This is a genomic window from Acetobacter oryzifermentans (assembly GCF_001628715.1).
In the GTDB taxonomy this organism is placed as follows: Bacteria; Pseudomonadota; Alphaproteobacteria; order Acetobacterales; family Acetobacteraceae; genus Acetobacter; species Acetobacter oryzifermentans.
On the sequence record NZ_CP011120.1, the window covers coordinates 2,053,788 to 2,111,458 of the forward strand.

The following is a 57,671-nucleotide window of genomic DNA, read 5'->3' on the forward strand; positions in this document are numbered from 1 at the left end:
CCAGCTTGGGCCGCTGGTTGTCTGATATTACCCTTACGGGGCAGATTGAAGGCGGTATCATGGCCAATCCGGCACGCCCCAATCCCGGCTATAACTACGGAGACTTTCTGGCCGACCACGCCAACCAGGTACAACTGAACCAAGCTGAATTCACTATTTCCAAAGCCATCGATTCCAGCCTGAACGAGTATCAGATCGGATTCACCCTAGAAGGGCTGTATGGTTCCGATGCCAGATACTACCATGTGCTTGGCATTTCAGATCAGGAATGGAAGGCGCGTTACCAGCTTATTCCCGCCCAAGCGCATGTGGATGTGCATCTACCGTGGCTAACAAAAGGTGGGCTGGATATGCAGGTTGGTATTCTACAGGCCCCCATGGGTGTTGAAGGGTTAGACCCCACATCCCGCGCCTTTTATACACTTGCCTATACATCTGAATATTCTGTGCCGTTTGAGCATATTGGCGCTATGTTTAACTGGCACGTAACGCCAATAGTGGATGTCACTTTCGGAATTGATACCGGGAACCAGACATCCTTTGGCAGCTCCGATAACAACCACATGCCTGCGGCTTATTTTGGCTTCAACCTCAATAATCTCGCACATGGGAAACTACGCATTGTAGAACTCAGCCGCGTTGGGCCGGAAAACTCTTGGCGCTCGGTCGGGCATTACGAAGCAGACCACGCACAACGCTTCTGGAACGATATCAACGCCACCTATAATATAAATGACAAGCTCTCTGTTACTGCAGAATTCAACTACCTGCATGATGAAGGGGTGCGTGGCATAGGTGCGCGTGGGCAATTTGCTGGCGCAGATGCAGAAAGTTTTGTCAGCTTCCTGAGCTACAAGATCAACAAGGAATTCACCTTCAATTACCGCGGCGAAATTTACCGCGATAATAACAACATGATGGTAGCCACCTTCCGCGGCAACAACTCCTATATGGAAGCCTTGGCTGGCACGGGCGGAGAAACTGTTGCTGGCCCCTCTGGTCATGGCACCACATATGGGGATCTCTCCTTGAACGTCGTGTATCATCCAGATTTGGGGCACCATGTGCGCGTATTTCAGCTTCGGCCAGAAATACGGTTTGATCGCTCCCTTAATGGCACCACACCTTTTAATGGTGGCCGCAACAACGGCATGTTCACCTTTGGTGGCGATGCGGTTATCGGATTCTGATACATTCAGACACAGGCTGCAATATTCACCGCAGCCTGTTTTGTCTTTTTAACTGCCTAATCTGGATGAGAGCACCAGATACAAAATAAACACACAGTCCAACCCGCAGAGCATCAGGGTAAGTTCTGCCCATTTGCGGGTTGTCAGCACAAAGGCTGTGTGCAGCAGCAAACCCAGCGCCAGACTGACCATAAAATCACCCGTCAGCACGGTTACAAGCAACATAAACAGCGGAATAACCCGCTCCTGCACAGCCAAAGATTTCAGCTCTGGCAGGCTGCCAAGCATACCCAAGCCAACCAGAATAAGAGCCGGAGCAGTTGCCACAGCAGGCACGCAGATAATAAGCGGCCACAAGATAGATGACACAGCAAACAAACATGCCACTACCAGCGCTGTCAGCCCTGTGCGCCCCCCTTCTTCCACGCCCACCAAAGATTCTAGATAAGCCGAAACAGTGGATGTGCCTAAAGCAGAACCAATAACACTGGCCGTTGCATCTGCCACAAAAGCCGATTTTGCCAATAAAGGCTGCCCCTGTTTATCCTTAAGGCCAGAACGCTGCATTACGGCCATCATGGTGCCGGTAGCATCAAAAAAATCACCCAAAAAGAAATAAAGCGTTATGGGCAAAACCAGAAACAGATTGGCAAACAGGCCATGAAAATCATACGGAAACAACATGAACCACGGATAGGATGGCCAATCCACCCAATGCGCGGGAAGTTGCGTCACCTTGCTGCCATCTGGATGTGCAACCCATAAACCAGCTATTGTTACGGCAATAACAGACACCAAAATGGCGGCCGGTACACGCGCCCATTTTAACATCATGGCCAGAAAAACCCCGGCCAGCGCTAAAAGCACAACAGGGTTGGACAACTGCCCAAAAACCAACCCTTCTCCACCCTTCGTTACCAAGCCACCATTTACAATGCCGATATGAGCCACAAAGGCTCCAATGGCAAAATGAATGCCCTGTTTGACCGAAAGCGGAAACGTTTCAACAATTCTGCGGCGCCACGGCGTAAGGGAGAGAAACAGAAAGGCCAGCCCTCCTAACAGCACCATTGTAAAGGCCTGAGCCGGTGGCACTCCCATACGCACAATAACAATCTGGGCGAACACCACATTGCTGCTCATAACAGGTGCAAGCGCTATGGGCAGGTTGGCCCCCACCGCCATGATAAAGGACCCCACAACCGCAGAGGCAATTGTAGTGATAACCATGGCATGTTGATCTAACCCGGCAGAAGCCAGAATATTGGGGTTAACCGCCATAATATAGGCCATTGCCCCAAAGGTGGTGATACCCGCCACAACTTCCTTGGGAATACTGGAACCTCGGCCAGAAATATCAAAAACACGATCCAGACATGCACGCATGCCTGACCATAAATCTCTCATCCATTCCTCGGCAGTGCTGCTGGGGCCAGTTTCTGCTTTATCTTACGGATGTACGAACAAAAATAACACCAGCAGAATAAAAGATTTCCTGCCTTAACGCACGCAATCTGCGCAGCACATAGCAGCCATCCCTCCTTCCCCGTAGCTGAATGCAGGGAGCATCCCCATTTCGTAAAATGAACAAATGCTTAGGCTTGAGCATCAAAGCAGAAAGGACTTTTTTATGACCGATAAAGCACCGCACGAAACCAGCTCCCTTTTCCATCTGGCAGAACGCGCCCTTAAACAGCCCAAGCTGGCAACTAAGGAAGAAGTGCGTGAACTGGCAAATTATGTGCTTAAAGGCGGCGTTAAGGCTGGTGAAGCCGAACGCGAAGTGGCTAAAAAAGCAGAGCGCAACCCAGAAGGTGTAGAAGCCTCTGAAATTGAATCTCTAGCAAAAACCGTTATTACCGCACATTCCTGATAATCGCGCAGGCGGGTGGTCAAAAACCACCCGTCATTCATTTTAGAACGGGGCTGCCTCTTCTTCTTTCCGAAGGATATAATACGGATAAAGAAGGGAGATGAATTTGAAAAAGATACTTTTGGTTGCCATGCTGATATGGGCAACACCAGTTATAGCCTCTTCTGCACCGCAGACTGTAGATGATGCTTACCCTTATGTAGATGCCGCATCCATTTTACTAACCAATGATATCAAAGCATTTTTAAGTGGTGGCAAAAGCCTTATTAACTGGGCTCCAGTTTTTCCGCGCCCAACATCCATAACAGCCCAAGCCTATTGGGCAGAATGGAAATCCAGTTCTGTTACTGCTGCAAAAAATTTCCCCATGGATAAGCCTATCTATATTACCGGGCAGGCTCTTTCTGTTTCCCAAACTGGGGAAGATTTTTATGTTGATTATGCTTCCTCCCCATCAGGAATAGATGATGTGCAGGCATATCTTTCCAATAATGGTGTAAATGCTGCCTCATCTTATTCTGCCGGAAAAAAAATTTCTCTGCTCTGCTTTCGTGCAAAAAACATGTTCCAGCCAACAGATTTAGGCGGCTGCGAAGACACAGGCAGTGTTGCACAAAATATTTTTGTAGATGCGTATAAAGATTTGGCTCTTATCGCAGCAGGCAAAAGTGGAGGCAGACTGCCCTTTTCTGCCAGCGCACAAAGAATGATCATTTCAGCGCAAAATTGTGCCCAGCAATTGCGCAAAGCGGCATCAGAAGCGGTTTCCATCAGAGAAATGGCTTCATGCAGAGGTGGTGGGTAAATACAATACAACACCACAGCCTGACAGGCTAAATAACCTGTCAGGCACTAATGGTATTACAGATTCAATGTGCGTTTAAGTGCTGCACAGTAGGCATCCATAAACCTACGGGAAAGTTCTGCATCCGGCACATACATATCAAACACATGATAAGCCCCCGGCACCACCATAACTTCCGTGGGCACAGCCGCTGCCATCAGGCGGGTTGCGTAATCAAGGTCTTCCTTCAAAAACAGATCCATTGATCCCACACCAATAAAGGTGGGGGGCAAACCTGCCAGATCTGTTGCACGACCAGCGGCTGCATATGGCGGCGTTTTTAGGCCACCCGCTTTATCGCCCAAATAAGCCTGCCATGCGTATTTGTTGGCAGAACGTGTCCAGACAAATTCGCCAAAATTAGCGCCTGGATCACTGTTTACTGCTGTACGATCATCCAGCATGGGGTAAATAAGCAGCTGAAAAGCAAGTTTGTATTCTTTTTTGTCACGCGCCATCAGGCTTAGGGCTGCGCTTAAACCACCACCTGCACTTTCACCGGCAACAACAACCTTATCGCGCGAAATGCCAAGTGTGCTGGCGTTTTCATGCACCCATTTCAGAACGGCATAACAATCTTCAATAGCGCCGGGATATTTCACCTCTGGCGCGAGACGGTAATCAACCGAAAAAATCTGAAAACCCAGATCACTAGCCAGCTTTTGGCATTTGGGGTCATCCACTTCCGGGTGGCCAGAAACAAGGCCGCCGCCATGAATGTAAACCATAGCGGGTGCATTGGGTTGCACTTCGCGCGGTGTATAAACAACAACACGTACATCTGGGGCATTATTCAACCCCGGCACGTATTCTTCCCGCGTGATAACATCTGGCAGAGGCCGACCTTCTATAAGGCGCACAGATGTTAGAAAAACTTCTCGCACTTCTGGAAGTGAAAGCGATGAAAGACCATCAAATGACGGCATTTTCTCAAGAATGGGAAGAAATTCGGGATTAACTACTGATTTTGGCATAGTAACTCGCCTCCTATTTTGCGGCTGGCATCACAGACCGTGCCGCAAGACAAGTTTATATACTCACGATCATCATAATTTATTGATTAGTATCAATATAAAAATAAAATATATCAATATTTTATATATGATTTTCATATAATACATTATTATATATGCGTTATAAATTCAATTTATAAAAAATATATAGTTTAAATAAAATTAAAACGCATAATATATTTTGCATGAATGTGAAATTCATCAACAAACAACAGGTATTTTAAAATACAACCTGTATCTATTGTCCAAATGCCTTCATGGCCAGACTGATTTACATCCGTCTGGCCATGAAGGCTTATTCTCTAATTAAGCAAAGTTCTTTGTATTATCAGCCAGTTTTTCATTACCCAGAACATAATATCCGGCGGCCCGGATTGTTATAGACAGCAGTCCCATGTGATGGCTGCTCAGGAGATCCCCCAAAGGCAACAAGGCATTTCCGTTTGTCCATGCACAATCTGTCCAATCGGTCTCATGCCAGCCTTCAGGCTTATCCTGCATCAGATGCGCTGCAATGTCATGCTGCTGTCCGGCTGTTGCAAGATGCACATCCGCAACGGCAACACCCATGTCACGCCGATCATCCACAAATGGCCCAATCACATCAGATGGGCGGCTGGCGCGTGAGACAATACGCACAAAGCGTGTGCCAGAACGTAGCATGAAGCTATAACGCTGCCCATTGCGCCTTACGGCACGCACAACAGCACCTTTATCTGTTACCAGATGCAGGTCGGGCTCATCTGTCAGAACCTGCGATGCTGTAGCCACTGGCTGCCCGCCGACACTTGCAGCCCGCTCCGCCAGCTTGCAGAACAAAGGTTCCACAAAAGCACGGTCAACACACAGATCTACTGCGGCATCATCTTCCCAGCTTTTGATTTTTCCACCCAAGCTCATGACAGAACCAGCCTGACGGAACGCACGGCGGTTACCTGTATCCAGATAACTTTCTGTCAGCATGCCATCTGCTGTAATCACAGAGTGCTCTTCTGTTTCCACATGGTAGTAATCGTAAGAGGTGATGGATTTATCGTAAAAAATGGAAGATCCATTCACCAGCATGCGCACAGGCACAAACCTGCCTTCAAAGAACAGGCAATGTTCAGATGTAATCAGCATATCCTTGTAAGGCACACCATCTGCAATGGCATTCTTAAGGATACGCACAGGGTAACCTGCCTCATCATCCGGCAATCCTGCGCGCACAGTGGCATGCGCCTTACCGACCCATGTCACTTTACGAACAGTGCTTTGTCCATCTGCAAATGTCAGAACATCATCACCCAGTTGCAGTGTTTCAACAGCAACATCACCACATGGTGTGCGGATCATGGAGCCAGGCAAAAAACAGACTTCATAAACAGCATTGCCATCTGCATCAGAAGAAAGTGCATACCCATACTGGCTGACATCATCAATGTACAGCGTGACAGACCCACCCTCGTTAAACGACAAGGTGACGTAGTTGCCATCTGCTGAATAACTGGTGGACGTAATATCGGTTGCCTTAACCCCGGCAAGCACAATCCCGTCCGAGTTTCCCGCAGAAGCTCCATCAAAACCTGTCACTTCTGTCGTAACGGTTGTGGCGGAAGATGTCTCAACACCCTCCAAAGTCAGCCCCGTATTGGTGCTGCCTTCCAGATCAACAATGCCACCTGCCCCGGCCCATATGGTGGCTTTGCCGCCGTTTTGCAGAACCTCCGTACCACTCAGCACAGCACTGCTCTGCACGTTCAACTGGCCACCACTGGCAACATTGACATCTGCCGCAGATCCACCAGAACTGACATCCACAGTCCCGCCAGACACATTGGCGCCATTCAGGCTACCCTGTGAGAAAACGTTGAGCGTGCCACCACGTCCTACGGTTTCATTGTGTGCTGTAGCACCTGCCTCAACATCTTCAAGGCCGCCATTGTTAACCGTTGTGCTGGTAGTGACGCCACCGCTTTGAACAAATTCGATACCACCAGAATTCACAACGGCACTCACAGCCGAGCCGTTAATGTAGCCAAAGCCATTGGCGTTATACGTTGTATGGTTTGCGACCCCACCAGCACTCACAACTTCATGCCCGTGGCTTGCAACAATCATGTCACTGTCCTGGCCGCCGGACATCACACGTTCTTCACCCAAATTGGTAATGGTGCCCGATACGGCACTCCCGGCATTATTCTGCCGACCCGTCTCAATGGTGAAATTGCTGACAACACCGCCCTGAGCCACGTTTTCTACGCCAGAGCGCTCAATCAGAATATTGGAGCCACTACCGCCAGACTGAATATCCGCGCTGCCGCCACTTGCAATGGTGACACCGCTTTCATACCCGCCAGAGAGTACGGATACCGTTGCGCCCGCGCTGAGTATGCCGCCACTCAAGCTGCCACCACTCAGGATGGTTTGACCGCCTATGATCCCAGACGCATCAACAACAACAGTGCCTTGGGAATGAACAGTCTGATTAAGCGCTGTGCCACCAGCTCCTACAGTTTCAAGGCCACCGGCGTTCACGGTTGTTGCAGATGCAATGCCACCAGATGCCGCCTGAAGCTGACCGCCATCCAGGATGGTTCCAGAGGTCACGCCTTTTGTTGCTACCAACTGAAGACCACCAGCAGAAATGGTTGCAGCTTCACTCAGACCATTCAGAACAGCGTCTTCACCACCGCTATTCACAGTGTTGTTGTATGCTGAACCGTTTGTATATTCTACAATGGCGCCAGCGTTATTCACGACCGCATCATGGGATACGCCGCCATCAATATACGCGGCATAAATACCTTGGGCATTCACAGTCATGGCAGACACCACGCCGTTGCTCTGCACGGTAATACCAGCATCATTCAAGGTTACGCCAGATGCCAGGCCACCACCATTCACCACCAGATGATCGTGATAGACCGTCACATCATCCGCAACGCCGCCTGAATTGACAATAACATCGTGAACTTCACCACCTGTTGCAGCCTGCGCGCTGTTATCCGCCGCACCAGAAACATTTACACCAGAAACATACCCTTTACTGCCAACAACAAGCGTACCTTCCTTGTCCCCAGTAATCTTAATATCCGTCGCAAAAGCACCATCTGAAACTTGCAGACTTCCGCCTGCTGTCATTGTGACGTCTGTGAGGGTGGCAGACTGAACCGCACCGATAGATGCACCGGAATTTACCGTAACAGAAGAACCTGACCCTCCCATAAAAAGAACATTGGCACCCGTATCTGCTGTTAAAGCGGATACAGCACCACCGTCAGTTTCATATGTAGCGCCGTTCTGGACAGTTACGTCCTGCACATTACCTGCATAGCTTGCGGCATGCCCCTTACTTTCTATAGTAAGGTTTGTAATTGTTGCTGTATTTTCTAGATTTCCACCACTTTGAACCGTTACGCTGTTCAGGCTTCCCCCCGCATTCTCCAAGAGGCCACCTTCTTCCACAACAGCACTTTGCATTGTGGACAGATTCTGCACTTCCCCCTGATCCGTCACACTGGATATGTTGCCAAGATTTGTAACTGAACCCGCACTTTGAACGGTCAGACCTACAATAGTATCCATTACTGTAAGTGATTGACCGCTCGTCACAACAACGTTGGAAGAAGTATTATTATCTTCAGACACAAATATACCCTCTCTAGACACTTCATATCTAAATGAATGTTATTCATACATTAACTAAAATGATACAGCACATTTTTTAGATTATTACCAACATCATTTCGACATCTCTGATCGTTTGTTCTGCCGAAACTGGACATATACATTTAAATTGATGCGATCTATTCGTGCGCACGATCACGCCATCATCCCTGAAAGCACTCATACGAAGCTCTTTTGACTGCTCGTTGTCCGCTCACTGGCCCTCCTTTTGCCACGCGAGCTCTACGCTATCTCACTGGAAAGCAAAGCGGGGTTCCATCGGTGCTTACGGATCACACGGTGGACGCCCACCTTATACTTTTGTCTGAAATAGGTCAGTGCCTTGTTCAGATCCGGACGGAACGCCTTAAAATCCACAGTCCGAGAAAACGCTTCAAGTTGGTCACCAATCTCGCCCAGCCGAGCAAGCCGCTCTATCAACATCAAAGAAACCAGGCTGCCTCATGAGCCACCCCTCCAGTCATGACACAAGAGAAGGAATCATAGAGAGAGACCCAAAACCAGAGGCTTTTTCGAACTATCCAACTGATACATGATAGTTTCCTTCACTGACATTCAACTCCTCAGCATCCTTACAGAATCATAAGGAACCTTACACACCACCAGTTCTCAGTGAAAATCACCAAATAGGTTTTCTAATTTATATAGGCTGTAGCAAACAATGACTGGTATTATGACAGCGCATGAATGGCTGCACTAATTTTAGCGATGACCTGCTGTGACGTAATCAGGCGTGTACACTCAAACTGACGTGGTGTATTGGCATGACGAGGGCACCAGAGAAAATCATGATGATCAAAGCGTTCTCGCTCATCATTCCAACAGGAATTACATGTATGCCAATTGATATTACGGTAAGGAGTATAAAACTCATTGATAGGATGAGTAAAGCCGGAGATCATGACCACAGGCGTACCCGCAGCCCACGCTAGCCACGCAAGACCTGAACTGAGGCCGATGAAGAACTCAGCATGTCGTAACCAACGTGCACGTTCTGTTAAGGGGCGATTGCCTGTTTGATCCTCTGCCCCATAAGGAATATGATTCCAGACAATAGCTGTGCCATGTACAGGTCTTTGATCAATACAGATAACCCGGTAGCCCTGCTTTTTAAGATAGGCAACAATCTCCATCCATCCAGTGGGATTGTTCCAGTATTTACACTGAGTGCTGGCCTGCACAGCAATACAGACATATTTTTCGGCTATCAGGCGTGTTTCATCAGACAAAGCAAGTTTGGGTGCTTCTTCCGCAGGATCAACACCTAGAATATACGCGGCAGTGCGATGAAGACCCACCAACCGAAAATCGGTTGGTTGAAAAACATTTTCTTTATCATCAAAAAATAACCCCATGCAGTACATTGCATAACTGTCTGCCAGTATGTCTTGTTCCTAAGCTATTTCTGGGGACATAAGTGTTAATTCTGGATATGCATCTTTCAGCACAGGAATAATCAAAGCAGAGAGAATGCAGGTTACATTTGCCTGATGGATATGCGCAAAGCGTGCTGCGTAGGGAAACCATGCAAGCGTATCGCCCAAAGTACCGACAGGAAATTGAATGACAACTTTTTTGTTTTTCAAATTCAATTCATGCTGGAAAACAATGCGGGCTTCTTTTTGAGGTAAAATATCTTCAACAATAATACCAAAGCGAACGTAAAAGCGTTTGGCAGAGTGTACGGTAGCGTCCGTATTTTCATTCTGGAACAGAATATTCCCTGTATCCAGATCACGTCATGTAATCCGCCATTTTCCTTCTGTACGTGCAGGCAGAACAATACGGGCACCCTGATTGAAATCAAACAAAATTCCATCAGGCCCATGTAAAATTGGGAAAGCAGAAGGGTTGATGTAAGGAGATTTGACCGAAGCCGAATGGTTTGATGAAGCTTCGGTAATACCATCTGCAGAAGACGTAGAAATTGTGGTTTCTGAATTTGAAAAAACTTCGGTCATGAAACAATCAGTCCAAATATTTAAGAAAAATTATGGAGCCTGAAATTTACGCCCTTCATGGTAACCATAGAAAACATAATGGAGTAAAGGCCCTAATGGAAAAGATGCAATATCTGGATTCAAGCGCAAATAAGTTTCTGTATCAAAATCAGGGTTAGGATTTCTTTTTTCGTGTGCACCAAAATCCATGAAATGAACAAGAGGATCAATCCCAGATTCTGCAACATCGGGATTTACTAAAAGATACCATTCACCATCAAAATAGATGGGAAATGTCTTTTCCTGGGAAGGAACTATTTTTTTCATCCGGACTGTTGGGGTGCGAGGATTACGTGATTCCAGATTTGCTGTTTTACGAAGCATAGCTGTTCCATCAAGATCATAAAAAATCTCTCCCTTAATACTAACGATAAGGGAGAGATTTTTAATTTTTAAGCAGATTTTGTTTTTATACGTGTCGTTTTCTGATCATTCACAACATAAGGGCCTGCGGCACGGATGATCATGGAGAGTATCCCCATTTTCCCATGTGACAGATGATCCCCTAATGGCAGTTCGGCATTGCCATTTGTCCATGCGCAATCTGCCCAATCGGTCTCATGCCAACCTTCTGGCTTCTCGGCCTGAAGGTGAGAGGTGATGTTGAATTGCTGTTTAGCACACATCAGATGCACCTCGGAGACTGCGACCCCCATATGGCGTCGATCATCCACAAACGGACCAATCACATCAGATGGGCGGCTGGCGCGTGAGACAATACGCACAGACTGCGTATCAGGCGGCAGCATGAAACTATACTGATGCGCCGTCTTGCGCATCGAACGCACAGTAGCTCCTGTATCCGTTACGAGATGCAGATCTGAATCATCCGTGAATTCCATCGTTTCTACCGGCATCTGTGCGCCAACCACACTGTTTTCACGCCATTCCAGTGCTCGAAATAGTGGCTCCACAAAGGAACGATCAACACAGAGTGGCGCACCGGCATCATGTTCCCATGTCCGAGGCTTTCCACCCAGCATGATAACGGAACCTTCCTGACGGAAAGAAGAGCGGTTCCCGGTATCCAGATAGCTTTCGGTCAGCATGCCATCTGCCCGGATAACAGAATGCTGCTCTGTTTCTACATGGTAATAATCGTAGGAGGTAATGGATTTGTCATAGAAAATGGACACGCCATTCACCAGCATACGTACGGGCACAAACCGATCTTTAAAAAACAAGCAGTGCTCGGCAGTAATCAGCATGTCCTTGTAAGGCACACCATCGGCAATGGCGTCTTTCAGGACACGAACAGGATATCCCGCCTCATCATCAGAACGTTCAGGACGGACGGTTGTATGTGCCTTGCCTGCCCAGATAATAGAACGTGTTTCTGTTTTGCCATCCACATAGACTGTGATGTTATCTCCAAAACGGATGTTTTCTACAGGCACATCACCTTGTGGGGTCTGGATCATGCTACCCGCAAGAAAACAGGTTTCTATGGCAAGCGTGCCATCACTATTTTCAACGAGATCAAATTGTTGACCATCCACAATATCTGAAGTTTTGGGGTCAAGTGTAACACTCGCTGTTCCACCACTTCCTGTCACGGTCAGGGTATATGTGGCAGCATCGTAGCTATATTTGGCAGAGGAATCATATGTCAGAGTAGAAAAATCAATAAGCCCACCACTTTGCAGGCCGACATTTGTAGCTGAACCGCCATTGCCAACAGTTAATGTTCCACCGCTACTAATGATACACTGGTCAATGGTTCCGTTAAGGTAACCACCTGAACTCGTGGCGGAATCATACGAATATCCTCTTTCTACCGAAACGTTGCCGCCACTTTCAATGGTAGCTGAAGCGATGCTACCACCTGTGTTGTCTACAGTGCCGCCATTGGAGACGGTAATGTTGGAAACCTGAGACTTGGCATCAATATCAACCTCTGTTGTGTTATTGACCTGAACACCTGTAACAGTAGCGCCAGATTCAACCTTCATACTGGCACTTGTGGTCAACGTCACATTGGAAAGTGTGCCTCCTCGTAAGTCAATGCCCGCACTATTGGAGGCCGAGACAGTGTCAACTGCGCCGCCTGACTCTACGATAAGGTCAGCACTTCTACTGCCATCCAATGAAATATGAGAAGCACTCCCACCATCCAGCGCAAAGATATTACCACCCGAGGTAACTGTGGCGCCATTGAGTGTTCCGCCACTTTGCACAACGATAGATCCGATACCACCCCCATTCTGGGTCAGAGTGGCATTTGTCAAAGAGCCTTCCACAACAACATGGTCAGCTGTGTTGTAAGATGCACCATTGACTGTTTGACCAGCGGAAATTGTTTGGGTCGCCGCAGGAAGCGGATAATTAGACATCGTAACCGTAGCTTTCTTTGCCGCTTTCATGAAGAGCGTAAAATCGTGAAAAGAAATCCGGCTTCATGAAATATTGAGAAGAGACAAATATCCGATGTGAAAACACATCGGATATTTGTAAAAAACTCCCTCCATCAAAAAATGGAGGGAAGTATTCGGATTAGGCAGAACGTCTGTTTTCCAAAACAGCTTTCGTGTTCTGTTCCAGATAGGGGCCAGCAGCTCGGATATTCAGAGAAAGAATACCCATTCCGCTCTGTGTCAGTTCATCCAAGGGCAAAACAGCATCACCATTTGTCCATGCGCAATCCGTCCAGTCTGTTGCGTGCCAACCAACTGGTTTTTCAGACTGAAGATGCGCAGTAATGTGTGTTTGCTGCTTGGCTGTCACAAAATATACGTCAGCTACAGCAACGCCCATCATGCGGCGATCATCCACAAATGGCCCGATCACATCCGCTGGTCGGCTGGCGCGAGAGACAATACGCACACAGGCCATGTTAGCCGGCAGCATAAAGCTGTAACGCTCACCATCATGGCGAATGGGGCGAATGATGGCCCCGCTTTCCGTGACGAGATGTAGATCTGGGTCGTTTGTCAGGTTTGACTTTGCAAGAGGAACTGAAGTCGTCTGTGTCAGACGACTAGTCCGTGCTTCCAGCTTTTGAAAAAGCGGTTCAACAAAGGACCGTTCCACTCCTAAAGGTGCACCGGCGTTCTTTTCCCAGCTTTGAACCGCACCACGTAAGGTGACAACGGTACCTGTCTGACGGAAAGAAGAACGGTTGCCTGTATCCAGATAGCTTTCTGTCAGCATGCCATCAGCCTGAATGACGGAATGCTGCTCGGTTTCCACGTGATAGTAATCGTAGGAGGTAATGGATTTGTCATAGAAAATAGACACGCCATTCACCAGCATACGTACGGGTACAAACCGATTTTCAAAAAACAAGCAATGTTCCGCAGTAATCAGCATGTCTTTGTAAGGCACACCATCGGCAATGGCATCCTTCAGAACACGTACAGGATATCCGGCTTCATCATCTGGTAAGCCGGGCCGAACAACAGCATGTGATTTACCAACCCAAACAACGGGCCGGGTCACTTCCTTGTTGTTCTTCCAGTCGAAAGCAAGGACTTCATCACCAATCTGAATATCTTCTACAGCTACATCACCTTCACTCATACGGATCATGCTGCCAGACAGAAAACAGACTTCGTAGTAAAGACCACCATTACCATCAGAAATAATTTTGTTTCCGATTTTGTCGGCATCAGGAATATTCAGATGAAAATCAACACTATTTCCATTTTCATCTATACCAATAAAATCAATACCAGAAGATGTGGTGTTGATGTTCGTGACGCTCTTCAGATCAACGAGATCAATTTTACCGCCATTTTCCAAACCGCTAATCACGTTGGTGGGCATGGTGTTCCCACTGATGGTCAGCAGAGAACTACTGCCTGCCAGAAGGATATCACCACTACCGGCAGCACCGTTCAGGATCAGCTGACCACCATTGCTTACCGTAGTCGTGCCAACCAGTGTACTTGCACTATCAACATCAACAATACCGCCGCTCTCAACCGTAGATGCACTGAGCACACCACCACTGATAATATTGGCTGAACCGCTACCCAAGATGGTGGCGCTGATAACAGTGCCACCCATGTCTTTCATGACACCGCCCGACACAGTTACAACAGTGGCTGTCCCAGCGATTTTACCAGTAGAGTCTGTTTGAACATTGAACTGCCCTGCGCCAACCGTGCTGCTGGTAACAGAGCCCCCCAGCACATTCAATTGAGCCTGATTACCGTCAACAGAATTGCCTGTACCTGAGGCACCGGCCTGAATATTGATATAACCCGCAGATGCCGTAGAACTATCTACAGAAGCTCCACTAAGAACATTTAGACTACCGCCTTGTGTTGTAATGCCAGAAGCATAACCGCCAGCTTCAACATTGGCATAATCCTGTGTCTGATTGGCTGTATCTGTATTGCTGAGCGTACCTGAGCCTGAAATGGTGCTATTTTCAAATACACCTTTGTCGCCCACAAAAATGGTGCCGCCATTTATAGTCGCATTGTCCACCGTGCCACTGGAAAGATAAATACGTCCTACAGCCGTCCCACTGCTGCCATCCTGTACACCGCTAGCTGTTCCGCCCTTGTTAACCCACAACTCGCCGCCTGATAGGGTGCTGTCCGTCAGCGTGCCACCCACAGCATTTAGCTGGCCGCCCTCAAAAACAGTATTACCTGTTCCGGAACCGCCAGTGGATACGTTAATATAACCGGACGACGCATGGGAACTTTCTACAAATCCACCACTACCGATGTTCAGACTACCACCCATTGTGGTAATTCCGGAGGCCGTGCCACCGCTTAGGACATTAACGTAGTCCTGCGTCTGGTTGGCTGTACCTGTATTTGTGTAGTTGCCGCTTCCAAAAATATTGGAATCGCCAATCAGGCCACCGCTCCCAATTTCAACGGCACCACCATCAATACTGCCGTTTACCAGCTTTCCACCATTACTGGCATAGGCCAGAGCATAGTTGCTGATGGTATAATCTTTAACAATTGCAGTGCCACCATCACCATGCGCGCTGATGGTGGCGACTGAAGCCACGCCGTTCCATCCTTGTGAACCAAGAGCAGTTACATAATCTACAGTGCCCCCGTTTCCAACATTCAGTGTACCACCACCATTTACTATGACATCATCTAATGATGCTTGAGCATATGGGTTACCACTAAAAACGTATGTCGTCTGGTTTACTTGTGTCGTCATAAAATCAGACCTCTCTTAATTCTTGAATTACGCAAAAAAAAGAACGTGTATTTTTTTTGTCTTGAATGTTTTTGTTGCATTAACAATACTTGAGGTGTAGGCGTTTCTGTGACTATTTTACATGGCGAGAGTAGGAATTCTGCTCTTGCGTAATTCAAGAGTTTTACAAGAAACCTTTGAGTGTTTTTATGTGTTTAAGATTGAATGAAATCAGAGACTACACGCCGTAAAGTGGGATATGCCCGTGTCAGCACAATCGGGCAGACTCTCGAACTTCAATTAAAAACACTCAAGGAATTTGGATGTCGCGGTATTTATCGCGAGAAGGCAAGCGGAGCCGATGCCGATCGTTCCGAATTAAGAAAACTTCTCAAAAATCTCAAACCAGGCCAGACCGTAGTCGTCACCCGTCTGGATCGTCTGGCACGTAGTACATTCGACTTGTTCTCAATTGTTAAAACTATTTCCGAACGCAAGGCTCTTTTTTACTCTCTGGCTGAACCCTGGACTGATACCAGCACAAGTACAGGTCGGCTTATGCTTGCAGTCCTTGGTGGCTTGGCCGATGTGGAACGTGACCTGATCCGGACACGCACCTCAGAAGGACGTGCACGCGCTCAGGCGTTAGGTAAGCGTATGGGACGCCCCACCAAAATTACCGATGCACAAAGACGCGCCATCATTGATCGCAGGCAAAGAGGAGAACCTCTAAAATCCATTGCCCTCGCCTTTGCGATAAGCGAGAGCACAGCATCACGGATAGCGCGTAGTAAAGACAGCCATCGCCATTATGGTAGAAGGGGTGGAAAGACCCCGATAACGTAGAACTATGGACTGTCATGGGATATATCAAATGGCGGAGAGAGAGGGATTCGAACCCTCGGTACAATTGCTTGCACAACGGTTTTCGAGACCGCCCCGTTCGACCGCTCCGGCATCTCTCCTATATCGCGAGCTTATAGACACGCTTTTCTAGCCCATGCAAGTACGTGAACTCCATATTTCTATTGACGCGCCCTACCCTCACCGCTTAAAAAGCCGCCCTAATCCACACAGATGGAACCATGCTGCGCGTATTGTGCAGCCAAAGAAGAAAAAGCGACCAGAATTTTCGCCTGTATCTAACAAGGTACCGCGAGAATCCAGAGATCGGAAGAGACAGTTTATGTACGCAGTTATCCGCACCGGCGGCAAGCAGTACCGGGTTGAACCCAACATGGTGCTGAAGGTTGAAAAGCTGGAAGTTGAAGCCGGCGCAACCGTTACATTTGATGAAGTTCTGGCCGTTGGTGGCGAAAGCGGCAGCCAGATTGGTGCCCCCACCGTGGCCGGCGCAAAGGTAACGGCAACCGTTATCGCTCAAGACCGCCTCAAGAAGGTCATCATCTTCAAGAAGCGCCGTCGGCAGAACAGCCGCCGTAAAAATGGTCATCGCCAGCCGGTTACCGTTCTGCGCATTCAGGAAATCAACGCAGCTTAATCCCGCACAGGGTATTAAGCTGGTTAAGACCACGGAGGACTTAGGTCATGGCACAAAAAAAAGCTGGCGGTTCATCCCGTAACGGGCGCGATAGCGCCGGACGCCGCCTTGGCGTCAAGAAATTTGGTGGCGAGCAGGTTATTGCTGGCAACATCATCGTGCGCCAGCGTGGCACGAAGGTGAAAGCTGGCGTAAACGTTGGTGTTGGCAAAGACCACACCCTGTTTGCACTGATTAACGGCAATGTTCGCTTCGAACGCCGCGCAGAAGGCCGCGTACACGTTTCTGTGGATGCGCTGCCTGCCGCTGCTGAATAAGTAGTTCGGGTTTTTCCACCGCACGTTTTCCCGTGTGGCCGGAGCAGGAACAGGGGCCGGTCCTCAGGATCGGCCCTTTTTCGCGTTCTGGACTTGAGTAAGGTATGTCATGAAGTTTCTGGATCAGGCAAAAATCTACGTCCGCTCAGGAGATGGCGGAGATGGCGTGACAGCCTTCCGGCGGGAAAAATATATTGAATTCGGCGGCCCCGATGGTGGGAATGGCGGGCGTGGTGGCGATGTTATTTTTGAAGCCGTACCTAACCTGAACACCCTTATCGATTTTCGCTACACGCAGCATTTCCGTGCACGCAAAGGCGGCAACGGTGCCGGGTCTGACCGCACAGGGGCTGCGGCCTCTCCTGTTATCATCAAGGTGCCGATTGGCACTCAGATTATGGATGATGACCGCGTCACCTTGCTGGCGGATCTCAACGAAGCCGGTAAACGCATTACCCTTTGCCGCGGGGGGGATGGCGGCTACGGCAATGCGCATTTCAAGAGCAGCACCAACCGCGCCCCTCGTCGGTCTGATAAAGGCTGGCCGGGTGAAGAGCGCTGGGTTTGGCTGCGCCTGAAGCTGATTGCAGATGTGGGCCTTGTTGGCTTGCCCAATGCTGGCAAATCTACATTTCTTTCTGTTGTTTCTGCTGCAAAACCTAAAATTGCAGATTATCCTTTTACAACCCTGCACCCCCAGCTTGGCGTTGTGCGCCTTTCCATGACGGAAGAGTTTGTTGTAGCGGATATTCCCGGCCTTATTGAAGGTGCGCATGAAGGCACTGGGCTTGGAGACCGTTTTCTAGGCCATGTTGAACGCTGCGCCGTGCTGCTGCACCTTATAGATGGTGCCGCTGGTAGCGTTGTAGATGCATGGCGCACCATACGGCATGAACTTGCCGCTTATGATGGCGGGCTAGCAGAAAAGCCGGAAATTATCGCACTCAATAAAATGGATGCCATGACCCCGCGGGAAGCTTCTTCCCGGCGTGCTGCGCTGGAAAAAGCCAGTGGCGCACCGGTCGTGTTAATTTCTGCTGCAACCCATCAGGGCGTGCCAGAACTTTTGCGCATGCTCCAGAATCAGGTGACCGAAACCCGCAAGAACGCGGATAAAAACCCCGCCTGAACACTTAGCTACAAGCAGGCCCCTCTAGCCCCTTTCCTTTTACGGAACTGATCCATGACCGGATACACCAGCCCCTCCCTTACCAATGCCAAACGGCTTGTTGTTAAAATAGGTAGCGCGCTGGTGGTGGACCCAGAAAAACAGGCCCCACGTCAGGAATGGTTAGCCAGTGTGGCTGCCGATATTGCATATCTGCGCAAACAGGGTACAGCTGTTACCGTTGTATCCTCTGGCGCTATTGCGCTTGCCCGGCACACATTGGGGCTGGCTGGCGGCGCACTCCGCTTGGCAGAAAAGCAGGCGGCAGCGGCTGTGGGGCAGATTAGCCTCGCACAAGCATGGAGCAATGCCCTTTCAGCCCACGGTCTTGTTGCCGCCCAGCTTTTGCTAACCCCGGAAGACACGGAAGACCGCAAGCGCTACTTGAATGCCCGCGCAACGCTGAACACTCTGCTGGAAATGGGATGTGTTCCCGTCATTAACGAGAACGATACCGTTGCCACTGCCGAAATCCGTTTTGGCGATAATGACAGACTGGCAGCCCGCGTTGCACAAATGACGGACTCGGATCAGCTTGTGCTCCTTTCTGATATTGATGGCCTGTACACAGCAGACCCGCGCACAAACCCCGATGCACAGCATTTGCCCGTGATTGAAACTCTTACCCCAGAAATTGAGGCCATGGGGGGTGAACCGCCTCCGGGTTATTCTTCCGGAGGTATGCGCACCAAACTATTGGCAGCGGGTATTGCAACGCGCTCAGGCTGCGCCATGGCTATTGCTTTAGGGAAAACATCCCACCCGCTCCGCTCTTTACTGGAAGGTGGGCGCTGCTCATGGTTTTTGCCGCAGGATTGCCCCCATACAGCCCGCAAGCAATGGATTGCAGGCAGCCTAACACCCGCAGGTGAGATTATGGTGGATGATGGTGCCGTAACCGCTCTGCAACAAGGTAAATCCCTTTTACCAGCAGGCGTGCTTGGCGTAAAAGGCGATTTCTCTCAGGGTGATCTGGTAGAAATTATCAATACTGATGGCATCGTGCTGGCACATGGGCTTGCTGCCTACGATGCAGATGACGCCCGGCGCATTGCAGGCCATCGTTCTACCGAACTTACAGATATTCTGGGATGGCATGGACGAGACGAGATCATCCATCGTGATGACCTCGTCATGATCTAAAACTTAATCGTTTGCCGGATTTTTTCTGGGCCAGTTCAGCACAGGTTCTGCACGGCCAGTATGCTCGTCAATACGCGGCATCTGAACAGATGGGTTGGGCTGCGGAGCCTCATGTGAAAAATCAGGCCGGTACGGTGGCTGATTAGCATCTGGCGCACGCTGCCGACGCAAGATTTCTGCACCAGTTTCCGCTGGTGGAGATTCTGGCTCGTGCCACGGCATGCGGCGCACCACTGGCTTTGCCGGGTCTGGCGCAAGATGCGGTGTTGGTGGGGCTTCTTCTCGCGCTTCATACGCATCAGAAACCTTCGGTGTCCGCAGTTCGGGAAAAACTGGCACTGCACGAGGTGCCGCAGAAGGTTTTTTCACCTCCGGCGGACGCACCTCTTCCACCACCACGCCGGGTGATGTTCTGCCGTCCCGCTCTGCCACAACAGACAAAGCTGGCTCCTGATACGCAGGAGCACCCCGCACGGCCTGCGCACGCAATTCGGCCTGAATTTCTTCCAACTGGAGAGAAATCTCACCCAACCGCCCTTTTACCCCAAACACGGCAAAAGGCATCATCATGAAAGCAAGCCCGAACAACACGCCAAAAGCCAGAACCAGAAGCTGGCCCCAAACAGGCATCCAATCAGGAAAAGACAGAGACATCATGGGAAATAGACCCGACTAGCCTTTTACATACCCAATGCGCGACGGTAGATATCCAGCAGTGTTTCCTGCTCTTCTACTTCAGCAGGTTCCTGCTTACGCAGGCGGATGATCTGGCGAATAACCTTTACATCAAACCCGGCAGACTTTGCTTCTGTAAAGATATCCTTGATATCTCCAGCCAGAGCTTTGCGCTCTTCTTCCAAGCGTTCAACACGCTCAATAATGCTTCTCAGCCGATCTGCGGCAATACCGCCAACAGCTGCATCTTCATCCCCGGAAATGCGTTCGCCATCCATGCTTCGGCCTCCTAAATTTATATACAAACACCCAACACTGCGCAGGCAGAAGCTGCTAACATTGCCAGATAGTGAAGCGCGGGCTTATCGCGCCACGTGTATGTGGTCAATGATGCAGCACATCAGAACCCCTTGCAAACACACGGGCGGCCTTCCATAAGCACAGCACCTTGTTCTTGTTCTGGGCATTTTGCCCGCAAACCACGACTTTTTTACGGCGGGCACCCCCCTCCGGCTGACCAGCGAGAACCCTGCATCATGGCTCTTGTGAACCGCACGGAACCTTTTGACTTTGTTATCTTTGGCGCGACAGGTGATCTGACACGCCGAAAACTGCTGCCTGCATTTTTGCGCCGCTTCCATGCCCGCGAATTTGATGAGGAAGCACGGATTATCTGCACGGCGAGGTCTGAACTCACCACTGAGCAGTTCCGTAATTTGTGCAGCGCCACTTTGCACGAATTTGCCCCCGATATTGCCAAAGACACAGAAACGCTGAACCAGTTTCTGGGGCTTTTGACCTATGTGTACCTTGATGCCACGCAGGATGCCTCTCACTGGCCGGAACTCAGCGCCACGCTCCCTAACCCAGAACGCACGCGGGTTTTCTATTTTGCCACGGCACCGGCGCTGTATTCCGCCATTTGCGCTGGGCTTTCCCACCATAACCTGATCACTCAGCACACACGGGTTGTGCTGGAAAAACCCATTGGCACAGACCTACAATCTGCCAATGAGATCAATGAAGGTGTGGGCCGCTACTTTTCTGAAGATGCCATTTATCGGATTGACCATTATCTGGGTAAAGAAGGCGTGCAGAATATTCTGGCCCTACGCTTTGCCAACCCTGCTCTGGAACAGTTATGGTCTTCCCAAGCGATCGCTCATGTGCAGATTACCGCAGCAGAAACAGTGGGCGTGGGAGACCGCGGCTCCTACTACGATAAATCCGGCGCATTACGAGATATGGTGCAGAACCACCTTTTGCAGGTTCTGTGCATGGTTGCCATGGATGCCCCAGCCTCTCTGCGCGCAGATGATCTGCGGAATGAAAAGCTGAAAGTGCTTAACGCCCTGCGCCCCATGACACCGGATATGGTGCGTAAAAATGTTATCCGTGGGCAATACACAGCGGGCCGCGTAAAAGGGGAAGATGTTCCGGACTACGTGGATGATCTGAAAACGGGCCGCCCTAGTGATACCGAAACATTTGTAGCCATTCGCACCAAAATTCGTACGGCCCGCTGGGGTGATACGCCTTTTTACCTGCGCACAGGCAAACGGTTGGCTACAAAAACCACAGAAATTGTAATCCAGTTCCGCCCGCAGGTTTGGCCTATTTTTACCAACATGCCCTCTCCCGGCCGGTTGGTTATCCGCATTGCCCCGCATGAAGAACTCTCACTTGTTCTGGCAGCGCGAGACCCCGGAGCAGGTGGGTTTAGAGTGCGCAACGCCACATTGCATATGTCTTACGAAAACGAATTTTCTGTGCAGTATCAGGATTCCTACGAGCGCCTACTGCTAGACGCTGTAAGAGGAGACCCTGCCCTTTTTATCCGGCGCGATGAAGTTGAGGCCTCGTGGAAATGGGTAGAGCCTATTCTGGACTCCTGGCGCTACGCTCTTACGCCGCTGGAACCCTACCCCGCCGGAAGCTGGGGCCCTCCAACCACGCGTGCACTTCTAGCGCGTGATGGCGCCCTTTGGCACGAAGATATGCTGACATGAACACACCCTCCTCCAAAAAAATGACTGGCCGCGGGCCATTTGCAAAACGCACGCTGCGCCAACATATCCTGCGTCGGCTGGCAATCGTTCTGCCGCTTTCTTTAATGATGATTCTGTTGGCCAAAACCGGCACGCTGGATCGACTGGTGGATTCCTACACCTTCAAACCCGCAAGCTGGTTTGATGATACAGCCTTGGTGCAGCACCTGCGCCTGAAGGTCACCCATAATGGCATGACGCATGATCGGCCGGATTGTCTGCTGTTTGTAGTGAACGGAAATGATGCGCCCACGGCATCACGTATTGATGTTATGGAAAAGCATTCCGGCACTTGCCCCGGCCCGAAAGATGATTTGCCTAAACTGTTTACGTTGCGTGTAGATAGGCTGAACCGCATTGTTTATTCGGATCAGGGGTCACCGGGGGTTTTTCACCCCATTCCATAACGCACTAAGGCTAATTTTATGCGGCAAAGGCTTTCTTCAGCGCCTTACCTCCCAAGCGTAAGGCTGCCTTGCCATGCGGCATAAAGGCGTAAAAGTTCAGAAACGCATGCAGGGCACCGGGGTAACAGTGATATATCACTTTAACTCCCGCCCGCTCCAAAGCCTGCGCATAGGCCGTGCCCTCATCACGCATTGGATCACATTCGGCTGTAATAATAACGGCTGGCGGTAAGCCTTGTAAATCTCGGTTTAAGCCCGGCGCAAAACGTGGATGCAGCCAGTCTTCTTCCTTTTGAATATACTGATCTCCATACCACTGCATGGACCTGCGGGAGAGAAAATATCCTTTCTCGTAAGTGCGGTGAGATGGAAAAAGCTTCTCTCCGTATAAGGATGGATAATACAACAACTGTATAACAGGTTTGGGCCCCAGCCCCGCGCGCCCATCCTGTGCCAAAACAGCAGCCAGATTTCCACCAGCACTATCCCCCGCAACGGCAACTTTACCCCCCCAATACCGGGCAGAAGCACCAGCAAGCCACTGCAAAGCAGCCTGACTGTCATCAATAGCAGCGGGAAAAGGATGCTCTGGCGCTAAGCGATAATCGGGCAAGAGCACAGCCGCCCCAGAAGCCCGCGCCAAGCGGCAGCAAATACCGTAATGGGAATTCAACCCACAGTGCACAAACCCCCCGCCATGCAGGTACAGCAACGCGCCCCTTACCCGCCCATAGGGAATAAAAAGGCGCGCCCGCATAGGCCCCGCAGCACCGGGGATAGATAATGTCACGACCCTTCGCATCGGCACAGATGAAAGACGTAGCGGGAAGGAAGGCGTATCCATAGCCTTGCGCAACCGCACAAGAAACGCAGCCATTTCCTGCGCTACATTATGGGGCCTGTCTGCTTCAGACGCATCTTTGCCCGCATACTTCCGCTTAAGCTGCTCCTGCCATGTGATACAGCGCAGCAAAAGCCGAGATGGAAGATTGGGCCGTGCGGGCACAGAGTTTTGAGGCACATCAGAAAAATCAGACATAGCTACCTGATTACCGGCAATTTTCTGCATCGTCATGCCTTCATAACATCAGTTGCGGCTTGACCTGAACGCAAGCCCGACGCAGGGTGCGCTCCGTCAGGTGGTTGGGCGGTCGCTGTCCTGCTCTTTAACGGGTAGGAGAGAGGAAAGTCCGGGCTCCACGGAAGAACGGTGCCGGCTAACGGCCGGCGAGGGTAACCTTAGGGAAAGTGCCACAGAAAACAGACCGCCTTCCGGGTCTGACTTTGTAAAATCCTTATGGGATTTTATGGGACAGGCTGAAGGTAAGGGTGAAACGGTGCGGTAAGAGCGCACCGCTCCGCTGGTAACAGAGGAGGCACGGTAAACCCCACCGGGAGCAAAACCGAATAGGAACAGCAGAAACCCTTGTGGTTTCGGGGGTTCTTCCGCCCTGCTGTTCGGGTTGGTTGCGAGAGGCATGTTGCAAAACACGCCCTAGACGAATGACCGTCCAGCCTCTTTACAGAGGTGGACAGAACCCGGCTTACAGACCACCTGACACTCTCTTTAATCTGTATTCATCCCGGTTTTTTCATCAAAAATAGAACATAAAAAGAACAGAAAACGGCAATCTTTTGTTTGCCGCCACAAAATCAATACATTCGCGTCAGAAATCTTTTCTGCATGAATACTTAAATAATGGCGGTTTTCTGCTGTTTTTTCTGTCATTTTAATTTGCGTCCCATAACATCCCATGCTATCCCATACCAAACCACAAGTGTGGTGAAGGCGGTTCTGTTCCCCGCTGAATTGCGAACGGAAAGGCTGATTCTGCAAAGGCTTCTGACGTACGTGGGCGTATTTCTCGGCACGCATGAAAATCGATTCGACGCCAAGGGGCGTATTTCGATTCCTGCCGGGTTCCGTTCAGTACTCAAAACGCAGCAGACGGAAGGTGACGCGCTGATGATTCTCCGCCCCTCCCATACCCTGCCCTGTGTTGAGGCATGGCCTGCCGTGGCTTTTGCACGCCTGACCGAACCGCTTGATCGGCTGGACATGTTTTCTGATGAGCATGATGATCTGGCGGCTGCCCTATATGCTGATGCTTACCCCATAGACCCCGATCGTGAAGGCCGCATTATTTTACCCGAATTTTTACGTGATCATGCCGGGCTGGCAGATAGTCCCACGGCTGCCTTTATGGGCGTTGGTCGTATCTTTCAGATATGGGAACCTCAGGCCGCGCAGCAGCGCCGGGTAGAAGCACGCCAGCGTTCACGCCGCGTTAGCATTCCGGCTACAGGTGGGGCAGATTCAAAAGGGCGCAATGCATGAACGCTCTTTCTGCCTTTACACCCCCTGAAACGGCTCAGGGCCATATTCCCGTTATGTTGCCAGAAGTTCTGGAATATCTTTATCCCGCAGATGGTGAGCGTATTCTGGATTGCACGTTTGGTGGAGGCGGCTACAGCTCTGCCATTCTAAAAAGCGCAGATTGCAATGTCTGGGGTATTGACCGTGACCCGGACGCAATTGCGCGCGGGCAAGCACTCAGCCGTCATTTCCCTGCCGCCAATGGCACATCTCGCCTCCATATGTTGCAAGGCAGCTTTGGCAACATGCAGGCGCTTGCCAGTGCCGCAGGCATTTCCACGTTCGATGGCATTGTGCTGGACTTGGGCGTCTCCTCCTTTCAGTTGGATGAAGCTGACCGCGGCTTTTCCTTCCGTATGGAAGGCCCGTTGGATATGCGCATGGAAAAATCCGGGCCATCAGCCGCAGATATCGTCAACAAGGCACCGGAAGCAGAACTGGCAGATATTTTCCATTTTTATGGAGAAGAGCGCCACGCACGCCGTCTTGCCCGCGCTGTTGTAAACGCACGTTCGGAAATGCCTTTTGAAACCACAACACAACTGGCCAATCTTGTACGCTCTGTTATTCCCAAAGATCGTTCCGGCATAGATTCCGCTACGCGCGCCTTTCAGGGCCTGCGCATTGCCGTGAATGATGAACTGGGCGAAATTGAGCGCGGGCTTGAACAGGCGCTGGATATGCTGGCACCTGGTGGACGACTGGTTGTTGTTTCCTTCCATTCACTGGAAGACCGTATCGCCAAACGTATGGTGCAGCATGCCACGGGCAAGGATAAAAGCTTTTCACGCTATGATCCTCGCGCCGCAGGCACCCCAGCGCCAGAAGCCGATTTTGTGGCCCTTACACACAAAGCGCGGCGGCCCACCGATACCGAATGTAGCTATAATCCGCGCGCCAGAAGTGCACGGCTGCGCGCTGTCATGAAACGTGCTTCAACCCCTGCTTCCGTAAAAAAGGGCTAAGTCCATGATCCCCCGTCCATTTACATGCTGCTGTGCGGTTCTGGCGATTGCATCTGGCTTTTTCCTTTACACAAAGAAGCACCAGACCACCCTTCTCGATCAGCAAATTTCGCAGATCGTGAAGGAAACGGAGCACGTTCGCACACAAACATCCATCCTGCGCACGGAATGGGCTTTGGAAAACCAGCCTGAACGCTTGGCCCAGCTTGTGGCGCGGCATGAGGCTGGGTTACAGACCATGAACCCTACGCAGTTTGTACGTATGGCTGATTTGGAAAGCCACCTGCCTGCGGTTGTAAAAGATGCCCAGCCGCCTGCACCGGCATTGGTTGCAGACAAATCAACCAATGTTGCCCCCCCGCCAGTTATTGCGCCCACAGTGCACGCACCGGCTGTTGTGGCTGATGCACGCCCTGCGCACGTAACACCACCGGCAGTTCCCCATCAGGCGCGCCCCGTGGCCGCACCAACTATTGTGGCTGATGTACCGCATGTTGCAGCGGAACCTGCCCCTCGTCCACGCGCAACATCTGTAGCTGATGCCGCACCTGTTCTGCATGTACCTACCTTACATCATGATCACCCTCATACTGCGCCTGAACCCGTAGCTGCACCAGTGCGTGTTGCACAAACAACCGAGCCCGCCGTACCTTCGCACCCTGTGCACCACATGGCTGTAGAAACACCGCGCCCGCAGGCTGTTGCCTCCACCAACGTGGATGACGATGCACCTGTAGCCCCGGTTCGCCACAGCCTTACCCATGCGGCATCCCCTGCCATTCGGCACGTTGCACAAGCTTCGGATGATGATACGGCGCCAATCCGCCATCCTCTGCCAGTTGCAGCGGCTAGCTGGCATGCTACACGCCCGCATCGCGCATCTTCGGCACCTTCCAGCTATATGGAAGCGCGCGCGACTTCCGGCTATAGCAGCGGTTCTTTGCTCAGCCGCGGTGGTGATGCGCTGCCGGCTCCGGTTCCGGTTGCCAACTGATTTTTGTGGTTAAAGGCCTTTCTGACCTGACATGTCTGTCTCCCCCAATGACCCCGAACCAACGCGTACAGTAGGTGTTACGGGGGACGATTTGCGCGCCCGCGCACATCGGGACCAAATGCATGTAAGGCTTTTGGGTGTTGCTGGCGGTTTTTGCCTGATTTTTGCCGTTGTCGCCATTAAGCTTACTATTGCAACCGTCGTTCACCCCATGACGCCAGAAAAGCGGCAGATTGCGCCACAGGTTCCTGAAATTCCTAAAATTGACCCCAAGGGCAGCCTTGCTGGTGATTTCTCTCTGCCGCAAGTACACCGTGCTTCCATTGTGGATCGCAACGGCCAAACCTTGGCGCTTTCTCTGCCTGTTGCGCAGGTTTATGCAAACCCGCAAGAGCTGATCGACCCCAAGGATGTTGCGCACAAGCTAAAGTCTATCCTGAAGGATATAGATGAGCAGGAAACCGCTGATCGCCTTTCCCGCCCCAAGCAGTTTGTTTACATCGCACGTAATATTTCGCCCCAACAGGAACTGGCCATCAATAACCTTGGCATTCCGGGCATCTATTTCGAACCGGGTGAAAGGCGGCATTACCCGTTAGGCCGCATGGCCGCCCAGATTATGGGCACTGTTGATATTGACGATCACGGCGTGGCTGGGATTGAAAAATACTTTGATAAGCGCCTGCTTTCTGATCATCGCCCGCTCCATCTCTCACTGGATATTCGTGTTCAGTCTGCTGTGCGTGAAGAAGTGGCAAATGCCATGCAGACATTCCAAGCCATTGGGGCATGTGGCATTGTGATGGATGTGCGCACCGGTGAAATTATCGCCATGGTCAGTCTGCCTGACTTTGATGCCAATAATTTTGCCCATGCCACTAATGATGAGCGCTTTAACCGTGCGGTTACTGGTTTGTACGAACCGGGGTCTACCTTTAAGCTGCAAACAACGGCTATGGGGCTGGAAACAGGCACTATCCATATTTGGGATCGGTTTTCATCCGTACCGTTGCATATCGGACGCTTTACTATCCGCGATATGAAGAGTGACCATTTCTCTCCGTGGCTGACATTGCCCGAGGTGATGGCTTATTCCTCCAACCCGGCAGCCGCACATATCGCGTTGGATGTTGGGGGCAAAAAACAGTCCGAATGGCTGCGTTCCATGGGGTTTTTCTCCCCCGTTCCGGTGGAACTGCCAGAAGCTGCACGCCCATTGGTGCCACATCAATGGGGTATTGCCACGGTTATGACAGTTGGGTTCGGGCATGGCGTGGCAGAACCCCCATTGGCTATTGTGCGTGGCACAGCGGCTACGGTTAATGGCGGTATTCTGGTAACGCCTACTTTGCTGGATAAGGAAGACCCAGCCAATGCCACAGTCAGCGCGCCCGGCATAAGCCCGCAATTTGCCAGCGGCATTCAAAATGCAGCGCTTGAGCAAAGCGTGGAAGATGATACTCAAAGCAGCGGAGCAGATGCCCCAGTTACGCCCGCAGGCCCGCGTATTCTTTCCGAAAAAGTATCCAGCCTTCTGCGTCGTCTTTTACGGCTGGATGTTACCCACGGCACAGGGCGCACTGCGGAATCTCCGGGGTATTTTGTGGGCGGTAAAACCGGCACGGCAGAAAAAATTGGCCCACATGGTGGCTACCTGAAGCACGTCAATATCTCGGCTTTTACAGGCATTTTCCCCATGAACTCACCGCATTATGCTGTGTATGTTATGCTGGATAGCCCCAAACCCACACCCCAAACCCACGGCTGGACCACAGCAGGCTGGAACGCGGCACCTACTGTTTCCAAAATTGTTTCACGCATTGGCCCCATGCTCCAGATTTTTCCAGATACAGAGCATGCTGAGCAAATTGATGCGCAAATGGCTCTGCCCCTGCACCCTGCAGTGCCGCGTGGCGTAAGGCCACTTGGCCCTGGGAACGATCCGGGAGACCCGCGTAAAGCGGAAGCCGAACACAAGGCAGAAAAAGAAGCCCTTAAACGTGCTATGGCTGAACGCAAAAAAGCGGCTGCGGAGGTTATGGACGAATGAGCCTTCCTCTTTCCACCCTTCTTGCTGCTGTAGGGCTTCCGGCTCTGCCCGGAAATCCTGAAATTTCTTCCATTACAGCGGACAGTCGGCAGGTAAAACCGGGCACGCTTTTTGCCGCGTTGCCGGGTGTAAAAGCCGATGGCCGGGCCTTTATCGCAACTGCCGTGCAAAATGGTGCAGCAGCAGTTTTGGCACCCGCAGATACACAATGGCCGACTGATGTACCCGCCTGCCCGCTGGTTCTGGCATCTAACCCACGCCACGCACTGGCGCTTATGGCGGCTGTTCTGGCGGGGCCGCAGCCACAGCATCTGGTAGCTATTACTGGCACAAATGGCAAAACCAGCACTGCGGATTTTATGCGCCAGATCTGGGCGTTGCAGGGCTTTAAGGCCGCTGCCATTGGCACGCTTGGCCTTACCGGGGCGGAAGAAACTTCCATTTCATTTCCAGCACTTACCACGCCAGATTCGGTTGCCCTTGCCAATGGGCTGGCAGCGCTTACTCAAGCTGGCTTTCAGCATGTGGCGCTGGAAGCCTCATCCCACGGGTTGGAACAAGGGCGGCTAGATGGTTTACATCTTGCCGCAGCGGGTTTTACCAATCTAACACGTGATCACCTTGATTATCATCTGACCATAGAGGCCTATCGCACAGCCAAATTGAAGCTGTTTGATACCCTTTTGCCAGAACATGCCATTGCGGCTGCCAATGCCGATATGGATGCACAAACGCTCCAAGCCATCCGTGCCATTGCCGCACGGCGGAACCTACGGTTAAGGCTGGTTGGAGAGCACGGCACAACACTCCGCCTTGTAGCACATAACGCTCTCCCCGCCGGGCAGGAATTGACCATTGAACACGATGGCCGCACGAGCACGGTTCTGCTGCCTATTCCGGGCCGCTTTCAGGCAGACAACGTATTGCTGGCTGTAGCCTTGGCCGCACAGGATAATGCCGAAATTGCGCGTATTCTCCCCCTTCTGCCCCATCTTAAAGGGGTGCGGGGACGTCTGGAACGCGCAACAGTGCTGCCCAACGGAGCCTGCGCCTATGTGGATTACGCCCATACGCCAGATGCACTGGCACGGCTTTTGGCATCTTTACGCCCCCACGCACGCGGCAAACTGATTGTTGTTTTGGGCGCAGGCGGAGACCGCGATAGTGGCAAGCGCCCTCTTATGGGGCAGGAAGCCGTAAAAGGTGCGGATATTGCCATTATTACAGATGACAACCCGCGCACAGAAAACCCGGCCTCCATTCGTGCAGATATAAAAACCGGCGCTCCGCAAGCGCTGGAAATTGCAGATAGAAAACAGGCAATAGCAGAAGCTCTTTCCATGCTTAAAGCAGACGACGTACTGGTTGTGGCCGGCAAAGGTCACGAACAGGGACAAATTATAGGCAATACCATTTTACCGTTTGATGATGCCGCCGTGTTGCGCACACTGGCGGGCCATCCATGAGCCTTTTGTGGACGCGCGAAGAACTGGAAACCGCAACGGGTGGAACGTTTTTAGGAAATGCTCCTGTTTCCGTTACCGGCATTTCAATTGATACACGTTCCCTTGCCCCCGGAGACCTGTTTATTGCCCTCAAAGGCGACAACAGCGATGGCCATGCGCACATTGCTACAGCGCTAGAAAAAGGTGCCGCGGCCGTTCTGGCTCATTCAGCCGAAGGGTTAACAGACCCGCGTATTCTGCTGGTATCTGATACCATGCTGGGCCTTCAAAAACTGGCACTGGCCGCACGGACGCGCTTTAAGGGTAAAGTTGTAGCCGTAACGGGCAGCGTGGGTAAAACCACCACCAAGGAAATGCTGCGCCTTTGCTTGGCACCTTCTGGCCTGACACATGCGGCCGAGGCCTCCTACAACAACCATTGGGGCGTGCCTCTTACCCTTGCGCGCCTACCGCGAGAGGCTGCTTTCTGTATCAGTGAAATTGGCATGAACCATCCGGGAGAAATTCTTCCGCTTGCCAAAATGGTGCAGCCAAATGTGGCCGTTATCACCACCATTGGCTCAGCGCATCTGGGCCATATGGGCAGTCTGGATGCTATTGCAGCAGAAAAAGCCTCCATTATTACCGCACTGCCCGCAGGCGGTATTGCCATTGTGCCGGATGATGCGCACGGCACACCGTTTTTTACAGCAGCAGCAGTAAAAGCGCAGGCTGTTTTGTGGCCCTGTGGTGTAAACCCTCAAAGCACTGCACATCTGAGCCATTTGCAAACTGGTGCTGATGGCTCGCACTTTGATGTTTCCATTTTGGGCAAAACTTTCAACGTCCACCTTCCCGCCCCCGGCACTCATCTGGCCCGCAACGCCGTTGTGGCACTCGCAGCTTGTGCCGCCCTAGGTGCAGATGTTGCAAAAGCCGCAGCCGCATTGGCAGCTTTCCGTCCGGGCAACGGTCGTGGTGCCCTCACCAAAATTGCCGGTGGGGCCATTACGCTGCTGGATGAAAGTTACAATGCCTCAGCGGCTTCCATCCGGGCTGCTTTGGATGTTGTGCGCCATATTCCTGCCACGCGCCGTATTGCCGTTCTGGGCGATATGCGTGAACTGGGTGAATTTTCCATTTCCGAACATCAAGCGCTTGCTGCCCCTACAGCCAGTGCTGCTGACCTCGTTTTTTGCTGCGGATCCTACATGAAAACCCTTTTTGATGCCCTTCCGCCCTCTAAGCAGGGCGCATGGGCAGAAAGCGCTGCTTTACTTGCTCCTCATGTCTGCGCGGCTTTGCGCAAAGGAGACGCCGTGTTGGTGAAAGGCAGTTTAGGGAGCCGCATGCGTGATATTATTGCAGCACTCAACGCACTTCCCGCAGTGGAGTGTGCCTAATGCTGTATATGCTAATTTCTCACGCTGCGCATGATGGACACATCACAATCCTGAACCTGCTGCGCTACATCACGTTCCGCGCGGGGTGTGCGTGTATGACAGCCCTTGGCATCAGCCTGCTTCTTGGCCGCCCGCTTATTAGAATGCTGCGCCGTATCCAACGCGAAGGTCAGCCCATTCGCGCCGTTGGCCCTGAACGCCACATTCTGGAAAAAACCGGCACGCCCACAATGGGGGGGGTCCTTATTTTGATTTCTCTGGTGATCTCCATGCTGATTTGGGGAGATCTGGAAAACGGGTTTGTGTGGGCCGTTATGCTCACCACGCTGGGTTTTGGCGCCATTGGGTTTGCAGATGATTACCGCAAACTTGCGCGCCGCAACACGGATGGTCTTTCCAAACGCGCCCGGCTTGGTGGAGAATTTGGTATCTCGCTTATCTGCGGGTTATGGCTGCAATATCTTATGCCACCAGAACTGGCAAACCATCTGGCTTTTCCGTTTGTAAAAGACCTTCTGCTGCCGATGGGTATTCTCTACCCTGCGTTCGCCATGATCGTGATTACCGGCTTTGGCAATGCGGTTAACTTTACCGATGGGCTGGATGGGCTGGCTATTGGCCCCGTTATTGTGGCTTCCTTAGTGTTTGCCATTCTTTCCTATCTGGTCGGCAACCACGTTTTTGCTGATTACCTGCAAATCCACGCCGTGCCCGGTACGGGGGAACTGGCCGTATTCTGCGCCGCTCTTGTGGGGGCTGGCCTTGGGTTTTTGTGGTTTAACGCCCCTCCGGCCTCGGTCTTTATGGGGGATACAGGCTCTCTTTCCCTTGGTGGTGCACTGGGTTCCCTAGCCGTAGCTATCAAGCATGAACTGGTGCTGTGCATTGTGGGTGGCCTGTTTGTGGCGGAAACACTTTCTGTGGTCATTCAGGTGTTTTGGTACAAACGCACAGGTCGGCGTGTGTTTCTTATGGCCCCTTTCCACCACCATTTTGAGAAAAAAGGGTGGGCAGAACCCAAAATTGTCATCCGGTTCTGGATTGTCTCCATTGTTCTGGGGCTGTGTGGTCTGGCCACGCTGAAACTAAGATGAACGGCTTTTCACCCTCCCTGTTTTCCGGGCAACGCTTTGCTGTTTTCGGGCTTGGCAAAAATGGCTTGCCAGCAGTGCTTATGCTGGCAAGCACAGGTGCCACCGTACAGGTATGGGATGATGGTGAAGGTGGACGCAAAGGGCTGGCAAAAGCACTTTCCACTCTTGCGCCAAACGTTGCCACGCGTATTCAGTGCAAGCCGTTTGAAAGCCTAAATGGGTTTGAAGCACTTATTCTTTCCCCCGGCATTCCACACGTCTTACCCAAGCCACACCCTATTGCCCTTATGGCCAAGGAAGCGGGCATTCCCATTCTTTCCGATGCGGAACTGCTTTATCGGGCTGTGCGCAAATCTGGCAGCAAAGCCCGTTTTGTTGGCATTACAGGCACCAACGGCAAATCCACCACCACCACTTTGCTGGCCCATATTCTGACAGAAGCCAAACTGCCCGTAGCCGCTGGTGGCAACCTGGGGCCAGCCGCCCTTGCCCTGCCTTTGCTACCGGATAGCGGCGTATATGTGCTGGAAATGTCGTCCTACATGCTGGAACGGCTGGATACCCTGCGCTTTGATGCCGCATGTTTACTGAACCTGACGCCAGATCACCTAGACCGTCACGTAGGCATGGATGGCTACGCTCAAGCCAAAAAGCGGGTGTTCACCGGCCAGACAGGCAAGGATCTGGCTGTTGTTGGCATGGATGATACATGGTGCCGCACCATTGCAGCAGAGCTGGAACATGGACCTGCCAAGTGTGAAACCATTTCTGGCACCAATCCGGCCTGTTCTTACTACGGCAAGGATGGCGCCATATGGCACCACAGCACATGTATAGCACAAACCGGGCTAAGCCTTCCCGGTGCCCATAATGCAGAAAATGCCGCTGCTGCTATTGCAATAGCGCGCTTTCTGGATGTGCCAGATGCAACCATTGCGCAGGCTGTAGCCTCCTTTCCCGGCCTTCCACACCGGCAAAAGCTTGTAGCTTCCTGCAACGGGGTGGATTTTGTGGATGACAGCAAAGCCACCAATGCAGATGCAGCCTCACGCGCCTTGGGGTGTTATGAAAAACTGGTGTGGATTGCAGGCGGCACGGCAAAAGAAGGCGGCATTGCCTCTCTCACGCCCTATTTCCCGCATATTGCACATACATTCCTGATCGGGCGGGATGCTCCGCAACTGGCCCAAACACTAAAAGAACACAACGTGCCTTTTACTATGGCAGAAACACTGGAAAACGCCGTGCCTGCGGCTTATACGGAAGCGCACCTTACGCATACGCCTGTTGTGCTGCTTTCACCCGCCTGCGCCAGCTTTGATCAGTTTTCTGGGTTTGAGGCACGTGGCCTGCGCTTTCAGGAACTGGCAGATGAGGTTTGCGCCCGGCATGCGGGCATGACAGAGCAGTGAGAGACTGATGGCCGGTTCTTCCCGCACCGATGATTCCCCGTTTGGCCGCTGGTGGCGGAATGTAGACCGGACAACTCTGATCTGCACCTTCATCCTTATTGGTTTTGGCTACATCCTTATGCTGGCCGCCAGCCCTGCTGTGGCCGTGCGTATTGGCGCATCGCGCAATATGTTCATTTTCAAGCAGGTGATGTTTTTAGGCATTGCGGGGGTTATCGTGGTGGGCATTTCCATGCTCTCCCGCAAGGCTGTGCTGCGCCTTTCCATAATAGGCGGCATGCTTATGCTAGGGGCAACAGCACTTACCCTTGTGCATGGCATAGAAATTAAAGGGGCGCGGCGCTGGATTGCCCTGCCCATGATGTCTCTCCAGCCATCCGAGTTTTTAAAGCCCTGCTTTGCCGTTGTTACAGGCTGGCTGCTGACGCAGCGCCGTGTTTCACGCTACTTTCCCGGTATGCTTATTGCCTTTGCCCTATATGGGTTGATTATGCTGCTGCTGAAATCTCAGCCAGACATTGGCATGCTTACGGTTATTACGGCCGTGTTTCTGGTGCAGCTTTTTGTAGATGGCCTCAACCTCATTCTGGTTGCATTTGGTTTTGGCTGCATGATTGCCGCCGGTATTGCTGCGTTTTTCATCTTCCCGCATGTGCGTTCCCGCGTTGAGCGCTTTATGCACCCCGGCGTGGGGGACCACTACCAGATTGATACCGCCCTGCGCGCCTTTGGCAATGGTGGCCTACTAGGCCGTGGCCCCGGTGAAGGCCGCGTAAAAGATCTGCTGCCAGATGCCCATGCAGACTTTGTGTTTGCTGTGGCGGGGGAAGAATACGGGCTGGTTGTGTGCATGCTCATTATCTGCGTATTTGGCGTGATTGTGGTGCGCACCCTGCTGCGGCTGATCCGTGAGGACGATCCATTTGTTGTGATTGCCACATCTGGCTTGGTGACAGGCTTTGGCCTGCAAGCGTTTGTGAACATGGCTTCTTCCTTGCATCTTATTCCCACCAAGGGCATGACACTGCCATTTATTTCCTATGGTGGGTCTTCTGCCATGTCTGTTGCGTTGGCTATCGGCATGGTGCTTGCTCTTACACGGCAACAACAGGGGCGTTCCCTGGCTGGCAATAGTTTTGTAACCACACTCAGACAATGGCGGTCAGCATGAGTTCACGTACTATCGTCATTGCCGCAGGCGGCACTGGCGGACACTTCTTTCCGGCCGAAGCGCTGGCAGATACATTGGCAGAACGCGGCCACCACCTTGTGCTTATGACAGATGGGCGCGCTGGTAAGCGGGAAAGTGGTGTATTTGCCCGTGGCCCGCAATATGTTCTCAATGGTGCTGGTGTGGCTGGGCGTGGGCCAATCCGTGCCATTCGTGCAGGCGTCACCCTGTTGGCAAGTGCATGGAAAGCGCGTGCCATTCTCCAACAAATCAAGCCTGATGTAGTGGTAGGTTTTGGGGGCTATCCTTCCGTGCCGCCTTTGTTAGGCGCACGGCTGATCGGGCGTAAACACCCCGCCCTGATTATTCATGAGGGCAATGCTGTGTTGGGTAATGCCAATGCGGTTCTTTCCCGCTTTGCGGATGTTATTGCTACGTCTTTCCCTTCCGTTGCCAAGCTACCTATTGGCGCGCGTACCGTGTTTACAGGTATGCCCGTACGCCCCGCCATTGCCGCCCTTGCGGGTGAAGGATGGGTGCCACCAACAGACCATATTAACCTACTGGTATGGGGTGGTTCTCTGGGGGCGCGTATTTTCTCTCAGGTTGTGCCTGCCGCTATAGCCAAATTGCCGGAAGGCCTGCGCCAACGTATCCATATTACACAGCAGGCGCGGCAAGATGATCTGGATGCCGTGCGCACTGCATATGCAGAAATGGGTGTGCAGGCACGTGTTGAATCCTTCTTGCAGGATGTGCCCGAACTTCTAGCCTCCGCCCATCTGGTTATCGGGCGTGCTGGCGGCTCTTCTGTGGCAGAAATTACAACAGCGGGCCGCCCGTCCATTCTGGTGCCTTTGCCCATTGCCGCCAGCGATGAGCAAACGGAAAATGCCCGCGCCATTACCAATGCCGGAGCAGGCTGGATGATACGCCAGCCAGACTTCACCTCTGCGGCCCTTGCCAGCCGCCTGAATGATCTTTTCACCGCGCCGGATGAACTGGCACAGGCAGCCCAAGCCGCTGCCACGCTTGCCCGCCCGGATGCTGCCCTCCGCTTGGCCGATATAGTAGAAGAATGCTTCACTCCTTCCCCTGCACCCGCCCATCCGACGACCTCCAGCGAGACGGAGACACGCGCATGAGAGCCCTCCCCCTTTCCATCGGAACCATCCATTTTGTCGGTATTGGCGGCATTGGCATGTCCGGCATTGCTGAGGTGCTGTGCCTGTTGGGATATTCTGTGCAGGGCTCGGATATTGCAGAAAACGCTAACGTTAAACGCCTGCGGGCTGCGGGTATTCCTGTAACCATTGGTCATAAAGCCGAAAATCTGGGTGATGCACAGGTGGTGGTTATTTCCACTGCTGTTAAGCGCGATAACCCGGAAGTTGTTGCCGCACGCGCCAAGCTAATTCCGGTTGTACGCCGGGCAGAAATGCTGGCTGAACTCATGCGCCTGCGCTGGTCTGTTGCTGTGGGTGGCACACATGGCAAAACCACCACCACCAGCCTTGTAGCTGCCGTGCTGGAAGCCGCCAAGCTGGACCCGACAGTTATTAACGGTGGTATTATTGAAGCCTACGGCACCAATACCCGTATGGGGAAAGGTGACTGGATGGTGGTTGAGGCAGATGAGAGCGATGGCTCCTTCCTGCGCCTGCCTTCCGTTATTTCGGTTGTTACTAATATGGACCCGGAACATCTGGACCATTGGGGCTCCCCCGAAGCAATGGAAGCAGCTTACGACCAGTTTGTTTCCAACGTGCCATTTTACGGATTTGCCGTGCTGTGCATTGATCACCCAGCCGTGCAGCAGATGATCCCGCGCCTGTCTGACCACCGGATTGTCACCTATGGGTTCTCTCCACAAGCCGATGTGCGCGCAGAAAAACTGATTACTGACAAACTGGGCGCCACGTTCGAAGTTACGCTAACAGATCGCGTAAGCCGCCACACCCGCAAGGCTGGCCCCTTCCGTCTGCCTATGCTGGGTTCTCACAATGTGCAGAACGCTCTGGCCGCCATTGCCGTAGCAACGGAAATGGACATCAGTGATGACGTCATCCGTTCAGGCCTAGCCAGTTTCCGTGGTGTAAAACGCCGCTTTACCCGCACGGGGGAAGCCGGTGGCATTACGGTGATTGATGATTACGGCCATCATCCTGTTGAAATTGCCGCTGTACTGAAAGCTGCCCGGCAAGCTGGTGCCAGCCATGTTATTGCCGTTATGCAGCCGCATCGCTATTCGCGCCTGAAAATCCTGTTCTCAGATTTCTGCGCCTGCATGAATGATGCAGATACCGTGATTGTGTCAGATGTGTACGCTGCGGGTGAAGACCCATTGCCCGATGCCAGCCGCGACAAGCTGATTGAAGGCCTGCGTGAACGTGGGCACCGTTCGGTGGTACCATTGTCCAGCCCAGACCATTTGGCAGAAATGATCAACGCCATCGCCAAACCGGGGGATTATGTTGTGTGCCTTGGCGCAGGCACTATTACCAACTGGGCGCAGGCTCTACCTGCCCAGCTTGCTGCCCTGCAGGCAGAAGACAAGGGTGGCAACGCGGCATGAACAATCCGGCCTCCATGCAAGATATGGTCAAGCATGCTTTTGCCAATATGCGCGGAAGGCTAACACCACAGGCACCTTTGGGCCCACGCACGTGGTTTCGGGTTGGTGGGGCGGCAGAATGGCTGTTTCAGCCTGCTGATGCCGAGGATCTGGCTGGTGTTTTGCAACGCCTTTCCCCCGAACTGCCCATAACGGCTTTGGGAGCTTGCTCTAACGTCATCATCCGTGATGGTGGGTTGGAAGGCGTGGTGGTGCGTATGGCGCGTGGGTTTGCTGACATTACGGTAGAAGCTGACGGCATTATAGCTGGCTGCGCCTGTCTGGATGCCACCGTGGCCGAACATGCTGCACAGGCTGGGCTTTCTGGGCTGGAATTTCTGGCTGGCATTCCCGGTTCCATTGGAGGAGCTGTGCGGATGAACGCAGGCGCTTATGGGTCAGACATCGCCAATGTTCTGGATTGGGCCGAAATTATTACGAGGGACGGCAGCCTGATCCGGCTGGATAACGCTGCCCTGCGGTTTGGCTATCGTCGCTCTGGCCTGCCGGAAGGTGCATTTGTTATTCGTGCCCGTTTGCGGGGCACACCAGCAAATGCGCAAGATGTTGCCAACCGTATTGCAGAAGTACGCGCCGCGCGTGAGCTTTCTCAGCCTGTGCGAGCACGCACCGGGGGCTCCACCTTCCGCAATCCAGATGCAGAAACATCTGCTCGTAAAGCTTGGGAACTGATTGACGCCGCAGGGTGCCGTGGGCTGCGCCACGGAGATGCGCAGGTAAGTGAAAAACACTGCAATTTCCTCATCAATCTAGGCAATGCCACAGCAACCGATCTGGAGGAATTGGGGGAAGACGTGCGCACACGCGTTGCCCAGAATTCTGGCGTTTCCCTGCACTGGGAAATCAAGCGGCTAGGTAAAACGGAGGCCTCCCCCAAATGAGTGCACCAAAACGCGTTACCGTACTGATGGGCGGAATGTCTTCCGAGCGCGTAGTCAGCCTTTCCTCCGGGCAAGGTGTGGCTGAAGCGTTGCGCAGCAAAGGGTATGATGTTTGCACGTTGGATGCCCAAGCAGATCTGGCAGCACTGGTTGAAACACTGAACACACAAAAGCCGGATGTGGTGTTTAACGCCCTACATGGTCGTTTTGGTGAGGATGGCTGTATTCAAGGCATTCTGGACTGGATGGGCATTCCCTATACCCATTCGGGTATTCGGGCCTCGGCCACTGCCATGAATAAAGCTGCTGCCCGTGCTATTTTCCAAACTGCCGGATTGCCTGTAGCCGAAGGGATGGTGGTAGATATTGCCACCCTTGCCGATGCAGATCCCCTACCCACACCATATGTTGTGAAACCACTCAATGAAGGCTCATCCGTTGGGGTTTCCATTGTGCGTACGGGTTCCAACACGCGGGCAGATATTGTTAAAAACTGGACTTTTGGCCCACAAGCCCTTGTAGAAGCCTTTATTCCGGGCCGTGAAATTACCGTAGGTGTTATGGGGGATCGTGCTCTCACCATTACGGATATTACCCCCACCGGCACGGGGCATGATTTTTACGACTATGATTCCAAATATCAGGTCGGCGGTTCTGCCCACGTTCTGCCTGCACAAATTGATGCTTCTAGCGCCAAACTTGCGCTGGAAGTTGCTGTAAAGGCTCATCAGGCTTTGGGCTGCTCTGGCGCATCGCGCTCTGATTTCCGGTTGGATGATACCAATCCGGAGCAGCCACACCTCATTCTGCTGGAGGTCAACACGCAACCGGGTATGACGGCAACTTCCCTGTTACCCGAACAGGCCGCCTATTGTGGCATCAGCTACCCGGAACTTTGCGCGTGGCTGGTTGAACAGGCTACCTGCCGACAATGAGGGTGCCCCCATCTCCTGCTGACAGGCCCTCTCGCATCGGGCTTTTTCTTAGGCGGCAAAAACGTTTGCTGCGGCCTATTACCGGGCTGCTGTTTCTGGCCGTTCTGGGTGGTGCTGGATATATCAGCCTGAAAATTCCTGCTGTGCAGGAACAGCTCGCCCCTTTGCGCGATAAGCTGCTGGGTACCTCTGCCCTGCGCGTTACCAGCATTCATATTGACGGTGCGCAGCTCACCAGTGAGCAAAGTATTCGGGATGCATTGGGTGTAGAAGTTGGAGACCCCGTGCTAGATTTTAGTGTTTCCGCTGCACGGGAAAAACTGGATACCCTGCCTTTTGTTGATCACGTTACCATAGAACGCCATCTCTCTGGCGAAATTGACGTGCATATTACCGAACGCCTGCCCTATGCTGTCTGGCAGCATCAAGGGCATTTTGAACTGATAGATAAGCAAGGCAACCGTGTGCCAGACCAAGGCATGACAGGTAAGGATGCAGAAGCCTTTACCAAATTGCCGTTGGTTGTGGGGGATGGCGCAAACACATCCGCTGCCAACCTGATTGATATTATAGCACAAGAACCAGACATTAAAGCCCGTGTTACGGCTGCTGTACGTGTCAGTGACAGGCGTTGGAATCTTACACTGCGTGATGGCGCAACCGTGCTTTTGCCAGAAGGCGAGGAAGCACCGGCCATTCACAGGCTGGCAAAAATCAACGCTACAACACGGCTGTTGGATCGGCCCGTGCTGCTGATAGATATGCGCCTGCCAGACCGGTTGACCATTAAGGAAAAACCACCTGCATCTCCACCACCATCGGATGCAGGAAATAACACGCAAGATACTTCTGCACCGCACAAGGCAGATGCTCCCAAACCGGTCTCGCATCCTGTGCACCCTGCAGCTAAAGAAGCAAAAAAAGATAACCCGGAGGAAAACCCAGATGAGTGACCCCACGCGTTCACCCGCTTCCTCTGGATTTAGTCTTTCTGATCGGCTGCATAAAAAGCGCACGACAGCGGCAACTGGATCTTCCCTGCTGATGAGTGGCGGGGAAAGCTCTCTCCCCTTGCCACCTAGCGAGAAAAACAAACGGCCACATACATGGCGCAATGGTTACACCGCTGTTCTGGACATTGGTTCCACCAAAATCACCTGTCTGATTGGCAAAGGTGAGCCCAACGGCAATTTACGCGTGGTTGGTTATGGCTGGCGGCGTTCTGCTGGTGTGCGTAATGGGGCCATTACAGAATTGCAGGAAGCAGAAGCTGCCATTCGGGCCACCGTTGGGCAGGCCGAAACCATGGCAGAGCGCCCGATTGACAAGGTGGTGGTTAATCTTTCCTGCGGGCATCCGGCCAGCCGTCTGTTTAACGTGCGCTGGCCTATTGGCGGCCGGGTTGTCACAGAAGCAGATATTCGGCGTGTGGTAACGGAAGGCCGTATTCAGGCCACCGTTCAGGGGCGTGAAGTTATTCATACCCTCCCCATAGATTTTACCGTGGATGATACGGAAGGCGTTTCAGACCCACGGGGCCATTTGTGCGAAACGCTCAAAGCTCGCCTGCATATTATAGATGCGGCCACCACAGCACTGATGAATCTGGAAACTGTGCTAAGCCGTGCGGAACTGAAAATGGAAGCCTTGGTTTCGTCTCCTCTCGCTTCTGGCCTTTCCGTGCTGGATGCAGATGAGCGAGACCTTGGCACTACCGTAGTGGATATGGGGGGTGGCACCACATCTCTGGCGGTGTTTGGTGAAGGGCAAATTCTGCATACGGCTCAGATTGGTGTGGGCGGCCTGCATGTTACGCGTGATATTGCACGCGGGCTCAGCACCTCCTTGGAAAATGCCGAGCGCCTGAAAACCTTTTACGGCAGCGCAGATCTGGCATCAGATGTTGAAGATGAAGTGCTTACCGTTGAACTTTTGGGCAATGATGTCCCGCATTTTGAGCAGGTTTCACGCGCACAGCTCGGCCATATTATCCGCCCGCGCGTAGAAGAAACATTGGAACTGGTGCGTGAAAAACTGGATGGAGCAGGCCTTGGCACTGCGGCCAGTGGGCGCATTGTGTTAACTGGCGGCGCATCCTTGCTAGATGGCATTCGCCCTATGGCAGAACGCATACTTGGCATGCCAGTCAGTTCTGGACGTCCTTCTGGGGCAGGGTTTACGCGCTCCGTTCGCCTTGGGCGGCCTAAGCATATTATTGGGCTGCCCGAAAATACTGCTGCTGCTGCTGGCTTTGCAACAGCCGCTGGATTGCTGTTCTGGGCTGCCAGCGCAGAACGTCCTTTTGGAGACGTGGAGTTTCGGGAAGCAGCCCCTTCCGGCTTTTTACAAAAACTCGTCGCTTTTATTCGAGAGAGGGTTTGATTTAGCTTACAAATTCTTGGTAATCTGAATGTAATCTTATTTCTCTAAGCATATACCGGTAAGCTGCAGCCGTTCGGGAGACACACATGACACTCAACCTGACCGTTCCACCCCAAACACATGCTGATTTTTCCCCAAAAATCACAGTTATTGGTGTTGGCGGTGGGGGAACGAACGCAGTTGACAACATGATTGCGTCCAACCTGCAGGGGGTTGATTTTGTTGTTGCCAACACCGATGCCCAAAGTCTGGAAAAAAGTCTGGCAGATAGCCGAATCCAGCTTGGCCCACATCTGACCCACGGTTTGGGTGCCGGCGCAAAGCCAGAAGTAGGCCGGGCTGCGGCAGAAGAAGCAGCAGATGAAATTGCACGGTATCTGGATGGCGCTCACATGGTTTTTATCACCACCGGCATGGGTGGTGGCACGGGCACAGGCGCAGCCCCCGTTATTGCCCGCATGGCGCGTGAGCGGAATATTCTGACCATCGGTGTTGTCAGTAAGCCTTTTGCTTATGAAGGCAAACGCCGTGGACGCGTTGCGGATGAAGGTATCAAGGAACTTCAGCAGTATGTTGATACGCTGATTGTTATTCCCAACCAGAACCTTTTCCGTATTGCCAACGAACGTACGACCCTACGTGAAGCCTATCAACTGGCTGATCAGGTGCTCAACATGGGCGTGCGCGGCGTAACCGATCTGATGATGGATCGTGGTTACGTTAATCTGGATTTTGCCGATATCCGCAGCGTTATGGCTGAAATGGGCAAAGCCATGATGGGCACAGGTGAAGGTGAAGGTGAAAACCGCGCTGTAGAAGCAGCAGAAGCCGCTATTTCCAACCCGCTGCTGGAAGATACCTGCATGTCCACCGCCAAGGGCCTGCTGGTGAACGTAACCGGTGGCGAAGACATGACCTTCTTTGAAGCAGAAGAAGCATTTAACCGTGTCTGCCGTGAAGTGCCTGAAGACGCGAACATGATCTTCGGGACTGTTATTGATGAAAAAATGAGCGGCCGTATCCGGGTATCTGTGGTTGCCACTGGCATTGATATGCCTTCCGATTCGACCGATCGTCCGCATTTGGTGGCGGTTGAGGGTGAGGCTCCGGCAGAACAGCCGCAGGCTGCTGTTGGTGGCGCCGCGCCAGCGCCGACTACTGCGCCTGCTCCACCCACAACAACGCAGGCTGCGCCTTCTACACAGGCCACAGCGGCACCGCAGCATGCGCAGGTTTTTCAGCCCGCTGGCGCCAATAATGTTTCTGCTCCGCCAGCACATACAGTGCCGGTACAGGCTGCGCCAACAGCAGCCACCAACCACCAGCCTCAACAGCTACGCCCGGCGGTATCTCCCCGCGCTGGTCTGTTTACTGAAACGCCGCGCCAACCCGCCGCAGCCCCTCAGCAGCAGGAAGCCCCAGCACATCGCAGCCTTTTTGGCCGCGTAACTGGTGCGTTCCGCCGCAACGGAGCCGATGCTTCCCGGCAGGAACCCAACGCTCAGCCGCGCCCCACCATCAGCCAAGCTGATCAGGGATCTGGCCTGCGTTCTGGTGAAGGAGATTCGGGGCTGGAAATTCCTACCTTCCTGCGCCGTTAATTTTTTATACTTTACTCTATAAATGCGTCGCCTTTCATAAGGCGGCGCATTTTTTATGTAATAGATGGCAATAATCGTTGACTGGCTTCTCCCAGAAACAAGCTTTAGCGTTGTCATAACTTTCTATCTACGCAAGCATAGGATGCCCAGATAATGGACGGTCTGCTAAGGGAGCCTCTCCTGTATTCCGATATTGTAGAAAGCCCAGTATCTTTTATGCCATCTATAAGGAAAACCCCGTCTGCTTTGCAGCATACGCTTCGTCATGCCATTTCGTGCACTGGCACGGGGCTGCATACGGGGCAATCCATTCGCATGAGCTTGCATCCTACCAGTGCCGGACATGGCATTGTGTTCCAGCGTACAGATCTGCCCAATGCGGCCCCCATTGCGGCCCGATACGATAACGTGTTGGAAACACGCCTAAGCACCGTTTTGGGTGAAGCTCAACGCCCAGAAAACCGGGTGGCTACGGTTGAGCATCTTATGGCGGCCTTGAATGGCTGCGGCATAGATAACGTGCTTGTTTTGATTGACGGCCCGGAAACTCCGGTTTTTGATGGGTCTGCCGCCGATTTTGTATTCCTGCTGGATTGCGCCGGGCGGAAGGCGCAGGATGCCCCCCGCCGTTTTATTGAAGTTTCCAAGCCCATTCGGATTTGCCATAATGATTCATGGGCAGAGCTTCACCCCATAGCAGGCCACCACCTTCATCTTTCCCTGAGCATTGATTTTCCGGCAAAAGCCATTGGCCAGCAAAGCTATAGCGCCGAGCTTACGCCGTGGTCTTTCCGCCATGAACTGGCAGATAGCCGCACTTTTACCCTTAAAGCGGAAATTGAAGCCCTGCATCGCGCCGGACTGGCACGCGGTGGCTCGCTCGACAATGCCATCGTGGTGGATGATGACCATATTCTCAACCCATCGGGCCTGCGTAAGCCGGACGAATTCATTCGGCATAAAGTCATGGACGCGGTGGGGGATCTCTACCTTGCCGGTGGCGTATTGTTGGGTGAATTCCGGGGCCACAGATCTGGCCATGCGTTGAACAACCAAGTTCTACGCGCCCTTTTTGCAGACCAGAATGCGTGGCGTGATATCACGACATCCCTACCCGCTGCGTCCGCCGCCTGATGCCTTTTTGGCGCAATAACGAATCAATAGCTGTTTCATTGCTTTTCTTGCGCAGTGGGCATGCTATAAGATGCCGTCTCTAAATGAAGAGCCGGTATGTCTGACATTTGTATCAAACCACAGTTACTTCGCCACGTCCTGCCCCGCGTGCTTTCAGTTGCCCTGCTGACGAGCCTGGCAGGCTGTGGCTTGTTTAATGAAAACAAGAAGCTGCCGCCGGCTCCCAAAATTGCTGCGCCTGAAACCCTTTACAATAACGGCATTGATGCCCTGCGCACTCGGCGCTATGCCCTTGCAGCTTCAGAGTTTGAAACGCTTCAGCAGAATTACCCCTATTCTGGTTACATCGCGAATGCCCAGCTTATGGAAGGCTACGCGTATTACCTGAAAGGGAAATACCCCGAAGCCGTGCAGCAGCTTAACCGCTTTATTAGCCTACACCCCACCAGTTCAGATTCCGCCTATGCCTATTATCTGCGCGCCCTGTGCTTTTACGAGCAGATTGCAGATGTCCAGCGCGATCAACAAGGCACGGCAGAATCTATGGATGCGCTGGAAGAAGTGATCACACGCTTTCCGCAGTCCAAATACGCACGTGATGCGCAGCTAAAAATTGACCTCTGCCGAGACCATCTGGCCGGTAAGGAAATGCTGGTTGGCCGCTATTATCAGCGTGAAAAGAACTACGAAGGCGCGATCAACCGCTACCAACGTGTGGTGCAGGATTTCCAGACCACCAACCATGTGCCCGAAGCATTGGAACGCATGGTGGAAGTGTATCTGGATCTGGGATTAACGGATCAGGCCCGTAAATCTGCCATTGTGCTGGGTTACAATTACCCCGGCAGCAAATGGTATCGCTATGCCTATGATAATCTGCACCGCTATCATTTGCTAACGGATAAGTTCCCTATTCCCGGCAAAATTGTTTCTGCATCTGATATGCCCAAAGATGCCGAACCCGGAACAGCTGGCGCCAAAAAAGGCACAGCTATGGAACCAGATGCTCTGGCAACAGATACGCGTAATGAAAACACACAGCCGCAGGCCATGCCTATTAAGGCAGCACCTGTTACACCTGTAAAAGCAGAACCTACTGCTCCGGCTGCCCCTGCAAGCTCACCTGCAAAATAAAGAACACATAGAGAACATTTTTCTGGCGGCTCGTGCCTGAAATGAGTATTGTGCATTTGCCGCCCCTCGCGGGCGGGGCAAGCAGGAAGCTATTGGCTTTTGTGTTTTGCCGTCTTTCCTGTCCTTTGGGCGCAAGCCCGGAAAACCGGATGCCATTATGCTAACAAGCCTTTCCATCAGGGATGTTGTTCTGATTGAAACGCTCGATCTCTCACTCCACGCAGGTTTTACTGCACTTACAGGGGAAACCGGAGCGGGCAAATCCATTCTGCTAGACAGTTTGGGCCTTGCCATGGGTGATCGTGCAAGCGCTGGCCTAGTACGTGCCGGTGCACCAGAAGCGCGCGTAACTGCCAGTTTTGATGTTTCTGCTTCACACGAGGCATTCGGCATTCTGCAAGAGCAGGACATTCCCGCAGAATTACAGGAGCCCTTGGTTCTACGCCGTGTTATCTCCAAGGAAGGCCGCTCCCGCGCATGGATCAACGATCAGCCTGTTGGTATCACGCTTTTGCGGCGCGTGGCCGCAACCCTCATTGAAATTCAAGGCCAGCACGAGCAAATGGGGCTGGCCGATTCCAGCACACATCGCGGTTTGCTTGATGCTTATGGTGTCAAACCTTCCCTATTAAGTGGTACTGCTGGTGCGTTTGATCGTTGGCAAACCCTGCGCTCAGAACTTGCCAATGCACATCGCGCTTTAGAAGAAGCCGCGCGGGAAGAGGAATGGCTGCGCCATACGGTTGATGAACTCACAGCCCTCGCCCCGCAACCGGGTGAGGAAGAGGAATTGGCCCAACAACGCCATGCGCTTCAACAAGCTGAACGACGTGGAGAAGCTATAGCCGCAGCCCTTTCCGAACTCACCCCCAAAGACAGACGCTCCCCCGGCCCGGCCGCCGCCTTACGTGGCGCAACCCGCGCCCTGCTACGCCTTGTGCCAACAAATGCGTCCGCTCCCTCCCCAACATCGGCAGAAGCCGAACCGTTAGAAGCCCGCACAACAGAAGCCCTCACAGCGCTGGAAAATGCCGAAAACGCTTTGGCAGAAGCCGAAAACCTGCTCTCCCGCTTAGCTGCGGACACAGAAGCCAACCCGCGCCTGTTGGAAGATACAGAAGAGCGCCTGTTCGCCCTTCGCACCGTGGCACGCAAACATTCCATTCCCGTAGATGATCTGGCAGAGTTGCTTACTCGGCTTTCTAGCCGCCTGACAGCACTGGAAAACGGCACGGCGGCGCTGGAATCTCTTAAAATTGCAACTGAAGAAGCGCGGCTGACATATATTCAAAAAGCCAAAGCGCTGCACGAAGCCCGCACCAAAGCTGCCAGCAAGATGGAGCAGGCCGTTACCGCAGAATTAAAGCCTATCAAACTGGAAAAAGCCCGCTTTCTGGTGGATATCAAGCCGCTTCCTGCTGAACAGTGGAGCAGGCAGGGTATGGAACAGGTGATCTTTCTGATCGCGGCCAACCCCGGCCAACCAGCAGGGCCTTTAGCTAAAGTTGCGTCTGGTGGTGAGCTTTCCCGCCTTATGTTGGCGCTTAAACTGGTTCTGGCTGGTCAATCAGGTATTGGTACACTGATTTTTGATGAAATTGACGCGGGCGTTGGGGGAGCTACGGCCGCCGCCATTGGTGAACGCCTGCATCGGCTTGCGCAAAATGTGCAGGTTCTGGCTGTTACCCATAGCCCTCAAGTGGCGGCCAGCGCAGATGCACATTTGCGTATTGGCAAACTTACCCGCAACGGCCAAACCGTAACACACGCCACCCCACTTACAGATACCGAGCGTAACGAGGAAATTGCGCGTATGTTGGCCGGTGATACAGTAACCGATGCCGCCCGCGCCGCTGCCGCCAGCCTACTTGGACATGACAACAATGCCTGAACCCGCCTTTCTTCCCGCTACAATGACACTCCAACAAGCACGGGAAGAACTGGAGCACCTTGCTGCCGAAATTGCCCACCATAATGTGGCTTACGATCAGCACAATGCGCCAGAAATCAGTGATGCAGAATATGATGCCCTGCGCAGGCGGTATGATGCCATTGTGGCTCAGCACCCACAGGCCGAACCAGAAAACAGCGCAGCCCAAGCCGTAGGGGCCGCACCCGATACAGCTTTTGGCAAGCACATCCACCTTGTGCCCATGCTCTCGCTGGACAACGTGTTTGACCGGGAAGATTTTGAAGGCTTCATCAGCCGCGCCTCACGCTTTTTAGGGCTGGATCAGGAAGCGACAGAACAACTGATTTTTGTAGGGGAGCCCAAAATTGATGGCCTTTCCATCAGCCTAACCTACGAAAAAGGCCGTTTTGTACGTGGCACCACCCGCGGAGATGGCACTGAAGGCGAAGACGTTACCGCCAATTTGCGCACGCTTAAGGATTTGCCGTTACGCCTTTCTGGCTCCTACCCCGATCTCATCGAAATTCGTGGTGAGGTTTTTCTTTCCAAAAAGCACTTTCTGGAACTCAACGCAGCGCAAGAAGCTGCAAACAAACAGCTGTTTGCCAACCCGCGTAATGCAGCAGCGGGTTCATTACGGCAGCTAGATTCCAAAATTACGGCACAACGCCCGCTGTCCTTATTCGCTTATGCGCTTGGTTTCTGCTCAGAAAAAATCAGCCGCAGCCATTGGGCTTATCTGGAGCAACTCAAAGCATGGGGTTTTCCGGTTAATCCGCTTTCTCGCCAGATTAAAGGCGTAGAAGATGCCGAAGTCTTTTTTGCGGAAGTCAGCCAGAATCGGGCTGAACTTGCCTACGATATTGATGGCGTTGTTTACAAAATTGATGATCTGGCCCTGCAAGAACGCTTAGGTTTTGCAGGCCGCGCCCCGCGCTGGGCCATTGCGTGGAAGTTTCCGGCGGAACAGGCGGTTACCCGCCTGAAAGAAATAGAAATTCAGGTTGGACGCACAGGTGCGCTTACCCCTGTTGCACATCTGGAGCCGGTAAATGTTGGTGGTGTGCTGGTTATGCGCGCAACCTTGCATAATGAAGATGAAATTGCCCGCAAGGATGTCCGCCCCGGTGATATGGTTTTTATCCAGCGGGCGGGAGATGTTATCCCTCAAGTGTTGGGCGTTGCCCCTTCTACAGATAGCACGCCCCGGCAGGCCCCTTATCAGTTCCCCGATCGTTGCCCTGCTTGCGGTGCGGCGGCGGTGCGGCCAGAAGGCGAAGCTGTGCGCCGTTGCACAGGTGGGCTCACCTGCCCCGCGCAGGTTGTGGAGCGGCTGATCCACTTTGTTTCCCGCCAAGCGTTTGACATTGAAGGCTTGGGAGACCGCAGTATTCGTGAATTCCACGATATCGGCCTGATTTTAACACCTGGTGATATTTTCCGTCTGCATGAACACGCCGCAGATATAGAAAAGCGCGATGGTTGGGGCGAGCAATCTGTTCAGAAGCTGTTGCAGGCCATAGAGAGCCGCCGCACCATTTCTCTTTCTCGTTTTATTTATGCGCTTGGCATCCGTCGGATTGGCGCCAGCAATGCCCGCCTGCTGGCACGCCACTATGGCACCTATGAAAACTGGTTTAACCAGATGCAGGCTGCCGCCATTATTGGATCTGACGCACGGCTGGAACTGGGTTCCATTACCGGTATAGGCACGACCACAGCGGAAGATCTGGTGGCCTTTGTGGCAGAAGAACATAATCTGCAAACATTGGCGGATTTACGCGCAAATCTGACCATAACGGAAGAAACCGCAGCATCCGAAGGTGCCTTGGCTGGCAAAACCATTGTGTTTACCGGCACCCTACACACCATGACACGGCCAGAAGCCAAAGCAACGGCAGAACGCATGGGCGCTAAGGTTTCGGATTCTGTTTCCAAAAAAACAGATCTGGTTGTTCTGGGGGAAAAAGCTGGCTCAAAGGCCAAAAAGGCTGTGGAACTTGGCCTTCAAACCATGGATGAAGCAGAATGGAACGCTTTTTGTTCCGAGCAGGAATAGCGCAGCGCGGCACACGTTTTTTTGTATTCTGATACAAAAGAGAGATTGCCCGCCCAGCAAAACTGCGTCATGCTACTTTCCAACGAAGGGATGGATTACAAAGTCGTCCAAAACCAAGAATAAAAATAGCACGCAGGCCAGCCTATCGCCCCGTTATCTCCTTTTCCTCCCCTCGGTCGGGGCTTTTGGCTTTACTGTGTGCAGGAATGAAGTGAACGGCACATGACCAAGTGGATCTACAGTTTCGGCGCAGGCCAGAGCGAAGGCAACGCCGGGATGCGCAATCTCCTCGGCGGTAAGGGAGCTAATCTGGCAGAAATGGCCAATATTGGCCTGCCCGTCCCCCCGGGGTTTACCATTACCACTGAAGTCTGCACGGCGTTCTACGAAAACGGACGGAAATACCCGGCTGAACTGGAATCCCAGCTTGAAGAAGCCATGGGTCTGGTTGAAAAAGCCATGGGTCTGCGCTTTGGCGATGCCAATGCCCCTTTGCTTGTTTCTGTCCGTTCTGGCGCACGTGTTTCCATGCCCGGCATGATGGATACAGTTCTCAACCTGGGGCTGAATGACAGCACCGTTGAAGGGCTGGTAAAATCATCCGGTGATGCCCGGTTTGCATGGGATAGCTACCGCCGCTTCATTCAGATGTACGGCTCCGTTGTGCTGGGTGTTGCCCACCACCGCTTTGAAGATCTGCTTGAGCAGATCAAGCGTGCCATCGGCAAGGAAGATGATACATCTCTGAGCGCTGAGGAATGGCAGGAAGTCGTTAAAGGCTACAAACAGATTGTTCTGCAGGAAACCGGCACTGCTTTTCCTGAAAGCCCGAAAGAGCAGCTTTGGGGCGCCATTGGGGCCGTATTTGGCTCATGGATGAACCCACGCGCCAACACTTACCGCAAGCTGCATGATATTCCGGCAAGCTGGGGCACGGCTGTTAACGTGCAATCCATGGTGTTCGGCAACATGGGTGATGATTGCGCCACAGGCGTCTGCTTCACACGTGATCCTTCTACCGGCGAAAACATTTTCTACGGTGAATACCTGATCAACGCTCAGGGTGAAGACGTTGTGGCCGGTATCCGCACACCGCAGCCCATGGCCGCATCCCGTGCGGCTGAAGGCCAAGTGCCTATGGAAAAGGCCCTGCCCAACGCGTATCAGGAACTGCTAAAAGTGCGCGATCTGCTGGAACGCCACTACCGCGATATGCAGGATATTGAGTTCACGGTGCAGGCTAACAAGCTGTACCTGCTCCAGACTCGCTCTGGTAAACGCACAGCCGCAGCTGCTCTGCGCATTGCCATTGATATGGCCAAGGAAAATCTGATCACGCAGGAAGAAGCCGTTAACCGCGTGCCTCCTGCATCTCTCGATCAGCTTCTGCACCCTGTGCTGGACCCCAAAGCAGAACGTCAGCTTTTGACACGTGGCCTTCCCGCTTCTCCGGGTGCGGCAACGGGCGTTATCGCGTTCTCTGCTGAAGATGTGGAAGACCGTGCAGCCAAAGGTGAAGATGTTATTCTGGTGCGTGTTGAAACCTCTCCGGAAGACGTGCATGGCATGCACGCTGCTCGCGGTGTGCTAACAACACGTGGCGGCATGACATCCCACGCTGCTGTGGTGGCCCGTGGCATGGGCCGCGTGTGCGTAGCCGGTGCTGGCAGCATTGCCGTGGACTACAAAGCCCAGACCATGAAGGTAGATGGCCACACGCTTAAAGCTGGTGACTGGCTTACACTGGATGGTGGCACGGGTGCTGTTTACAAAGGCCGTGTTCCCACCATTCCACCAACACTCTCTGGTGACTTTGCAACCCTTATGGGGTGGGCAGATTCCATCCGTCGCCTTGGTGTGCGCGCCAATGCTGAAACGCCAGAAGATGCGGCAACAGCCCGCCGCTTTGGTGCAGAAGGTATTGGCCTGTGCCGGACGGAGCATATGTTCTTCGGCCCTGATCGTATTGGCCATGTGCGCCAGATGATTATGGCGGATGACAAAGCCACCCGCGCCAAAGCCATTAACGCGCTTCTGCCCTTCCAGCGGAGTGACTTTACAGAACTGTTCCGCATTATGGCGGGGCTACCTGTAACCATTCGTCTGCTTGATCCGCCGCTGCACGAATTCCTGCCGCATGGTGAAGCTGAGCTGGAAGAAGTGGCCAAAGCGCTTGGGCAGGATGTTGAAACCCTGCGCGCACGCCGGTCTGCACTATCTGAAGCCAACCCGATGCTGGGCCATCGTGGTTGCCGTCTGGGCATTACATACCCAGAAATCTACGCCATGCAGGTGCGTGCCATTGCAGAAGCGGCTCTTGATATCGCCAAGGAAACAGGCAAGCCTGTTGCTCCAGAAATCATGATCCCGCTGATCAGCACCAAGGCAGAACTGGATCTGGTGCGTAAAACCTGTGAAACAGCCATTGCTGATGTTCTTTCTGAACGGAAGGCAGAACTGTCTTACAAGATCGGCACCATGATCGAACTGCCACGTGCAGCCATTACGGCAGATCAGATTGCGCAGAGCGCAGACTTCTTCTCCTTCGGCACAAACGATCTGACACAGACCACCCTTGGCCTTTCCCGCGATGATGCTGGCTCCTTCCTGCCAGAATACGTGGAAAAAGGGCTGCTTCCGCAAGATCCGTTTGTCTCGATCGACCGCGAAGGCGTTGGCGCACTGGTGCGTATGGGTGTGGAAAAAGGCCGTGCCGCCAAGTCCGACATCAAACTGGGCATCTGTGGTGAACACGGGGGCGATCCGCTTTCCATCTCCTTCTTTGAAGAAGTTGGGTTGGATTACGTATCCTGCTCTCCCTTCCGGGTGCCCGTTGCCAGATTGGCCGCAGCACAGGCTGCACTGGCTGCCAAAAACAACAAGGCCGTAAAAGCCTGAACAAAAAGGTGGCCGCCTCTCACCGAGGCGGCCATTTTTGAATCTAGATCATGCAAAAAAAAATCACGCTCCACCTTGTCTCCGAAGCAACGGGCCAGACACTGGATTCCGTTGCCCGCGCCTGTATTGCGCAGTTTCCCAACACAGAAGTGCATCTGCGCCACTGGAACCTTATTCGCACGCAACTTCAGCTCCGCCGGGTTTTGCGCCATATCGCGCTGGATCGTGGGCCAGTTATGTCTTCCCTGACAGACCCGACCTTGCAGGCTGATATGGAAGCAGGCTGTGCAAGCCTACAGGTGCGGCTATTAGATGTGCTGGATAACGCCTTGCACTTTCTTACGGAAGAAACGGGAGAAGAAGCTACGCTTCATCCGGGTGGCCAGTACATCATGGATGAAACCTATTATCAGCGCATTGAGGCCATGCATTATGTGCTGGCGCATGATGATGGGCAGGAAACCAAAGGTCTGAACGAAGCTGATGTTATTCTAGTTGGTGTCTCGCGCGTTTCTAAAACACCTACCTGCTTTTATCTGGCAAATCGGGGCCTAAAGGCAGCCAATGTTCCCTTGGTAATGGGCATTGAGCCACCGCAGGATCTGTTTACTACCAATAAACCCGTTATCGGGCTGACAATAGACCCAGAACGCCTCATTGAAATTCGCCGTAACCGTTTGTCTCAAATGGTGCCATCCAAAGCCAAGATCGATCCTGTGGCAGATTATGCCTATATTGATCTGGAAAAAGTGCAGGAAGAATTGCACTGGGCGCGCCGCTTGTGCCGCCGCCATAACTGGCCAGTTATTGACGTTACGCGCCGATCTATTGAAGAAACATCCGCTGCTATTCTGGATCTGATTTCCGCTGGGTAAAAACACCTTCTTCTTCCTGAATGCATTCAGGAAGAAGAAGGAAGTCCGTGCTAGTCAGCCATTTCTTCTGGGGTCAGGTGCTGAATGCGTATCGCCTGCCCTTGCGCATTATAATAAATAATGCTGCTTCCACGCCGCTGTGCATAACCATCTGGCTTGCCATCCTGTGTCCAGAATAACAACCGGTTGGCATCTGGCTGTTCCTGCACTTTATCGCCCTCTGGCTTGTAGCGATATTTGCTAAAATCCTTATGGGCACGGGGCAGCGGCGGCTTGGTTGCCAAGTTGTGCATATCTGCTGGACGATGCGTTTCTGCATCGTCATCGTCGCCCAACCCACCTTCTGCCATAGCAGACGGTATATTCAGAATAGGTAGAGCAACTGCGCAAACACCTGCCAGAACCAAACACTTCTTACGCAACACAGGCACCATGCTGCTGCTTTCCTTTTTCTGCTCCACTGCTAGCAGATACATAATCTGCAAAGCCGCGAAATGCGATTGTTTCCATATATTGGAACAAAACGATCCTACACCCAACAGAGCAAGCCTGTTTTTCACCATCCTGTCATGCCATTTTACCAAAGAAACAACCTTAATAAGGCCGTAACTTTGGCTTTCTCATCATACATCCATCAGAATACATATTTGCTGGGTTTTAGGCAGACTGTATCATTAAGCGCATGACCGAAACGCTGCTAAGCCCCTTTACTCTGGAACGGGATATTAAAAAAAGCCGCTTTCTTGCCAATGCTACGCCCATAAACAGCATAGAAGAGGCCGAAGCTTTTATCAGCCGCATCGCAGCCGCCGGGCCAGATGCCACGCATCATTGCTGGGCGTGGCAATTTGGCCCACATTGCCGCTGCCATGATGCCGGAGAGCCATCAGGCACTGCTGGGCGACCAATTTTACAGGTTGTTCTTGCACAAAAGCTTGATCGGGTTGCCATTGTGGTATCGCGCTGGTTTGGCGGTATCAAGCTTGGGGCTGGCGGCCTTGTGCGTGCTTATGCTGGCACTGCGGCAGAATGTTTGCGGGAAGCACCAAAAGAACCGCTGATAGACCGTATCAAACTGAGCTTTCATTGCCCGTTTTCATTGATCGGGCTGCTACAGTCTCGTTTGCCTGAATGGGGAGTGGAGGCTGACACGCCAGAATTTGATGCTCTGGGTGCTCAATTTATTCTTACGCTACCCACAGACTGGCAGGAAAACATCACTCAACGCATCACAGACCTGACGAATGGTCAGGCCCAGATACGCTTGGTGGAAGAAAATTAGCGCGGGATAACCCACCCATTGCCGGTAGAATCCCCAACCTGCCCGGAACCAAACGGGCTGCTGCTCTGATAGGCAGAACCATATTTGGAAATATCGGAACCGGTTACCGAGTCACGATGCACCTTGGCCAGATGATCCGGGTCTGCGCCATGCTGAAAATCCATGGATGGTGCATCCTGATACCCCGGTGGCAGGTTACGATGCCCATGCACGGTCTTCTTTTCAGAAGACTGGCTCTGCTGGCCATTAGAATCGAGGCTGCCAGAACCTTCAGAGAAGGAAACATTATCATCAGGCATCAGGGCTGGATCTGCATAAGCTGCAGAAATACCAGCCATAAGGCCAAATCCAACACATATGCCCGAAAGCACCGTTACAAACGGTTTACGCAGCTGCGCCATTGCGCGTTACCCCGCGAAAAAATGAAAATTTACCCTGCCCGAAAAACCGTTCCAGCCGGGTTGTGCTGGTGCTATATTGCACCAACATGGCAAAATGCCAAACCAAGCGGCCATATGCCCGCCATACATTTAAAGGCAAGCGCACGCGTTTGGCATTGAAAGATGAAATTTGCCTATTGGCGCTGTTTTAGACATAAAGGCTTCCCCTTGGCATCCGTACGCGGGTGTAAGGTGCTTTATGTCTCTTTATTCAACCTCTGACCTGACCACCCTTAAACTGACAGGAACCGCGTTATGAGTGCAACGCTCACCCAGCCCAACCCGACGTCTGCGACCTGGATGCCGGATAGCTGGCGTTCGTTTCCCGTAAAGCAGATTCCCAGTTATCCGGATCAGGCCGCGCTTAAAACGGTTGAAGATCGGCTAAGTTCCTATCCGCCGCTGGTATTTGCCGGGGAAGTACGCACCCTGCGCAACCATCTGGCGCAAGCTGCTACCGGGCAGGCCTTTGTGCTGCAAGGTGGCGCATGCGCTGAAAGCTTTGGTGAATTCAAAGCCAACATCGTGCGTGATACCTTCCGCGTGCTGTTGCAGATGGCGGTAGTGCTGACATTTGGCGCCAAAGTGCCGGTTGTTAAAATTGGCCGTATGGCTGGCCAGTTCGCCAAGCCGCGCTCTTCCGATACGGAAACCGTAAACGGTGTTACCTTGCCGTCTTACCGCGGCGATATCATCAACGGTTCAGATTTTACGCCGGAATCCCGTATTCCAGACCCTGTTCGTATGGAAACCGGCTACTTCCAGTCCACCGGTATCCAGAACCTTCTGCGCGCGTTCTCTCACGGTGGGTATGCCAACCTGCATCAGGTGCATCGCTGGAATCTTGGCTTTGTTGAGCGTTCTCCGCTTTCCAACCGTTACCGCGTTATGGCGGAACGTATTGGCGAAACGCTGGCATTCATGCAGGCATGTGGGCTGAACGCAGCATCTGCCCCGCAGATTGATGAAACAGAGTTCTACACCTCTCACGAAGCGTTGCTGCTACCTTATGAGCAGGCTCTGACACGCATCGACTCGACATCTGGTGAATGGTACGACTGCTCCGCCCACTTTGTGTGGATTGGGGACCGCACCCGCCAGCCTGATGGCGCGCATGTTGAGTTCCTGCGCGGTGTGCGTAACCCTATCGGCATTAAGGTCGGCCCCACTACCAGCGTGGAAGACATTAAAAAGCTGACAGAAATCCTGAACCCGAAAAACGAAGCCGGGCGTATTACGCTTATCTCTCGTATGGGTGCGGATAAGATTACAGAAAAACTGCCCCCGCTTATGCGGGCCGTAAAAGCTACTGGGCAGACTGTAACGTGGCTGACAGACCCCATGCACGGCAACACCACCTCTACACAGCAGAAGATCAAAACACGCTCCTTCGATTCCATCGTGAAGGAAGTGAAAGGGTTCTTTGCCGTGTGCGCGGCAGAAAACGTGCCTGCTGGTGGTGTGCATCTGGAAATGACAGGCCAGAACGTAACCGAATGCGTAGGTGGCGCGCATTGCCTGACAGAAGAAGATCTGGGCAACCGTTATGAAACCTTCTGTGACCCGCGCCTGAATGCTGAACAGTCTTTGGAACTGGCCTTCCTGATTGCGGAAGAACTCAAAAGCGAA

At 52.5% G+C, this 57,671-nt stretch carries 46 protein-coding genes, 1 tRNA gene, 1 other RNA gene and 2 pseudogenes (2 of these 50 cut by a window edge); 35 read left to right on the forward strand and 15 right to left on the reverse strand.

What is annotated here, in order from left to right; all coding sequences use genetic code 11:
- Positions 1 to 1,190, forward strand: partial view of an outer membrane beta-barrel protein gene (locus tag WG31_RS09740; RefSeq protein ID WP_063354400.1) — the 3' portion only. Its footprint begins 127 nt before the window's first position; the window shows 1,190 of its 1,317 coding nt (coding positions 128-1,317); its start codon lies beyond the left edge, outside the window; the stop codon is at positions 1,188 to 1,190.
- 48 nt (positions 1,191 to 1,238) lie between these two features.
- On the opposite strand, the gene WG31_RS09745 is transcribed toward WG31_RS09740, so the two are convergent.
- Positions 1,239 to 2,597, reverse strand: a complete 1,359-nt coding sequence (locus tag WG31_RS09745; RefSeq protein WP_063354401.1) for an NCS2 family permease — start codon at positions 2,595 to 2,597, stop codon at positions 1,239 to 1,241.
- Between the two features lie 223 nt (positions 2,598 to 2,820).
- Between WG31_RS09745 and WG31_RS09750 the strand changes: the two genes are divergently transcribed.
- A complete protein-coding gene (locus WG31_RS09750) occupies positions 2,821 to 3,063 on the forward strand; it encodes a hypothetical protein (RefSeq protein WP_035353640.1) in 243 nt (80 codons plus the stop codon).
- A 100-nt stretch (positions 3,064 to 3,163) separates the two neighbouring features.
- Positions 3,164 to 3,868 carry a hypothetical protein gene (locus tag WG31_RS09755; protein WP_063354402.1) on the forward strand — a complete coding sequence of 235 codons (705 nt, stop codon included), beginning with the start codon at positions 3,164 to 3,166 and terminating at the stop codon, positions 3,866 to 3,868.
- A 56-nt stretch (positions 3,869 to 3,924) separates the two neighbouring features.
- Here the strand turns inward: WG31_RS09755 and WG31_RS09760 are convergent, their stop codons facing one another.
- The 7 genes and pseudogenes from WG31_RS09760 to WG31_RS09790 all read right to left on the reverse strand — a co-directional run bounded on the left by WG31_RS09760 (position 3,925) and on the right by WG31_RS09790 (position 15,725).
- A complete protein-coding gene (locus WG31_RS09760; RefSeq protein ID WP_063354403.1) occupies positions 3,925 to 4,881 on the reverse strand; it encodes an alpha/beta hydrolase in 957 nt (318 codons plus the stop codon).
- A gap of 345 nt (positions 4,882 to 5,226) precedes the next feature.
- On the reverse strand, positions 5,227 to 8,487 hold the full coding sequence (locus WG31_RS09765; protein WP_063354947.1) for a Hint domain-containing protein: 3,261 nt from the start codon (positions 8,485 to 8,487) through the stop codon (positions 5,227 to 5,229).
- A gap of 370 nt (positions 8,488 to 8,857) precedes the next feature.
- Positions 8,858 to 9,034: pseudogene (locus WG31_RS15545) on the reverse strand (IS5/IS1182 family transposase); the annotation flags it as partial.
- 226 nt (positions 9,035 to 9,260) lie between these two features.
- A pseudogene (locus WG31_RS09775) lies at positions 9,261 to 10,550 on the reverse strand (autotransporter strand-loop-strand O-heptosyltransferase).
- Positions 10,551 to 10,580: 30 nt separating this feature from the next.
- Positions 10,581 to 10,913, reverse strand: coding sequence for a hypothetical protein (locus WG31_RS09780; RefSeq protein ID WP_082823187.1), 333 nt, complete (start codon positions 10,911 to 10,913; stop codon positions 10,581 to 10,583).
- Positions 10,914 to 10,981: 68 nt separating this feature from the next.
- Positions 10,982 to 12,922, reverse strand: a complete 1,941-nt coding sequence (locus WG31_RS09785) for a Hint domain-containing protein (RefSeq protein ID WP_245191497.1) — start codon at positions 12,920 to 12,922, stop codon at positions 10,982 to 10,984.
- Positions 12,923 to 13,082: 160 nt separating this feature from the next.
- Positions 13,083 to 15,725: a Hint domain-containing protein gene (locus tag WG31_RS09790; protein ID WP_063354405.1), complete on the reverse strand. Its 2,643-nt coding sequence runs from the start codon at positions 15,723 to 15,725 to the stop codon at positions 13,083 to 13,085.
- 204 nt (positions 15,726 to 15,929) lie between these two features.
- Between WG31_RS09790 and WG31_RS09795 the strand changes: the two genes are divergently transcribed.
- Positions 15,930 to 16,550: a recombinase family protein gene (locus tag WG31_RS09795; protein ID WP_006117400.1), complete on the forward strand. Its 621-nt coding sequence runs from the start codon at positions 15,930 to 15,932 to the stop codon at positions 16,548 to 16,550.
- A gap of 29 nt (positions 16,551 to 16,579) precedes the next feature.
- On the opposite strand, the gene WG31_RS09800 is transcribed toward WG31_RS09795, so the two are convergent.
- A tRNA-Ser gene (locus tag WG31_RS09800) sits at positions 16,580 to 16,669 on the reverse strand.
- A 221-nt stretch (positions 16,670 to 16,890) separates the two neighbouring features.
- Here WG31_RS09800 and rplU point away from each other — a divergent pair.
- The 4 genes from rplU (at position 16,891) to proB (ending at position 19,833) form a co-directional block, all read left to right on the forward strand.
- Positions 16,891 to 17,205, forward strand: coding sequence for a 50S ribosomal protein L21 (gene rplU, locus WG31_RS09805; RefSeq protein WP_026019364.1), 315 nt, complete (start codon positions 16,891 to 16,893; stop codon positions 17,203 to 17,205).
- Positions 17,206 to 17,252: 47 nt separating this feature from the next.
- Positions 17,253 to 17,522, forward strand: coding sequence for a 50S ribosomal protein L27 (gene rpmA / locus WG31_RS09810; protein ID WP_003623041.1), 270 nt, complete (start codon positions 17,253 to 17,255; stop codon positions 17,520 to 17,522).
- 109 nt (positions 17,523 to 17,631) lie between these two features.
- Positions 17,632 to 18,651, forward strand: a complete 1,020-nt coding sequence (obgE, locus tag WG31_RS09815; RefSeq protein ID WP_006117402.1) for a GTPase ObgE — start codon at positions 17,632 to 17,634, stop codon at positions 18,649 to 18,651.
- Positions 18,652 to 18,705: 54 nt separating this feature from the next.
- The gene (gene proB / locus WG31_RS09820; RefSeq protein ID WP_006117403.1) at positions 18,706 to 19,833 is read left to right on the forward strand and encodes a glutamate 5-kinase; all 1,128 of its coding nucleotides are present in this window, start codon (positions 18,706 to 18,708) and stop codon (positions 19,831 to 19,833) included.
- 3 nt (positions 19,834 to 19,836) lie between these two features.
- On the opposite strand, the gene WG31_RS09825 is transcribed toward proB, so the two are convergent.
- Positions 19,837 to 20,490, reverse strand: coding sequence for a hypothetical protein (locus tag WG31_RS09825; RefSeq protein ID WP_063354406.1), 654 nt, complete (start codon positions 20,488 to 20,490; stop codon positions 19,837 to 19,839).
- Positions 20,491 to 20,513: 23 nt separating this feature from the next.
- Positions 20,514 to 20,786 (reverse strand): DUF2312 domain-containing protein, encoded by a 273-nt coding sequence (locus WG31_RS09830; protein WP_003623048.1) that lies wholly within the window; start codon positions 20,784 to 20,786, stop codon positions 20,514 to 20,516.
- A 96-nt stretch (positions 20,787 to 20,882) separates the two neighbouring features.
- Here WG31_RS09830 and zwf point away from each other — a divergent pair, with 96 nt between their 5' ends.
- The gene (gene zwf, locus WG31_RS09835; protein WP_082823189.1) at positions 20,883 to 22,517 is read left to right on the forward strand and encodes a glucose-6-phosphate dehydrogenase; all 1,635 of its coding nucleotides are present in this window, start codon (positions 20,883 to 20,885) and stop codon (positions 22,515 to 22,517) included.
- Entirely contained in the window at positions 22,514 to 22,963 is a 450-nt protein-coding gene (locus WG31_RS09840; RefSeq protein WP_063354407.1) for a hypothetical protein, read from the forward strand. Before zwf ends, WG31_RS09840 begins: the two co-directional genes overlap by 4 nt.
- A gap of 16 nt (positions 22,964 to 22,979) precedes the next feature.
- Here the strand turns inward: WG31_RS09840 and WG31_RS09845 are convergent, their stop codons facing one another.
- Positions 22,980 to 24,038, reverse strand: a complete 1,059-nt coding sequence (locus WG31_RS09845; protein ID WP_063354408.1) for an alpha/beta hydrolase — start codon at positions 24,036 to 24,038, stop codon at positions 22,980 to 22,982.
- Positions 24,039 to 24,098: 60 nt separating this feature from the next.
- Between WG31_RS09845 and rnpB the strand changes: the two genes are divergently transcribed.
- Positions 24,099 to 24,526, forward strand: an RNA gene (rnpB, locus tag WG31_RS09850) — RNase P RNA component class A.
- A 4-nt stretch (positions 24,527 to 24,530) separates the two neighbouring features.
- Here rnpB and WG31_RS15550 read toward each other — a convergent pair.
- Positions 24,531 to 24,839 (reverse strand): hypothetical protein, encoded by a 309-nt coding sequence (locus WG31_RS15550; RefSeq protein WP_157884524.1) that lies wholly within the window; start codon positions 24,837 to 24,839, stop codon positions 24,531 to 24,533.
- Between WG31_RS15550 and mraZ the strand changes: the two genes are divergently transcribed.
- From mraZ to WG31_RS09960, 22 genes are all read left to right on the forward strand, one after another.
- On the forward strand, positions 24,816 to 25,301 hold the full coding sequence (mraZ, locus tag WG31_RS09855) for a division/cell wall cluster transcriptional repressor MraZ (protein WP_035351980.1): 486 nt from the start codon (positions 24,816 to 24,818) through the stop codon (positions 25,299 to 25,301). The genes WG31_RS15550 and mraZ overlap by 24 nt on opposite strands.
- Positions 25,298 to 26,305, forward strand: coding sequence for a 16S rRNA (cytosine(1402)-N(4))-methyltransferase RsmH (gene rsmH / locus WG31_RS09860; protein WP_063354409.1), 1,008 nt, complete (start codon positions 25,298 to 25,300; stop codon positions 26,303 to 26,305). The genes mraZ and rsmH overlap by 4 nt, the downstream gene beginning before the upstream one ends.
- A gap of 4 nt (positions 26,306 to 26,309) precedes the next feature.
- A complete protein-coding gene (gene ftsL / locus WG31_RS09865) occupies positions 26,310 to 27,299 on the forward strand; it encodes a cell division protein FtsL (RefSeq protein WP_063354410.1) in 990 nt (329 codons plus the stop codon).
- 31 nt (positions 27,300 to 27,330) lie between these two features.
- Positions 27,331 to 29,349 carry a peptidoglycan D,D-transpeptidase FtsI family protein gene (locus tag WG31_RS09870; RefSeq protein WP_063354411.1) on the forward strand — a complete coding sequence of 673 codons (2,019 nt, stop codon included), beginning with the start codon at positions 27,331 to 27,333 and terminating at the stop codon, positions 29,347 to 29,349.
- Positions 29,346 to 30,815, forward strand: a complete 1,470-nt coding sequence (locus WG31_RS09875) for a UDP-N-acetylmuramoyl-L-alanyl-D-glutamate--2,6-diaminopimelate ligase (protein ID WP_063354412.1) — start codon at positions 29,346 to 29,348, stop codon at positions 30,813 to 30,815. Before WG31_RS09870 ends, WG31_RS09875 begins: the two co-directional genes overlap by 4 nt.
- Entirely contained in the window at positions 30,812 to 32,197 is a 1,386-nt protein-coding gene (locus tag WG31_RS09880) for a UDP-N-acetylmuramoyl-tripeptide--D-alanyl-D-alanine ligase (RefSeq protein WP_063354413.1), read from the forward strand. The genes WG31_RS09875 and WG31_RS09880 overlap by 4 nt, the downstream gene beginning before the upstream one ends.
- On the forward strand, positions 32,197 to 33,291 hold the full coding sequence (mraY, locus tag WG31_RS09885) for a phospho-N-acetylmuramoyl-pentapeptide-transferase (RefSeq protein ID WP_063354414.1): 1,095 nt from the start codon (positions 32,197 to 32,199) through the stop codon (positions 33,289 to 33,291). Before WG31_RS09880 ends, mraY begins: the two co-directional genes overlap by 1 nt.
- On the forward strand, positions 33,288 to 34,703 hold the full coding sequence (murD, locus tag WG31_RS09890) for a UDP-N-acetylmuramoyl-L-alanine--D-glutamate ligase (RefSeq protein WP_063354415.1): 1,416 nt from the start codon (positions 33,288 to 33,290) through the stop codon (positions 34,701 to 34,703). The genes mraY and murD overlap by 4 nt, the downstream gene beginning before the upstream one ends.
- 7 nt (positions 34,704 to 34,710) lie before the next feature.
- The gene (locus WG31_RS09895) at positions 34,711 to 35,874 is read left to right on the forward strand and encodes an FtsW/RodA/SpoVE family cell cycle protein (protein WP_006117418.1); all 1,164 of its coding nucleotides are present in this window, start codon (positions 34,711 to 34,713) and stop codon (positions 35,872 to 35,874) included.
- Positions 35,871 to 37,019, forward strand: a complete 1,149-nt coding sequence (gene murG, locus WG31_RS09900; protein WP_063354416.1) for an undecaprenyldiphospho-muramoylpentapeptide beta-N-acetylglucosaminyltransferase — start codon at positions 35,871 to 35,873, stop codon at positions 37,017 to 37,019. The genes WG31_RS09895 and murG overlap by 4 nt, the downstream gene beginning before the upstream one ends.
- Complete coding sequence (gene murC, locus WG31_RS09905; RefSeq protein ID WP_063354417.1) at positions 37,016 to 38,449, forward strand: UDP-N-acetylmuramate--L-alanine ligase; 1,434 nt, start codon at positions 37,016 to 37,018, stop codon at positions 38,447 to 38,449. Before murG ends, murC begins: the two co-directional genes overlap by 4 nt.
- Positions 38,446 to 39,390, forward strand: a complete 945-nt coding sequence (gene murB, locus WG31_RS09910; protein WP_063354418.1) for a UDP-N-acetylmuramate dehydrogenase — start codon at positions 38,446 to 38,448, stop codon at positions 39,388 to 39,390. Before murC ends, murB begins: the two co-directional genes overlap by 4 nt.
- Positions 39,387 to 40,325: a D-alanine--D-alanine ligase gene (locus tag WG31_RS09915; protein ID WP_063354419.1), complete on the forward strand. Its 939-nt coding sequence runs from the start codon at positions 39,387 to 39,389 to the stop codon at positions 40,323 to 40,325. Before murB ends, WG31_RS09915 begins: the two co-directional genes overlap by 4 nt.
- Positions 40,322 to 41,278 (forward strand): cell division protein FtsQ/DivIB, encoded by a 957-nt coding sequence (locus WG31_RS09920; protein WP_063354420.1) that lies wholly within the window; start codon positions 40,322 to 40,324, stop codon positions 41,276 to 41,278. The genes WG31_RS09915 and WG31_RS09920 overlap by 4 nt, the downstream gene beginning before the upstream one ends.
- On the forward strand, positions 41,271 to 42,707 hold the full coding sequence (gene ftsA, locus WG31_RS09925; RefSeq protein ID WP_063354421.1) for a cell division protein FtsA: 1,437 nt from the start codon (positions 41,271 to 41,273) through the stop codon (positions 42,705 to 42,707). Before WG31_RS09920 ends, ftsA begins: the two co-directional genes overlap by 8 nt.
- Positions 42,708 to 42,793: 86 nt before the next feature.
- Positions 42,794 to 44,308 carry a cell division protein FtsZ gene (gene ftsZ / locus WG31_RS09930; protein ID WP_063354422.1) on the forward strand — a complete coding sequence of 505 codons (1,515 nt, stop codon included), beginning with the start codon at positions 42,794 to 42,796 and terminating at the stop codon, positions 44,306 to 44,308.
- A 153-nt stretch (positions 44,309 to 44,461) separates the two neighbouring features.
- Complete coding sequence (gene lpxC / locus WG31_RS09935) at positions 44,462 to 45,442, forward strand: UDP-3-O-acyl-N-acetylglucosamine deacetylase (protein WP_063354423.1); 981 nt, start codon at positions 44,462 to 44,464, stop codon at positions 45,440 to 45,442.
- Positions 45,443 to 45,538: 96 nt separating this feature from the next.
- Positions 45,539 to 46,576, forward strand: a complete 1,038-nt coding sequence (locus WG31_RS09940) for an outer membrane protein assembly factor BamD (RefSeq protein ID WP_063354424.1) — start codon at positions 45,539 to 45,541, stop codon at positions 46,574 to 46,576.
- Between the two features lie 157 nt (positions 46,577 to 46,733).
- Positions 46,734 to 48,467, forward strand: a complete 1,734-nt coding sequence (recN, locus tag WG31_RS09945; protein ID WP_063354951.1) for a DNA repair protein RecN — start codon at positions 46,734 to 46,736, stop codon at positions 48,465 to 48,467.
- On the forward strand, positions 48,460 to 50,547 hold the full coding sequence (gene ligA, locus WG31_RS09950; RefSeq protein ID WP_063354425.1) for an NAD-dependent DNA ligase LigA: 2,088 nt from the start codon (positions 48,460 to 48,462) through the stop codon (positions 50,545 to 50,547). Before recN ends, ligA begins: the two co-directional genes overlap by 8 nt.
- Before the next feature lie 222 nt (positions 50,548 to 50,769).
- Positions 50,770 to 53,445, forward strand: a complete 2,676-nt coding sequence (ppdK, locus tag WG31_RS09955; RefSeq protein ID WP_006117430.1) for a pyruvate, phosphate dikinase — start codon at positions 50,770 to 50,772, stop codon at positions 53,443 to 53,445.
- A gap of 50 nt (positions 53,446 to 53,495) precedes the next feature.
- The gene (locus WG31_RS09960; protein WP_006117432.1) at positions 53,496 to 54,320 is read left to right on the forward strand and encodes a pyruvate, water dikinase regulatory protein; all 825 of its coding nucleotides are present in this window, start codon (positions 53,496 to 53,498) and stop codon (positions 54,318 to 54,320) included.
- Positions 54,321 to 54,370: 50 nt separating this feature from the next.
- Here the strand turns inward: WG31_RS09960 and WG31_RS09965 are convergent, their stop codons facing one another.
- The gene (locus WG31_RS09965; protein WP_035351972.1) at positions 54,371 to 54,796 is read right to left on the reverse strand and encodes a hypothetical protein; all 426 of its coding nucleotides are present in this window, start codon (positions 54,794 to 54,796) and stop codon (positions 54,371 to 54,373) included.
- Between the two features lie 206 nt (positions 54,797 to 55,002).
- Between WG31_RS09965 and WG31_RS09970 the strand changes: the two genes are divergently transcribed.
- A complete protein-coding gene (locus tag WG31_RS09970) occupies positions 55,003 to 55,602 on the forward strand; it encodes an IMPACT family protein (protein ID WP_006117434.1) in 600 nt (199 codons plus the stop codon).
- Here the strand turns inward: WG31_RS09970 and WG31_RS09975 are convergent.
- On the reverse strand, positions 55,599 to 56,003 hold the full coding sequence (locus tag WG31_RS09975) for a hypothetical protein (protein WP_006117435.1): 405 nt from the start codon (positions 56,001 to 56,003) through the stop codon (positions 55,599 to 55,601). The genes WG31_RS09970 and WG31_RS09975 overlap by 4 nt on opposite strands.
- Positions 56,004 to 56,297: 294 nt before the next feature.
- Here WG31_RS09975 and WG31_RS09985 point away from each other — a divergent pair, with 294 nt between their 5' ends.
- Positions 56,298 to 57,671, forward strand: partial view of a class II 3-deoxy-7-phosphoheptulonate synthase gene (locus WG31_RS09985; protein ID WP_006117437.1) — the 5' portion only. Its footprint extends 6 nt past the window's final position; only the first 1,374 of its 1,380 coding nucleotides appear in the window; the start codon lies at positions 56,298 to 56,300; its stop codon lies off the right edge, out of view.

What these genes read in the sequence shown, in the direction of transcription:
- WG31_RS09745 (WP_063354401.1), bottom strand. Translation starts at nt 2,597, where the DNA reads ATGAGAGATTTATGGTCAGGCATGCGTGCATGTCTGGATCGTGTTTTT.
- WG31_RS09750 (WP_035353640.1), top strand. Translation starts at nt 2,821, where the DNA reads ATGACCGATAAAGCACCGCACGAAACCAGCTCCCTTTTCCATCTGGCA.
- WG31_RS09755 (WP_063354402.1), top strand. Translation starts at nt 3,164, where the DNA reads ATGAATTTGAAAAAGATACTTTTGGTTGCCATGCTGATATGGGCAACA.
- WG31_RS09760 (WP_063354403.1), bottom strand. Translation starts at nt 4,881, where the DNA reads ATGCCAAAATCAGTAGTTAATCCCGAATTTCTTCCCATTCTTGAGAAA.
- WG31_RS09765 (WP_063354947.1), bottom strand. Translation starts at nt 8,487, where the DNA reads ATGGATACTATTGTAGGTCTGACCGTTCAAAGTGCGGGTTCAGTTACA.
- WG31_RS09780 (WP_082823187.1), bottom strand. Translation starts at nt 10,913, where the DNA reads ATGCTTCGTAAAACAGCAAATCTGGAATCACGTAATCCTCGCACCCCA.
- WG31_RS09785 (WP_245191497.1), bottom strand. Translation starts at nt 12,922, where the DNA reads ATGTCTAATTATCCGCTTCCTGCGGCGACCCAAACAATTTCCGCTGGT.
- WG31_RS09790 (WP_063354405.1), bottom strand. Translation starts at nt 15,725, where the DNA reads ATGACGACACAAGTAAACCAGACGACATACGTTTTTAGTGGTAACCCA.
- WG31_RS09795 (WP_006117400.1), top strand. Translation starts at nt 15,930, where the DNA reads ATGAAATCAGAGACTACACGCCGTAAAGTGGGATATGCCCGTGTCAGC.
- rplU (WP_026019364.1), top strand. Translation starts at nt 16,891, where the DNA reads ATGTACGCAGTTATCCGCACCGGCGGCAAGCAGTACCGGGTTGAACCC.
- rpmA (WP_003623041.1), top strand. Translation starts at nt 17,253, where the DNA reads ATGGCACAAAAAAAAGCTGGCGGTTCATCCCGTAACGGGCGCGATAGC.
- obgE (WP_006117402.1), top strand. Translation starts at nt 17,632, where the DNA reads ATGAAGTTTCTGGATCAGGCAAAAATCTACGTCCGCTCAGGAGATGGC.
- proB (WP_006117403.1), top strand. Translation starts at nt 18,706, where the DNA reads ATGACCGGATACACCAGCCCCTCCCTTACCAATGCCAAACGGCTTGTT.
- WG31_RS09825 (WP_063354406.1), bottom strand. Translation starts at nt 20,490, where the DNA reads ATGATGTCTCTGTCTTTTCCTGATTGGATGCCTGTTTGGGGCCAGCTT.
- WG31_RS09830 (WP_003623048.1), bottom strand. Translation starts at nt 20,786, where the DNA reads ATGGATGGCGAACGCATTTCCGGGGATGAAGATGCAGCTGTTGGCGGT.
- WG31_RS09840 (WP_063354407.1), top strand. Translation starts at nt 22,514, where the DNA reads ATGAACACACCCTCCTCCAAAAAAATGACTGGCCGCGGGCCATTTGCA.
- WG31_RS09845 (WP_063354408.1), bottom strand. Translation starts at nt 24,038, where the DNA reads ATGACGATGCAGAAAATTGCCGGTAATCAGGTAGCTATGTCTGATTTT.
- WG31_RS15550 (WP_157884524.1), bottom strand. Translation starts at nt 24,839, where the DNA reads ATGCGTGCCGAGAAATACGCCCACGTACGTCAGAAGCCTTTGCAGAAT.
- rsmH (WP_063354409.1), top strand. Translation starts at nt 25,298, where the DNA reads ATGAACGCTCTTTCTGCCTTTACACCCCCTGAAACGGCTCAGGGCCAT.
- ftsL (WP_063354410.1), top strand. Translation starts at nt 26,310, where the DNA reads ATGATCCCCCGTCCATTTACATGCTGCTGTGCGGTTCTGGCGATTGCA.
- WG31_RS09870 (WP_063354411.1), top strand. Translation starts at nt 27,331, where the DNA reads ATGTCTGTCTCCCCCAATGACCCCGAACCAACGCGTACAGTAGGTGTT.
- WG31_RS09875 (WP_063354412.1), top strand. Translation starts at nt 29,346, where the DNA reads ATGAGCCTTCCTCTTTCCACCCTTCTTGCTGCTGTAGGGCTTCCGGCT.
- WG31_RS09880 (WP_063354413.1), top strand. Translation starts at nt 30,812, where the DNA reads ATGAGCCTTTTGTGGACGCGCGAAGAACTGGAAACCGCAACGGGTGGA.
- mraY (WP_063354414.1), top strand. Translation starts at nt 32,197, where the DNA reads ATGCTGTATATGCTAATTTCTCACGCTGCGCATGATGGACACATCACA.
- murD (WP_063354415.1), top strand. Translation starts at nt 33,288, where the DNA reads ATGAACGGCTTTTCACCCTCCCTGTTTTCCGGGCAACGCTTTGCTGTT.
- WG31_RS09895 (WP_006117418.1), top strand. Translation starts at nt 34,711, where the DNA reads ATGGCCGGTTCTTCCCGCACCGATGATTCCCCGTTTGGCCGCTGGTGG.
- murG (WP_063354416.1), top strand. Translation starts at nt 35,871, where the DNA reads ATGAGTTCACGTACTATCGTCATTGCCGCAGGCGGCACTGGCGGACAC.
- murC (WP_063354417.1), top strand. Translation starts at nt 37,016, where the DNA reads ATGAGAGCCCTCCCCCTTTCCATCGGAACCATCCATTTTGTCGGTATT.
- murB (WP_063354418.1), top strand. Translation starts at nt 38,446, where the DNA reads ATGAACAATCCGGCCTCCATGCAAGATATGGTCAAGCATGCTTTTGCC.
- WG31_RS09915 (WP_063354419.1), top strand. Translation starts at nt 39,387, where the DNA reads ATGAGTGCACCAAAACGCGTTACCGTACTGATGGGCGGAATGTCTTCC.
- WG31_RS09920 (WP_063354420.1), top strand. Translation starts at nt 40,322, where the DNA reads ATGAGGGTGCCCCCATCTCCTGCTGACAGGCCCTCTCGCATCGGGCTT.
- ftsA (WP_063354421.1), top strand. Translation starts at nt 41,271, where the DNA reads ATGAGTGACCCCACGCGTTCACCCGCTTCCTCTGGATTTAGTCTTTCT.
- ftsZ (WP_063354422.1), top strand. Translation starts at nt 42,794, where the DNA reads ATGACACTCAACCTGACCGTTCCACCCCAAACACATGCTGATTTTTCC.
- lpxC (WP_063354423.1), top strand. Translation starts at nt 44,462, where the DNA reads ATGGACGGTCTGCTAAGGGAGCCTCTCCTGTATTCCGATATTGTAGAA.
- WG31_RS09940 (WP_063354424.1), top strand. Translation starts at nt 45,539, where the DNA reads ATGTCTGACATTTGTATCAAACCACAGTTACTTCGCCACGTCCTGCCC.
- recN (WP_063354951.1), top strand. Translation starts at nt 46,734, where the DNA reads ATGCTAACAAGCCTTTCCATCAGGGATGTTGTTCTGATTGAAACGCTC.
- ligA (WP_063354425.1), top strand. Translation starts at nt 48,460, where the DNA reads ATGCCTGAACCCGCCTTTCTTCCCGCTACAATGACACTCCAACAAGCA.
- ppdK (WP_006117430.1), top strand. Translation starts at nt 50,770, where the DNA reads ATGACCAAGTGGATCTACAGTTTCGGCGCAGGCCAGAGCGAAGGCAAC.
- WG31_RS09960 (WP_006117432.1), top strand. Translation starts at nt 53,496, where the DNA reads ATGCAAAAAAAAATCACGCTCCACCTTGTCTCCGAAGCAACGGGCCAG.
- WG31_RS09965 (WP_035351972.1), bottom strand. Translation starts at nt 54,796, where the DNA reads ATGTATCTGCTAGCAGTGGAGCAGAAAAAGGAAAGCAGCAGCATGGTG.
- WG31_RS09970 (WP_006117434.1), top strand. Translation starts at nt 55,003, where the DNA reads ATGACCGAAACGCTGCTAAGCCCCTTTACTCTGGAACGGGATATTAAA.
- WG31_RS09975 (WP_006117435.1), bottom strand. Translation starts at nt 56,003, where the DNA reads ATGGCGCAGCTGCGTAAACCGTTTGTAACGGTGCTTTCGGGCATATGT.